At 54.7% G+C, this 57,671-nt stretch carries 37 protein-coding genes (2 of these 37 cut by a window edge); 17 read left to right on the top strand and 20 right to left on the bottom strand.

Going from position 1 to position 57,671, the window contains the following annotated elements; genetic code table 11:
• A protein-coding gene (locus tag ACR3ZL_RS13800; protein WP_473652550.1) for an SDR family oxidoreductase crosses the window boundary here: on the top strand, window positions 1-324 show its end. 591 nt of this gene lie to the left of the window's left edge; the window shows 324 of its 915 coding nt (coding positions 592-915); its start codon lies beyond the left edge, outside the window; it ends in the stop codon at window positions 322-324.
• A gap of 277 nt (window positions 325-601) precedes the next feature.
• Here ACR3ZL_RS13800 and ACR3ZL_RS13795 read toward each other — a convergent pair whose 3' ends face one another.
• Together ACR3ZL_RS13795 and ACR3ZL_RS13790 are read right to left on the bottom strand one after the other, a co-directional pair.
• The gene (locus tag ACR3ZL_RS13795) at window positions 602-799 is read right to left on the bottom strand and encodes a hypothetical protein (protein WP_473652551.1); all 198 of its coding nucleotides are present in this window, start codon (window positions 797-799) and stop codon (window positions 602-604) included.
• An 88-nt stretch (window positions 800-887) separates the two neighbouring features.
• Entirely contained in the window at window positions 888-2,159 is a 1,272-nt protein-coding gene (locus ACR3ZL_RS13790) for a DUF1559 family PulG-like putative transporter (RefSeq protein WP_473652552.1), read from the bottom strand.
• 663 nt (window positions 2,160-2,822) lie between these two features.
• Here ACR3ZL_RS13790 and ACR3ZL_RS13785 point away from each other — a divergent pair.
• Window positions 2,823-3,137, top strand: coding sequence for a hypothetical protein (locus tag ACR3ZL_RS13785; protein WP_486172698.1), 315 nt, complete (start codon window positions 2,823-2,825; stop codon window positions 3,135-3,137).
• A gap of 425 nt (window positions 3,138-3,562) precedes the next feature.
• On the opposite strand, the gene ACR3ZL_RS13780 is transcribed toward ACR3ZL_RS13785, so the two are convergent.
• The 3 genes from ACR3ZL_RS13780 to ACR3ZL_RS13770 all read right to left on the bottom strand — a co-directional run bounded on the left by ACR3ZL_RS13780 (window position 3,563) and on the right by ACR3ZL_RS13770 (window position 8,420).
• On the bottom strand, window positions 3,563-6,610 hold the full coding sequence (locus ACR3ZL_RS13780; RefSeq protein WP_473652554.1) for an FG-GAP-like repeat-containing protein: 3,048 nt from the start codon (window positions 6,608-6,610) through the stop codon (window positions 3,563-3,565).
• A gap of 264 nt (window positions 6,611-6,874) precedes the next feature.
• Entirely contained in the window at window positions 6,875-8,083 is a 1,209-nt protein-coding gene (locus tag ACR3ZL_RS13775; protein WP_473652555.1) for a DUF1559 family PulG-like putative transporter, read from the bottom strand.
• Between the two features lie 148 nt (window positions 8,084-8,231).
• On the bottom strand, window positions 8,232-8,420 hold the full coding sequence (locus ACR3ZL_RS13770; protein ID WP_473652556.1) for a hypothetical protein: 189 nt from the start codon (window positions 8,418-8,420) through the stop codon (window positions 8,232-8,234).
• 379 nt (window positions 8,421-8,799) lie between these two features.
• Between ACR3ZL_RS13770 and ACR3ZL_RS13765 the strand changes: the two genes are divergently transcribed.
• Window positions 8,800-11,874, top strand: a complete 3,075-nt coding sequence (locus ACR3ZL_RS13765) for an FG-GAP-like repeat-containing protein (RefSeq protein ID WP_486173560.1) — start codon at window positions 8,800-8,802, stop codon at window positions 11,872-11,874.
• Window positions 11,875-12,795: 921 nt separating this feature from the next.
• Here ACR3ZL_RS13765 and ACR3ZL_RS13760 read toward each other — a convergent pair.
• Window positions 12,796-13,950: a XylR family transcriptional regulator gene (locus tag ACR3ZL_RS13760; RefSeq protein WP_473652559.1), complete on the bottom strand. Its 1,155-nt coding sequence runs from the start codon at window positions 13,948-13,950 to the stop codon at window positions 12,796-12,798.
• Between the two features lie 184 nt (window positions 13,951-14,134).
• On the opposite strand from ACR3ZL_RS13760, the gene ACR3ZL_RS13755 reads away from it, so the two are divergent.
• The 6 genes from ACR3ZL_RS13755 to ACR3ZL_RS13730 all read left to right on the top strand — a co-directional run bounded on the left by ACR3ZL_RS13755 (window position 14,135) and on the right by ACR3ZL_RS13730 (window position 28,186).
• Window positions 14,135-17,893: a PVC-type heme-binding CxxCH protein gene (locus tag ACR3ZL_RS13755; RefSeq protein ID WP_473652560.1), complete on the top strand. Its 3,759-nt coding sequence runs from the start codon at window positions 14,135-14,137 to the stop codon at window positions 17,891-17,893.
• Between the two features lie 233 nt (window positions 17,894-18,126).
• The gene (locus ACR3ZL_RS13750) at window positions 18,127-19,221 is read left to right on the top strand and encodes an aldose epimerase family protein (RefSeq protein WP_473652561.1); all 1,095 of its coding nucleotides are present in this window, start codon (window positions 18,127-18,129) and stop codon (window positions 19,219-19,221) included.
• A gap of 178 nt (window positions 19,222-19,399) precedes the next feature.
• Entirely contained in the window at window positions 19,400-21,556 is a 2,157-nt protein-coding gene (locus tag ACR3ZL_RS13745) for a galactose-binding domain-containing protein (protein ID WP_486173559.1), read from the top strand.
• 77 nt (window positions 21,557-21,633) lie between these two features.
• Window positions 21,634-23,901, top strand: a complete 2,268-nt coding sequence (locus ACR3ZL_RS13740; RefSeq protein WP_473652563.1) for a glycoside hydrolase family 2 protein — start codon at window positions 21,634-21,636, stop codon at window positions 23,899-23,901.
• 217 nt (window positions 23,902-24,118) lie between these two features.
• On the top strand, window positions 24,119-26,689 hold the full coding sequence (locus ACR3ZL_RS13735) for a glutaminase family protein (RefSeq protein ID WP_473652564.1): 2,571 nt from the start codon (window positions 24,119-24,121) through the stop codon (window positions 26,687-26,689).
• Between the two features lie 66 nt (window positions 26,690-26,755).
• Window positions 26,756-28,186 carry a Gfo/Idh/MocA family protein gene (locus tag ACR3ZL_RS13730; RefSeq protein WP_473652565.1) on the top strand — a complete coding sequence of 477 codons (1,431 nt, stop codon included), beginning with the start codon at window positions 26,756-26,758 and terminating at the stop codon, window positions 28,184-28,186.
• A 534-nt stretch (window positions 28,187-28,720) separates the two neighbouring features.
• Here ACR3ZL_RS13730 and ACR3ZL_RS13725 read toward each other — a convergent pair.
• From ACR3ZL_RS13725 to ACR3ZL_RS13710, 4 genes are all read right to left on the bottom strand, one after another.
• Window positions 28,721-30,187, bottom strand: coding sequence for a glycoside hydrolase family 183 protein (locus tag ACR3ZL_RS13725; RefSeq protein ID WP_473652566.1), 1,467 nt, complete (start codon window positions 30,185-30,187; stop codon window positions 28,721-28,723).
• A 148-nt stretch (window positions 30,188-30,335) separates the two neighbouring features.
• The gene (locus ACR3ZL_RS13720) at window positions 30,336-31,439 is read right to left on the bottom strand and encodes a Gfo/Idh/MocA family protein (RefSeq protein WP_473652567.1); all 1,104 of its coding nucleotides are present in this window, start codon (window positions 31,437-31,439) and stop codon (window positions 30,336-30,338) included.
• A gap of 205 nt (window positions 31,440-31,644) precedes the next feature.
• Window positions 31,645-33,099: a DUF1501 domain-containing protein gene (locus ACR3ZL_RS13715; RefSeq protein ID WP_473652568.1), complete on the bottom strand. Its 1,455-nt coding sequence runs from the start codon at window positions 33,097-33,099 to the stop codon at window positions 31,645-31,647.
• 9 nt (window positions 33,100-33,108) lie between these two features.
• Entirely contained in the window at window positions 33,109-35,631 is a 2,523-nt protein-coding gene (locus ACR3ZL_RS13710) for a PSD1 and planctomycete cytochrome C domain-containing protein (protein WP_473652569.1), read from the bottom strand.
• A gap of 670 nt (window positions 35,632-36,301) precedes the next feature.
• On the opposite strand from ACR3ZL_RS13710, the gene ACR3ZL_RS13705 reads away from it, so the two are divergent.
• Both ACR3ZL_RS13705 and ACR3ZL_RS13700 read left to right on the top strand, forming a co-directional pair.
• Complete coding sequence (locus ACR3ZL_RS13705) at window positions 36,302-37,957, top strand: solute:sodium symporter family transporter (protein ID WP_473652570.1); 1,656 nt, start codon at window positions 36,302-36,304, stop codon at window positions 37,955-37,957.
• Window positions 37,958-38,151: 194 nt separating this feature from the next.
• Window positions 38,152-39,117, top strand: coding sequence for an outer membrane protein assembly factor BamB family protein (locus tag ACR3ZL_RS13700; RefSeq protein ID WP_473652571.1), 966 nt, complete (start codon window positions 38,152-38,154; stop codon window positions 39,115-39,117).
• Window positions 39,118-39,356: 239 nt separating this feature from the next.
• On the opposite strand, the gene ACR3ZL_RS13695 is transcribed toward ACR3ZL_RS13700, so the two are convergent.
• Together ACR3ZL_RS13695 and ACR3ZL_RS13690 are read right to left on the bottom strand one after the other, a co-directional pair.
• A complete protein-coding gene (locus tag ACR3ZL_RS13695; protein WP_473652572.1) occupies window positions 39,357-40,538 on the bottom strand; it encodes a DUF1559 family PulG-like putative transporter in 1,182 nt (393 codons plus the stop codon).
• Window positions 40,539-40,664: 126 nt separating this feature from the next.
• Window positions 40,665-40,889 carry a hypothetical protein gene (locus ACR3ZL_RS13690; protein ID WP_473652573.1) on the bottom strand — a complete coding sequence of 75 codons (225 nt, stop codon included), beginning with the start codon at window positions 40,887-40,889 and terminating at the stop codon, window positions 40,665-40,667.
• A 552-nt stretch (window positions 40,890-41,441) separates the two neighbouring features.
• Here ACR3ZL_RS13690 and ACR3ZL_RS13685 point away from each other — a divergent pair.
• The 4 genes from ACR3ZL_RS13685 to ACR3ZL_RS13670 all read left to right on the top strand — a co-directional run bounded on the left by ACR3ZL_RS13685 (window position 41,442) and on the right by ACR3ZL_RS13670 (window position 48,484).
• Complete coding sequence (locus ACR3ZL_RS13685; protein ID WP_473652574.1) at window positions 41,442-42,029, top strand: sigma-70 family RNA polymerase sigma factor; 588 nt, start codon at window positions 41,442-41,444, stop codon at window positions 42,027-42,029.
• 1 nt (window position 42,030) lies between these two features.
• A complete protein-coding gene (locus ACR3ZL_RS13680; RefSeq protein ID WP_486173558.1) occupies window positions 42,031-45,654 on the top strand; it encodes a PSD1 and planctomycete cytochrome C domain-containing protein in 3,624 nt (1,207 codons plus the stop codon).
• Between the two features lie 154 nt (window positions 45,655-45,808).
• Entirely contained in the window at window positions 45,809-47,290 is a 1,482-nt protein-coding gene (locus ACR3ZL_RS13675; protein WP_473652578.1) for a DUF1501 domain-containing protein, read from the top strand.
• Window positions 47,291-47,740: 450 nt separating this feature from the next.
• On the top strand, window positions 47,741-48,484 hold the full coding sequence (locus tag ACR3ZL_RS13670; RefSeq protein ID WP_473652579.1) for a class I SAM-dependent methyltransferase: 744 nt from the start codon (window positions 47,741-47,743) through the stop codon (window positions 48,482-48,484).
• A 56-nt stretch (window positions 48,485-48,540) separates the two neighbouring features.
• Here the strand turns inward: ACR3ZL_RS13670 and ACR3ZL_RS13665 are convergent, their stop codons facing one another.
• The 3 genes from ACR3ZL_RS13665 to ACR3ZL_RS13655 are packed head-to-tail and all read right to left on the bottom strand — an operon-like array spanning window position 48,541 to window position 51,769.
• Window positions 48,541-49,491: a TauD/TfdA dioxygenase family protein gene (locus tag ACR3ZL_RS13665; protein ID WP_473652580.1), complete on the bottom strand. Its 951-nt coding sequence runs from the start codon at window positions 49,489-49,491 to the stop codon at window positions 48,541-48,543.
• Window positions 49,492-49,550: 59 nt separating this feature from the next.
• A complete protein-coding gene (locus tag ACR3ZL_RS13660; protein WP_473652581.1) occupies window positions 49,551-50,399 on the bottom strand; it encodes a glycosyltransferase family 2 protein in 849 nt (282 codons plus the stop codon).
• Entirely contained in the window at window positions 50,396-51,769 is a 1,374-nt protein-coding gene (locus tag ACR3ZL_RS13655; protein ID WP_473652582.1) for an FAD-dependent oxidoreductase, read from the bottom strand. Before ACR3ZL_RS13655 ends, ACR3ZL_RS13660 begins: the two co-directional genes overlap by 4 nt.
• 296 nt (window positions 51,770-52,065) lie before the next feature.
• Between ACR3ZL_RS13655 and ACR3ZL_RS13650 the strand changes: the two genes are divergently transcribed.
• The gene (locus ACR3ZL_RS13650; protein ID WP_473652583.1) at window positions 52,066-53,037 is read left to right on the top strand and encodes a glycosyltransferase family 2 protein; all 972 of its coding nucleotides are present in this window, start codon (window positions 52,066-52,068) and stop codon (window positions 53,035-53,037) included.
• Between the two features lie 116 nt (window positions 53,038-53,153).
• Here ACR3ZL_RS13650 and ACR3ZL_RS13645 read toward each other — a convergent pair whose 3' ends face one another.
• From ACR3ZL_RS13645 to ACR3ZL_RS13635, 3 genes are all read right to left on the bottom strand, one after another.
• A complete protein-coding gene (locus ACR3ZL_RS13645; protein ID WP_486173557.1) occupies window positions 53,154-54,083 on the bottom strand; it encodes a DMT family transporter in 930 nt (309 codons plus the stop codon).
• Window positions 54,084-54,216: 133 nt separating this feature from the next.
• Window positions 54,217-54,411, bottom strand: a complete 195-nt coding sequence (locus ACR3ZL_RS13640) for an SMR family transporter (RefSeq protein ID WP_486173586.1) — start codon at window positions 54,409-54,411, stop codon at window positions 54,217-54,219.
• A gap of 175 nt (window positions 54,412-54,586) precedes the next feature.
• Window positions 54,587-55,537, bottom strand: coding sequence for an SDR family oxidoreductase (locus tag ACR3ZL_RS13635; RefSeq protein ID WP_473652586.1), 951 nt, complete (start codon window positions 55,535-55,537; stop codon window positions 54,587-54,589).
• 138 nt (window positions 55,538-55,675) lie between these two features.
• Here ACR3ZL_RS13635 and ACR3ZL_RS13630 point away from each other — a divergent pair, with 138 nt between their 5' ends.
• Window positions 55,676-56,344, top strand: a complete 669-nt coding sequence (locus ACR3ZL_RS13630) for a TetR/AcrR family transcriptional regulator (protein ID WP_473652587.1) — start codon at window positions 55,676-55,678, stop codon at window positions 56,342-56,344.
• A gap of 455 nt (window positions 56,345-56,799) precedes the next feature.
• Here ACR3ZL_RS13630 and ACR3ZL_RS13625 read toward each other — a convergent pair whose 3' ends face one another.
• Complete coding sequence (locus ACR3ZL_RS13625) at window positions 56,800-57,210, bottom strand: hypothetical protein (RefSeq protein ID WP_473652588.1); 411 nt, start codon at window positions 57,208-57,210, stop codon at window positions 56,800-56,802.
• A 17-nt stretch (window positions 57,211-57,227) separates the two neighbouring features.
• A protein-coding gene (locus ACR3ZL_RS13620; protein WP_473652589.1) for a tetratricopeptide repeat protein crosses the window boundary here: on the bottom strand, window positions 57,228-57,671 show its final stretch. Its footprint extends 519 nt past the window's final position; the window shows 444 of its 963 coding nt (coding positions 520-963); its start codon lies beyond the right edge, outside the window; the stop codon is at window positions 57,228-57,230.

Genomic DNA, 57,671 nt, shown 5'->3' with positions numbered 1-57,671 from the left:
ATCCAAGGTTACGATCCGTCGCCATTTCTATTGCCCTACGCCACTACTAAGTCGGCAATGATTGGTATGACCAAGGCGATGGCCAAGCTAGCGATCAACAATGGCGTTCGAGTCAACGCGGTCGCCCCCGGGCCGGTCTGGACGCCGCTGATCCCCGGTTCGATGCCGACGGAAAAGTTCGAAAACTTTGGCAAGGACACACTGTTCCAGCGTCCTGCGCAGCCGATCGAGCTGGCTCCGTTATATGTCTGGCTAGCCAGTAACGACGCCAGCTACGTGACAGGCGAAGTCTTCGGCTGCACCGGCGGCAAGACCCCCGTCTAAACCCAAGCCAAGCCCCACACTGGAGTTCTCCCCCCAAAGAACTCCAGTCGCCCTCATCAAACAATCGGGAGGGTGAGGCTCCCGCCGAACATAGAATACAGAATGGCAAGGCTCCCGCCGAGCCACAGCTAGAATTCGGGAGGGTGAGGCTCCCGCCGAACCACAACAAAACACGAGGACAAGGCCCCCCGCCGAGCCCCACTCATCAACGCAAAACGTTCTACAAACGTTTCGCTATCCAACAACCCTGACGCCGCGATTCAGTAACCAAACCGCCTTATTGGTCGAAAGTTGCCGGCCCATTGGCCTCGGCAGCCATCTTTGCAGCCGCTTCATTGGCTTGATCGTAAAGCCTAGCGGTGGCCTCATCCGGAACGATCACTTCTGGCTCGGATGAGCAACCGACGGCACCGAACACGAGGCCCGCTAAAAGCAAAAGAATTGGAGCGATGGAGAACGGATATAGATTTTTCATGACAACAAACTTTTGAGGACAAAGAACCCGAAGCCTCTCATGGCAGAGAGGCTCCAGGAAAATAAAAAGGGGTCAAGATCGGTAAACTTTAGATGTCTCCGAGACTCTCAACTTCGCCGCTAGCTCGCGTGGAGGCTGCTCCCAAAATACCGTACGGACTCGCCATTCCAACAGCGTTGGGATAACCGAAGCCTGTTCGCCCGATATTGGAATCACCTGCATCGATCGAATCGGTGATGAACTTAACTGCACCGTCACCCATTAAAACATGGACGCCGCCCTGGTGCCGACTGCTGGTAGGGAACGTGCCTTGATCATCAAGAGCCAAACGGACGCACAGCGGAGAGTTCGGTGGAAGATTGAACGAAACCATCGTGTACTTCGACGATGCGGACGCCCAACGATAACCGCGTTGCTCATTCGCGAGACCAGCGAATTCACGATCGGCACCACCATTGGTATCCGGCAAAGCCTGCCAGAATGTCGGACGATCTGGATCGATATCTCGCTTGCAATAGTTCGCTGCAAGCCACCATTGGTCACGCACGAACTGAGTCGTCACATGTCGATCACCAAGGTCTGTATTGATCTCGCCCATCGCAATTGTGTTCGAAAGACCATCTAACACGTCGCGGAATTTAGTCGAAGCATGGGGCACGAATAACCCACGGCAAAGCTTCGGATTTTGCGTCGCATGCGTGTACGCCTTGGTTACCTCTGCACTGGGCGTGCCACCCTTGACCGACATCACACACCAACGTGTGGCGAGCCCTCGCCCAAAGTGGTCGACTTGGTCACCGCCTGAAAAAGCGTAGTTGGTTCTAGCCATCGCTGGCAGTCCGACGCCTGGATCCGAAGGGCATCGGAACGTCGGAACTTCCGAAACGAAAGGACGGTATGCCAGCACGTCGCTGCTGTTCCCCGTGGGGTTCGGCCCCATCGCGGGGTAGCTGACATCGGTGCTTGTCAGTGTGTTCCTGAATATGGCGGGATTGGCGATCTGTTCCCAAATTGCTTGTTGTTCAACGAAGGGCAACAGAGCAACCAGAGCGCTGAGTTGAGCCCGGTTGGACACTAGCGAGTTTCCAGTCCACGTGCCCGAGCATCCACCCCAAACGAACGGCGATACTGTGCTGTTCTCCCAAGTTCCACTTCCGTGAATAGGCAACTGATTGAACGCGGAATGGTAATTATGCATTCCAAGCCCCAGCTGTTTGAAATTGTTACTGCAACTCATCCGACGAGCTGCTTCACGAGCGGCCTGCACCGCCGGCAAAAGGAGTCCAACCAGGACACCGATAATTGCGATCACGACCAGCAATTCCACCAAGGTGAAACCCGAATACTGCTTTCTTTTCATCTGATTAATCCAAGATACGGCCAGGAAGGAACGAATCACCAACATGACCAGGGTTCTCGATCTACGGCAATCTACCCGACAACAAATCCGGAGTAGCGTGAAAGATTACTGCCGCAGGTTGAATTCCCTGCCCAAATCTTTCACCATTTTTTAGAAGTTCTTCATTTCATCGACGCATTTGGATGATTTATCAGCGTAATAGCGTCGCGTGCCAGTGGCCTGCACTCGTCCGATGCGGCAACACTCGCCGGCCTCAGAATCGACGGGTACCGATCCAAACTGAAAAAACCTCGGTCTAGATCGTGATAGAAGGACCGACGTCAGTAGCCAACCAGTTACCGAAACAAAGCGGACAGCCCGTGAGAAACCCGTCACGCCACGCAGTCAACTCGTTTAAGAAGCCAAGCCACCGTCAGCCGAAACTCCATCAAAACCGGCTCCCAACACCTCATCAGTATTGAGGTTTGACGTTCGGATGAATGGTAAGTTAGGCGGTTTGCCCGCCCGGCGTGTCCTGGGTCGTCAAAGTGGCTTGCTTTGGGATGCCGATCAGACGCTACCGGGCCTACTAAGCCGCCTCGTTTTCAATCGGCACTCGTATCGAACGGAACCTCATTACGATACAGTTCGGTAACAAACTGCAGTTTATTGTCCGAGAATTTGTTGTCCGAGGAAATCATGGCAAAAGTCGATCAAACAGCCCCCAGGGAAGAAGAACCTGCGGCGGAATCAGACCACTCCGACAAGATCAAATCGCAGATTCTGGAGAAAACCGGAAGGCCGCCCCGTTTGCATCACATGGAAGTGTGCCAGCATCACAATGGAAACTACCGGGTCAACATCTGGGAAAAGCTAGAGCCAACCGGTGACTCCGCCTTTTCGACACGGCTCCACATCGGTGCGTCGTATTACCTGAAGGTATCGGATTCAGGTGAGATCACACGCAGCAACCCACCTCTGACGAAGATTCATTCTTAGGCGTGTGCTCACACAGAGTGATCTTCAAGAACGGCCGGTCACTGGGGGCGTTCGACGTTGATGGAAACAACAAACGATTCATCACGTTTCAACTGATACAAAGCTCGGTCACTTACCGCCAAAGTTTTTGACTTGTCTCTAGACCTCTACATTGTCGCTGGAGCGTTTTTGAAAAGGATGTAGCCGGTGTCGCCAGACGCCGGTGCTCTGAAGTCTGGCGACCCCAGCTACCGGGATCAGGCACGTCAAATTTCAAAACGTGCTGGGTGAGCATGATCCTTCGCAGCAGTCATGCGATGAGGGGTCAATATTTTGCAAGTGATGGGTGTCCGGTAATCATCGGTCGGGCACCTTGTGGACGCTCGTAAACAGGCCAACCATTCGTCTCGAACTCTCAGATGCTCCATACACTGGATCGAGACGTTTCACTCATAGGTAAATACTGCTGGTTGGTTCTCTACAAATAAGAGTCGCTGATCCACCGATATCTTAGTGAACGTCTGCCGATTTCCGCTGGGCCAAGTTACTGTGATCGAATCGATGCGATCGACCGTGCCCAGTCCACAAGACACCCGTGCCTCGTTCCGACAAAGGTACCCGTCACCCGCAGTAACCCACCGCGTCCAAGTTTCCCCATCGGCTTGGACTTCGATTTTGGCACCGATCGCATCGCGTTCGCTCGTCACGCCGACTAGTTGCATGTTGATCCAGTGGTGATTGGTCCGCGTTCGATTAACGAGCAATGCCGTCTCGTCCTCCAAATGCGTGACGACGTAATCAGTCTTGCCATCATTATCAAAATCCAGTGTCGCCAGTCCTCGTCCAACGTGAAGCGAGTCAAAGTAGCCAGACCGATCCAGGACATTTACGAATTCAAAACGGTCACCCAAATTTGCAAACAACTGTGCTGGCTGACGAAATGGAGATCCTGGAAGATTGGTGTCTTCCACATGACCATTGGTAACGGCCAGGTCTTCGAATCCATCATTGTTGTAATCGATCGATTGCGTTCCAAACCCAAGCACCTCGTAGCTATCCTTGGCAACTTGGAAACCGATCGCACGGTCCTGAAAGCCGCTTTGCTGCCTCAAGTACAATCTTGCGGGAGCATCCTGGAAATTCGTGACGTGCAGATCCAAGGTGCCGGATGCATCGAAGTCGCCCGCAGCGATTCCCATCGACGCAGTACGTGAACCATCATGCCCCAATGCGATACCCGTTAAATACGCGATGTCCACATAACGTCCTGTTGCGTCCCGCTTCCACAATTGGTTGGGACGGACGTCATTGCCGACAAAGATTTCCAGCCCGGGTTCGCCATCCAACTCCGCCACCACCAGTCCCAATCCGGGACCTCGGTCGAACGCCGACTCGCTGATGTCGCGAGCGATTCGCTTACCGGTCCCGTCGTTGACCAAAATCCGGTCCATTCCGGCTACATAGTCACCGGGCGCAACGATCTGAACTTGTCCCAGTTCATTGACGTTCGGCTTGCGAGCAACCCCTGAATCATGGACGTAACTTTGTTCAAACATGTCCGGCAACCCGTTACCGGTTAAGTCGGCCATCGCAATCGACGTGCTAACATAGGTGGCATCATCGAAGTCATCGGTCGGTTGGGATTCAAACGTGCCATCACCATTGTTAATCAACAACGAATTAGCACCCAGATTGCAAACGACCAAATCGAGAAACCCATCCTGGTTCCAGTCACCGCTAGTGACGCCCGTTGAATAGCGAAACTCAGTCGCATTGGCGGCCCGGGTCACGTCAACCAAGCTTCCGCCTACTTGCCGAAACAACTGGTTGGTCATTTCCCCAGTCATTGTCGGTGGATCGCTCCCACCTTGTGACAAATACAGATCGCAGGTTCCATCTCGATCGTAATCGAACGCCACAACCCCACCGCCGACGACTTGATAGATCGTAAACCGACTTGCCTGTGGTTTGGCTGCAACCCGATAGGAATGGCTTAACCCTACTCGATCCGCAACATTCTCAAACTCCGCGTTTACTAAAGTGGTCGGCGGCTGACGCACGGTGGAGTTTCGATTGGACTTAGTGACAAAGTCATCCGAATAGACCGGGTACTTTTCATATTCCAATCCGAACACACGAGCTTCGACGGATGCAAACGCCAACTTGGATTGAACCAGCGACTTTCGGCGTTCGTTGAGTTGTTCAAGATTCGTACCCAGTTCCGCTGTGCGGTGACGCCGAATGGCCTCCCAAAGCGTCGCCTCCAGTGGTCGCCCCATCTCTTCCAAACTGGAACTGATCTCATTGAACCGACCGATTTTGGGATCCTGCGTCCCAACTTGGTTACTGGCGGTAGTGGCCGTTCGCAGAAGCTGTACCCAACGATCGCAACGTGTTGCACCCTCTTCGTTGCCGGTCGCGGATAAGGATTGGCTTAACCGACGATAAGAGCGGCTATCGGTTGGGTCACGGATCACGGCCTCGCACAATGCACGAATGGCTTCATCAAAACGCTGATGATTGACCAGCCACGCCCCTATAGCCGCCCAAGCTTCAGCAGTTTGCTTGGTTTGAGCGTCGCATGAAGCCAACCATTGGGCAAAGAGATCGTCTTCCTGAGACTCCGCCAAGCACCGGCCATACAAAGCCACGACCGCAGGCGAGGCCGCACCGGTCTGTACCGAGTCTTTGAGTGTTTGGGCCGCCTCCTGAAAAGCCTGGTCAGAAAACTGTTTTCGAGCTAGTCCCGAATCGCCTAGCGGGAAATATTGCCGTGTCTGCGTCACCGTATCGGCGGGATCGTCGTACATTGCGTCGCTAAGCGACATCAATGAATGCAGCTCATCTTGGCGAACATCGCCAAGCTTACACAAGACGCGAACATGACGAGCAGCCTCGTGGCGTCGCCCCAAGCGATTGAGAGTGAAAGCGAGTTGCCGATGAGCCATCGCCGATCCCGGCACCAACTCGGTCAATCGTTGGTAGCGCGTCGCCGCCTCATCACCGCGGCCGTCGTTCAGGCAAACTTCCGCGGATAGTCCTAACGCAGAAATTCCCAATCGAGGATGTTCAGGCGGAATAGCGTCGAGCAAAATGATCGCTTGGTCCGGCAATCCTTTTGAGATCAACACGTTGGCGCAGCCGAACAAGGCTTCTGCGTCTTCTGGATTGGCCGTAAACAACCGACGAAACGCGAGTTCGGCTTCGGCCAGTTGCCCGCGGTCGTATAGGCCCCGTGCCCGCTGCAGCTCACTATCGCGATCGAACGAACGCGGTGGTTGGACCGAGTCAAGACCTTGGGGTTCTAGACGGTGTAAGCTTCCCAATTCATCCGGCGCCTGATCCTCAACAGGCGACCGCTGTATATCCTGGTCGACGACCTGAGGTTCGCGCTGACAACCACTGGTTATTGGAATTGTCAAAATCATACCAGCCGCAAAGATTCGGCACACATGCCGCGACAGGATTGCGAAGCGACGTTCAACACAGATCATCTGTTCTTCCAATGCGAACGCTCGATGGGCAGTCCAGTAACGCTAACGGAGACTGCGATACTAACAGAAAACATCGGTTCCCCCGTACGAATTTTCCGTTCCTGCGCTGACCTAACAACCGACAGCTCGCAAACAAATTCATTCATCAGTCAGACCCAGTACCGCAAACAAAAATCCAGCGACGAGCGCAGCAAAAAAGCGGAGCGGCCGAAACCGCATCCGCTTCGTTGGTTGAGATGAGGTCAACCCATTCGACCTTCAAAACTAGAGGTCAAGTGAGGTGACTTCGCTGCTCGCTTTTGTCCCAGCGGCCCCCCAAATACCGTAAGGACTCTCGTCACCCAGTCCGCGATCGCCAGGTCCGATGGGCAACGCATTTTGATTGCCTGTATCGACGGAGTCCGTGATGAACTTAACGGCACCATCGGACATAAGCACATGACAACCGCCTTGGTGGCGACTCGACGCAGCCCACATTCCGGCATTATCCCACCACCGCATCACGTTGTAACTGTTAGGCGGACGGATCGTGTGGAATCGACTGGATTGCGGACGACCGCTACACCACAATCGGCCACGGCTTCGATCATTCTCATTGACGTCAAACTCACCATGGACTGATGTGTAAAACTGAGGGCGGTTCGGATCGATGCTTGGCGTTGCGGATGTATCGTTTGCCCACGAAGCAGGTGAACGCGAATAGACATCATCGCCCGCTCGAATCGCCGTTCCGGTGATTTCACGACGATCACTGTCGACCACAATCTCGCCGCACATGATCGTGTTGGCGGTCCCGTCAAGGATGTCTCGAAATCGAGTGAAGTGACGTGCCGTGAATGCACCACGAGCAAATCGCATCGTGTTGGCTTCGCCCCAAGTTCCGTCGGTTTCCGAGGTTCCAGCTTCATGAACCCCCATCTCCGTCCCTTCCCAAAAGTGATCACCTTCGCAGCCCGCGTAATTCGTGAATCCCACGTGATTCGGCCTCACTTCCGTCGGATCGCTTGGACAGCGGAAAGCCGGAACTTGTGTCAACCATGGACGGTAATCCGTCCACCATGGAACCGGCCCCATCGGCGAAAAGGCAGGAGTTCGGCTTGATCCATCACGATGTTCCGCCAATGGGTTGCTGATCTGCTCCCACAAAGCTTGTTGTTCGATGAACGGAAGCGTGCCGACCAAAAAGCTAAGCTGCATTTTGTTCGTTCGATCATTGTCGCCGTTACCGCGTGAGTTAGTACCGGCGTATTGCATCGGCAGTCGGTTGTAAGCGGAATGGTAGTTATGAAGTCCTAATCCCAACTGCTTCATGTTGTTACTGCAACTCATCCGCCGGGCAGCTTCCCGTGCGGCTTGGACGGCGGGCAAAAGCAGCCCGACCAAAACACCAATGATTGCAATCACCACCAATAACTCGACCAAGGTAAAACCTGGTCGCCTTCGATCGTGTTGCAACGGCTGATTCTCTTTCATCAAATTTCTCCAAAGATATAGAAACGGTATCTAGATAAGGGCCGACGAATCAACATCGCGAAATTCCCTCCAAAAAACTTCACTCCACCAACAAGACATCGTCTTGATGTAGATGACGCCAACGACGTCGGATCCAACTCAAGATCGTCTAGGCGCCGGGGCGTCGTTTGGCAGTCTCGGAACTTTGCTGTTCCGCTGACTTCTCTTGCAAACGTGCTTCCGCCGCCTCATCAAACGTCGTCACACTCACCTCGTTTTCACCCACCCCGCCGCCGCACCCAGACATCAACGGAAGCGAACAAAGACTGAATACGAAAAGCAGAGTGAACATTTTCATGAGGTGGTACATGCGGGTTTACGAGGATAGAACTGAAGCAATGATTCGTTTGCGTGACAAACACCGAAGCGGACCTTAAAGTCACATCATCAGTGGTTGATGGGTATGATCTTCGCCATTCACACCTTTGGCGACAATGAGAATCATCGCAATCGTCCTGAGATATTTGGCACGCCCTTACCATCGCTGTTTGTCGGATTCAAAAGAATCAACATGCGGAACGTTCCCCCTTGATGACGCGTCCGTATTCTGCCAGCTTTGTAAGGTGCTGCACCTTCTTTCCAGCATGCCCGGCCGGGAGCAAACTTTGCCATTTCCGCGACGATTCAGACGTTTTCTGCCCATCGCTTCAGTGTGTTGGCGGCGTGCTCTTTTTCAAATGACCGTCGCAACCGTTACGATGATCGGCGTCCCGGGATGTCAGCGGTCAGTCCCCGAGGACAGTGGCGTTTCGGCGTCGACGAAAGCTCAAAACACGGAGCGACTCGAGGGCGAAACTTCGATTTTTGGAACATCGAGCAACGCATCAAATTCCCAGCGTGAGTTGCAAAAGCGACATCAACTGATTGAGCGATCGATTGCGACTCGCGACTGGAAAACAGCGAAAGATGCCTTGCATCAATTGCTTGTCCTAGATCCTCAAAACGAGATCGCTCAGGAACAGCTTGGCGATGTTGAGGTGGCTCTGGGGCATCGCGAGATTGCAATCGGTCTGTATCGAGATGCTTCTCATCACGGCTCGAGACCTTCAATCGAATTGCTAGACAAACTTGCCCAACAACTTATGCTGGCCGGGCAACCTTTCGAAACACTTTCGGTGCAAGAACGCGCTATTGCACTTTATCCGTCCGCTATCAACATCCGGTTTGATCTGATTGGGTTAGCGTCGATGCTGGGTGTTCAAGACGTCGCGATGACGCACCTCAAGTGGCTCGCTCAGCACAACCAAGGCCATACCGAAAGTTTAGTGGTGCTCGCTCAACCCTGGCAAGTTGAACCCGACGTCGACCTTTGCAAACGACTGCTCGAGGTTTGCCCGCAAGACAATCGAGCGGAATACGGGCTTGCCAAAGCAGACTCATTTCAAGGCAAATGGAAGTCGGTTGCGGATCGACTGGCCCCCGTGGTAAATCGATATCCTAGCTTCACGTCGGCCTACGTTTTATATGGACGTGCCTTGGTCGAACTTGGCGAAGTCCACGCGATCAAACGATGGCAAAGCAATGCTCCACGAGATGCCAAGGAATCTCCGGACTACTGGTTGGCCGCCGGCATCTGGGCGAGCCAGCAAGACGAAACCGAGATGGCGACTCGAGCGTTTTGTGAAGCGGCCCAGCGTCAGGAAGGAAACCATGCCGGAACACTGACTCGACTGATTCGTTCGCTCACTAAGTTGGGGCGTGTGAAGGAAGCCGAGACTGTCGCCAAGCGGAATGCGATTTTGACGACAATGTACGACGCCACCAAGACTCTTTACGAACGGGAGAGTTCATCTCAGAGCACCGCCATGAAAGTTGCGAAGTTGATGGAGCAACTAGGAAGGGTCTGGGAAGCGGAAGCTTGGGCACGTATGTCACTGACACTGAAGGAAGATCCCTATCCCAATGTCAAGCGAGAGTACTTAGCGATTCGCGGTCGCCTATCAGCCGACTCGCCGTGGCTACTACCCAGCCACCTCATTACCGACCAAATCGACTGGCACGATTTACCAAAACTCAACTGGATGCTCGCGTCAGCGGAAACCAAACAACGGCAGCACGTTCCGCAATCAGCCAGTTTTGCTTTCTCCGATCAAGCCAACGCCCGTGGACTTCGCCACACTACCGCAATCGCAGCCGAAGCAACCGTGGAGGGGCACTGGATCTATCAAAGCACAGGCGGTGGGGCGGGCGTCTTGGATTATGACCTCGATGGATGGCCCGATTTGGTACTGGCTGTCTTAGACGGGTCCCCAAAACAATCGAACTCCACGCCGGATGCGTTGTTCCGAAATCAAGCCGGAGTGTTCAGTGAAGTGCCCCCGAACGTGGCGATCAACAACACCGGATTTACGCAAGGACTCAGTGTCGGCGACTACAACGATGACGGCTTCCCAGACGTCCTGGCATGCAACATCGGCCAAAATCGGCTCTTTCGCAACAATGGCGATGGCACCTTTGACGATGTCAGCGGCGAAGTTGGCTTAAGCGATGCGGCGTGGACGTCTTCGGCTGTGATTGCGGATATCAACGGTGACGGATACGCGGACATCGTGGAGATTAATTACTGTGGCGGCGAACGCGCGTTTGAAAAAGCTTGCCGCAGCCGGACGACGGGATTGCTTCAGAGCTGCACGCCGGTGGACTTCGAAGCAGATGTGGATCGAGTTTGGGCGGGTACTGGAGATGGTCGATTCACCGATGTCACCGAAAGGTGGATGACGCAAACGAGCCCGGGCCGAGGGCTTGGACTGGTTGTCGGTGAACTGGACGGGCAACCTGGTCTGGATTTCTATGTGGCCAACGACATGACCGCCAACCACCTTTGGTGCTCGGCGACGCCGAATGCAGTTTCGACGAACGATGAAGGCTTGGTGGCGTACGCTAGTAGATGGAGCGACAAAAACTTTCAGTTGAATGAACTAGCGACCACTCGCGGCGTGGCGGTCAATGGACGCTCCCAGTCTCAGGCTTCCATGGGCATTGCAATAGGTGATGCTGACAGCGATGGTGACTTGGATTTATTCGTGACTCACTTTTCAGACGATCACAACACCTATTACGAACAAACCGATGCCGGACTATGGGACGATCGCTCCCATCGTGTGGGGCTCGCTGAGCCATCGATCAAGCTACTCGGGTTTGGCACCCAATGCGCCGATTTCGACAACAATGGAACCCTCGAGCTGATCGTCACCAATGGACACGTGAGCGATGTGTCTCGAAAGGATGTTGCCTATCGGATGCCCATGCAAATGTTCGATCGCCATCCAAACGGAACGTGGAAAGAACTTGATCGGAGCCGACTGGGAGACTACTTCCAACGTGATCACCTCGGTCGCGCCTTGGCGGTCCTCGATGTCAATCGCGATGGCTTAACCGATGCCGTGGTCACCCACTTGTACGATCCGGTTGCATTGCTTGTCAACGAAACCAGCCCTTCAACGAACTCAATAGGCCTGATTTTGAAATCCAAACGCGGACAGCGCGATGCGATCGGGACCACCGTGACGGCGAGTATTGGCGAGCGCAGCTATTACGCTCAGTTAACCGCAGGGGACGGCTACATGTGCACGAATGAAAAACGTATCTCGGTCGGGATGGCAGACGTTTCTCAGCTTTCGGATCTAGAAATTCGCTGGCCGTCAGGCGTAATTCAAACCGTCGGAATGCTGGCCGCGGGAAGCGACTACCTGATCGTCGAAGGTGCGGCACCATTCGCCTTGCCACGTCCCGCCGCTGAATCGAGTCGGTAGGTCCCTGGACGCGTTGCAATCCAACTCTTGGGAGGGCTAGGCTCCCGCCGAGCCACCACCGACTAACAACGTTGGTACTGGCTGCGGTTCCGCGGGAGCGTCACCCTCCCGGACTGATTTTGTTGACGCATCAAACGGGAGGGCGAGGCTCCTGCCGAGCTATCACCGGCTAACAACGTTAGTACTGGCTGCGGTTCCGCGGGAGCGTCACACTCCCGGACTGATTCTGTTAACTCACCAAACGGGAGGGCGAGGCTCCTGCCGAGCTACCACCGACTAACAACGTTGGTACTGGCTGCAGTTCCGCGGGAGCGTCACCCTCCCGGACTGATGTTGTTGACACACCAAACGGGAGGGCGAGGCTCCCGCCGAGCTATCACCGGCTAACAACGTTGGTACTGGCTGCGGTTCCGCGGGAGCGTCACCCTCCCGGACTGATTCTGTTGACGCACCAAACGGGAGGGCGAGGCTCCTGCCGAGCTATCACCGACTAACAACGTTGGTACTGATTGCGGTTCCGCGGGAGCGTCACCCTCCCGGACTGATTTTTGTTGACGCACCAAACGGGAGGGCGAGGCTCCTGCCGAGCTACCACCGACTAACAGCGTTGGTACTGGCTGCAGTTCCGCGGGAGCGTCACCCTCCCGGATTGATTTGGTTGACACACCAAACGGGAGGACGAGGCTCCCGCCGAGCTATCACCGGCTAACAACGTTGGTACTGACTGCGGTTCCGCGGGAGCGTCACCCTCCCGGACTGATGTTGTTGACGCACCAAACGGGAGGGCAAGGCTCCTGCCGAGCTACCACTGACTAACAACTTTGGTACTGGCTGCGGTTCCGCGGGAGCGTCACCCTCCCGGAGTGGTTTGGAACCGCAGGGGAAGCAAAGGAACGGGAGGGCGAGGCTCCCGCCGAGCCACTACGCTGAGTGCTCTCGCCGGTATTGTCCTGGGGGAACCCCCATTGCTCTGCGAAACGCCACGCTCATGTACTCGACGTGCTGAAACCCACTTCGATCCGCGATCTGCGCTAACGTCAAATCGGAGCCGGTCAATAACTGGCGAATTCGATCAATTCGCCGGCGCAGGATTTCTTGGTGCATCGTGCGACCCACCACTTTTTCAAAAAGCGGCTCAAGCGTTCGACGCGACACCGGCACGACATCAAGAACATGCTGGACCTTGATCCCTTCGCAACAATGATCACGAATGAAACGCATCGCTTCGGCCACATCGGGATCATCGATCGCCATTACATCGGTCGATTGCCGGGTCGCAACTCCGACAGGCGCCACCAAGCTGCAAGGATCATCCAGGGTTTCCCCTTTCATCAACCTATCGAGGAAGCTAGCCGCTTGAAACCCGATTTGTTTGGCTGCATGGATCACGCTCGACAGTGGTGGCGTACATAGATCACACAGCACTTCATCGTTGTCGACCCCCAACACGGCAAGTTGCTCAGGAACTTTAACACCAATTTCCCGACAAACGTCCAACACATGCGGTGCCTTGGCGTCGAAACAGATCAGCATTCCAACCGGTTTGGGGAGCTTCTTGATCCACTTAGCGAGTGCTGCCTTTTCCCGGTCCAGAGCAAAACCGCCGGCCTTGATCGGCGCGTTTTTAAATACGTCACATTCAAATCCCGCTTCGTTGACGTGCCGAACGAATCCATCCTTCCGCAGCGACGACCAGCGGTATTGCGGTTCGCCACAATACGCGAAGTTGGTGAACCCGCGTTCCTGCAAATGTTCGAAAGCCAACTTGCCTACTTCGATTTCGTCAATCTCTACCAGCGGTAGCTCAGGCAGAAAACGAGCGGCGCTGACATCGACGACCGGCATGTCCAACTTGTCTATCGCTTTGGCGAACGTCTCGCTCTCAATTCTGGCGATCACCCCATCGCCTTTCCAACGAGACAACCATTTCGGCGGCCCGGCGCCGCGTTCCTGCTCAGGAAGGTTAATCGCCCACAATTCATTGGCGTGCATGTAGGATGCGATTCCCTGCAGCAGTTGCCGTGAGTACGAATTGGACGTCTCGATCAATAGGGCAACGTTCTTTTGCTTCTTCATGATGCTTTATCTTTGGCACAAACTCGATCGAATCATTTTCACGAGATGAAACTCACGCTGCGTAATATATCTCAATATTTGTTGCGTCGTTTCGCATTTTAAACGCATTTAGCGTCGTTATACTTACCTTTCTGGAGATCGGTTGTGACAACAGAACTCCAGCCCTTGGATCTGACAAGACTACATGAGCCAACAAAAGCACCGCTTAACGCCCCACTCATCCATCCTAATCGGATGCCTTTTTGCATGGACTTGCTCGGCCAGCAACAGCCTTTCGGACGACCGTGATTTTCACGGTCCTCAGCAAACGAACAACACAGCAGAACACGTCGGGCTCAAGCCGTTTGAGTACATCGACGTAGGGAGCGAACTTCCGTCGGATAACTCAACAGCATCCGAGAATTCGCGAAGCCTGCCAGCGAGTTGGATGCAAAAGCCGCTTGATCCGCTCGAATCACTCAAGCATATCGTCGTCCCAAGCGGCTTCCATGTTGAGTTGTTTGCTGCGGAGCCAAATCTGGGCGGTAAACCCATTTGCATGACGTGGGACGCGAAGGGGCGTTTGTGGGTCGCGGAAACAGTCGATTACCCTAATGATTTAGTTCCCAGCGGTGAAGGTCGTGATCGAATTCGAATCTGTGAGGATACCGATCAAGACGGCATGGCAGACCAATTCACGGTCTTCGCCGAGGGACTCAGCATCCCGTCAAGTATCGCATTCACTAACGGCGGCGTGATTGTTCAAAACGGCGTCGAGACAATCTTCCTGCAAGACATCGACGGCGACGATATCTCGGACCAGCGAAGGGTGTTGTTTTCCGGTTGGACGCTCGAAGACACTCATGGTGGCGTTAGCAACTTTCAGTACGGTTTGGATAACTGGATCTGGGCGATGCAGGGCTACAACTCATCCGAGCCGATTGTCCAGGGCGAGGCTCAACAAGCCTTCCGCATGGGTTTCTTTCGCTTTCGCCCAGATGGCTCCGAAATGGAGTTCATCCGTTCGACAAACAACAACACTTGGGGCTTTGGACAAAGCGAAGAAGGATTGGTGTTCGGATCAACCGCCAACGGGAACCCCAGTATCTTCATGCCGATCCCCAATCGTTACTACGAACGAGTGCATGGCTGGGCACCATCGTTGACGCTTTCGTCCATTGCAGACACCAACGAGTTTCATCCAATCACCGGCAATGTTCGGCAAGGCGATTGGCATGGTGGTTATACCGCCGCCGCGGGTCATTCACTCTACACGGCTCGCGAGTACCCACGGGCATACTGGAATCGAATCGCTTTCGTTAACGGCCCAACCGGTCATTTGGTAGGCGCGTTTGAGTTGCAGAACCAAGGCAGCGATTTTGTATCGTCCAACTCGTTTAACTTAATGGCAAGCGATGATGAGTGGACGGCGCCGATCATGGCGGAAGTGGGCCCGGACGGTCAAGTTTGGGTGATCGACTGGTACAACTACATCATGCAACACAACCCGACTCCCGAAGGATTCGAAACGGGCAAAGGTCAAGCCTATATCACCAAACTTCGCGACAAGACACGTGGACGTATTTATCGGGTTGTGGCGGATGACTCACGCAAACTAGAAGTTCCAGACCTCACCAAGCTAAGCCCAAAGGGATTGGTCGCGGAACTACGCAATCCAACGATGCTGGTTCGCAAACACGCCCAACGTTTGCTGGTCGAACGTGATTCCACCGACGTCGTAAGCGATCTGGTTGAACTGATCGATGATCGCTCGACGGACGAAATTGGGCTGAACGTCGGTGCCATTCACGCACTATGGACCTTGCATGGCCTCGGCATGTTCGACAACCAGTCGGTCAGCGGCCAACGGGCTCGTCAAAGCTTGAAAGCCGTCTACGGCGCCTTGCTACATCCATCTGCTGGAGTGCGACGCAACGCGGTACAGGTTCTACCGATTTCCAACGGCTCGGTAAAAGCCCTCTTGGCCAGTGACGTGTCTCACGATTCCAATCCACATGTCCGATTAGCTGCAATCCTGGCCTTTGCCGATATGCCGGCAAGTGATTCGGCTGCCTCCACATTGGCAAAACTGATACGCGACCCCGTCGAGATGACGGACCGATGGATCCCGGATGCGGTTACCAGCGCGGCTGCCAAGCAAAGCGGACCGTTCTTGCGAGCTCTATCGAATACAAGCGGGTTAACCGAGCCCGCACTTCAGATCGTTCGCCGGATCGCCGAGCACCACGCTCGCGGCGACGATGCCCAGGATTCTGCACGACGGTTGTCCAATCTACGAAACACTGATTCGGTCGTCCTTGACGCGGTCATCGAAGGTTTGTCAGCAGGCTGGGATAGCGAATGCCAGGTTCAAATCGATTCCCAAACCGAATCCGGACTGATTCCTATCTATGACCGCGTTTCACCCAACACTCGGGCCATGCTTGTCAAGTTGGTCAATCGTTGGGGAAGTGGCACTTTTGCCAAACACGGACGAAGAATCGTCGAAGACCTTCTCGACCAGGTTCGCGATAACACGGCGATGGACGCCGACCGGATTGAGGCCGCGTCACAGGCGATCTCCTTTCTACAAAACGATCGAGATGTTGTTGTTCGACTGCTTGATGAAGTCTCACCCAGGACCGTTCCATCGGTCGCTCTTGGGATTGTGCAAGCGCTCGCTGCCAGTCGCTGGGATGGGCTGGGTGAGGAAATCGTTAGCCGTTTGCCCGCAATGACGCCCACCCTCAAGCGAGCGGCGCTGGCCCAACTGTTACAGCGACCGGACGCGACACTCGCGTTCCTGCAAAACGTGGCGAATGGAAAGGCAGCTCTCGAAGACTTAGCGATCGATCAGAAGCAGCTTTTGGTCTCGCATCCAGACCCAAGAGTCAACCAACTCGCAACGAAGCTGCTGTCCGGAGGCAACTCGCTACCCAGCACTGATCGCAAGAAGATCTTTGATCGATATCGATTCACCACCGAACGCACCGGAGATTCGTTACAAGGAAAGCAAGTCTATAAGACGCATTGTTCGAAATGTCATGTTCATGGCGACATTGGGAGCCGAGTCGGCCCCGACCTCACCGGTATGGCAGTCCATCCCAAAGCCCTGTTGCTCGGTCACATTCTGGACCCCAGCCGTAGTGTCGAAGGCAACTTTCGGTCCTACACAGTGTTGACGGCCAATGGAGTGGTTCTGACCGGAATGCTTGGATCCGAATCCAAGACCGCCATCGAGCTCATCGACACACAAGGCAAAACGAAGAACGTCCTGCGTGAAGACATCGAACAGATTGTGATGTCTCGCATGTCCATCATGCCCGAAGGTTTTGAGAACTCGATCAACTTCGATGACATGATCAACTTGCTTGAATTTCTTGCGACCCGTCGGACTTTCATCCCAGTCCCGCTGGACCGTTACGCAACGGCAATTAGCACACGCGCACTATTCGACGACGACGGCGACGATCAAATGATTTTCGACGATTGGTCGCCCAAACGGTTCAAAGGAATCCCGTTTCATCTAACCGATCCTCAGGGCGTTTCGAAACCGAACCTAATCCTTTTATACGGACCTTCGGGAAAGCTGCCTCCGCGGATGCCTCGATCCGTTCAGATGCCGTGCAACACGCCTGCTAAAGCCATTCACATGCTAAGCGGCGTCAGTGGTTGGGGCTTTCCGTGTGACATGAATCAGACCGTGACGATGGTGGTCCGCCTGCACTACCGCGACGGAAAAACGGAAGATCACGAACTGATCAACGGGCTGCATTTCGCTGACTACATCCGACGGATCGATGTCCCAGACAGCGAGTTTGCATTCCAGCCCGGTGAACGACAGTTGCGTTACCTCAAGATTGTCCCCCTGCGTCCTGAGACGATCGACTCTTTCGAATTGATCAAAGGCATCAACAATTCCGCACCGCTGGTGATGGCAATCACGGTGGAACCGATTCAATAAGCCAAACGCCGCGACTTTCAACCGACTTCACCCCGCACCGCACTGAACTGCCCCGCACTACCAGGCCGACCACTTTCGCTACATCACTCCACTTATCGCTTCTATCGCCTCCTGCCTATTGCCCTCCCCGCCTGCCTGCCCACCACTGATGTCCCCGCCGGATAGCTATTTTCCCGGCTCCGCCCACCGTCCCCGATCTGTTTCAGTGACCATCCCCCACTAACGAAATTCACATGAAAGCGTTTCCCCTGCTCTGCCTAATCTTCTTACTCGCTTCCCAAAGCGTTTGTATCGCCCAGGTTGAAGACTTCGACACCATCAAGCTTTACACCTTGAAGAACGATTCAGGCATGACCGTGAAGATCACCAATTACGGAGCGATCATCACCTCAATCGTCGTACCAGATCGCGAGGGACAATTTGCGGATGTGGCGTTGGGATACGATCGAGTCGAGGACTACATCAACGCAGTCGACAAGCCCTACTTCGGTGCAATTGTTGGAAGGTACGGAAACCGAATCGCGAATGGCGAATTCACGCTCGGTGGCAAAACATATTCGCTGGCTGTGAACAACGGCGAAAACCATCTACATGGTGGCATCATTGGTTTCGACAAGGTGGTATGGAACGTGGAGGCCTTCGACGCTCGCTCGATCAAGCTAGCCTATTTGGCCAAGGACATGGAAGAAGGCTACCCCGGGAACCTCCAAGTGCACGTGACGTACTCGTTGTCGACCAACAACCAACTCACCATCGACTACCACGCTACGACGGACAAAGCGACGCCAGTCAACCTGACCCAGCACACGTATTTCAATCTAAAGGGAGAAGGCGAGGGGACCATTCTTGACCATGAGTTAACACTTCATGCCGATCGCTACACTCCCGTCGATGCTGGACTTATCCCAACTGGACAAACGCCTACTGTCAAAAACACTCCGTTTGATTTCACATCGTCCAAACCCATTGGACAAGACATCGAAACGGACAACGAACAACTTCGTTTCGGCGGTGGATACGACCACAACTGGATACTCAACAAGCCCAATAGGAAATCGCTAACGCTAGCGGCCGAGGTTTATGATCCCAACTCAGGTCGGGTGCTCAAAGTACAAACCACCGAACCCGGAATTCAATTCTACTGCGGCAATTTTCTAGACGGACGGTTGAGCGGAAAGTCAGGCAAGCCCTATCTGTATCGAGGCGGATTTTGTCTTGAGACTCAACATTATCCGGACAGCCCCAATCAACCCGATTTCCCGTCGACCATTCTTGAACCCGGCGATGAATACGCGACTCAAACCGTGCTTTCATTCTCAACACGGTAACTAACCGCCGTCGCACTCTCTTTGGTTCATTGTCACCAACGCTAAGTCGTCCGACTTAGCCGTTCAGCTAGCTCCGCGCCCCGACCGGATGTCGGAAATGATGCAACTCGCACCTTCAGAACGATTCATGCAACTCCGTCCCGCTATTCAAAATCGAAAACCATTCAGAAAAGACGCAATGCGCCACCTAACCGTCGTCGCAACCTTGGTCTGGTGCGTTGTCTTCGCGTTTCAGGACTCAATCGCGAATGAACCGGTTAACCGATGCGTTAGCTATCCGGAAGTGATGAACTTATCGATGGGAATGTCTTGGCCGCAGGGGCAAGCGTTGCCAATCTTTGCGAAGCCAGCGTCCAGATTGGATTCGATCGAAGTCCAGGTACTAACACCGGATGAGCAACTGACCTTTTCAGCACTGCAAGGACACGTCAACAAAACGCAACCTCGGATTTGTCTGCTCGATGCTCACGTGAACGAAGGTCGTGATACCTGGGCGAACACTCCAACCGTGGCATTGGACACGAGTTGCCGTTACACCGAGGCGAATAAGTACGACCTGGTCGCTAAGTATGCAACCGAGATCGATGGGGTCGTGCTTTACGATCCGAGCCAGTCCGCGCATTACCGGAATTTGGCGGGAACCGTGGCAGGGCTGAAACATGCAGTTCCAGTCACCGCCGAGGTTCACCAACGATTGCTGGACAACGGCATCACGCTGCGTGTGATCGAAGACCTTAACGGATTGTCCCTGTCATCCCCAATCGAAATCTATGAACACCTCTACCAAACCTATTGGCCGGATTGCACGAAACGTTTGATCGTCAGTGCCCGTCCCGATCGTCGTGGAGGAGACCATCACCACACCCGTGACATCGCCGCCGCTTGCGGTGCAGCGGTGGTCTGGCTGGACAGCCGAATTCCCGAACAAGACGCATTGATGCGGAAGTTCTTTGGTGACATGACCGCTGGCGATGCCATCGCGTTGGGATGGTACTCCAGCGAACGGTCCGGGATCACAACGGCGAGTGAATTTGGAATCGGCACGCTTCCCGCTGACCACTACGTCAGTCCTACCGTGATGTCTGGCGGAGACCATCGCATTCAGATTCCGGCGGTGCCCAAGAAGCCGAACTTAAAGAACAAAGCGTACGTTGCGATCTTCATCAGCGACGGAGACAACATCCAATACGTGCAACATGCCATGCGGAATGTGTGGGACGAAGCATCGTCGGTGCGTGGCCAGGTTGCGCTGAACTGGACGATCGCCCCCGGGCTGGTTGATATCGGACCCGGGATCATGAACTACTACTATTCCACCGCGACGCCCGCCGATTGTTTTGTGTCCGGTCCATCTGGCATGGGTTATGCGATGCCGCGCAATACAATGGACGAGCCCGGCGCCAAAGTCGGCGTGCATTTGGCTGATAACCAAAGGATGGACGGCTATGCCCGCATGACTGAAACGTACCTGCAACGTGCCGGGCTTCGCGTCGTGACAATTTGGGATGACGCTGATCCGATGCAGCGTGACTCGTACGAAAAGAATTGCCGAAGCCTATACGGCGCGACGGTCCAGAATTTTCGCGATGTCCCATCGGTTCAATCGAGCGTTCAAAACGATCGCCTTCCGTTTGAAAAGCTGGTGATCCCGTACTGTGCATCTTGGGATCACCTCCATTCGACACTTAACCACCAGCTAGCGCGCTGGAATCGAGAGTCGCCACTGTTCCTATCGTTTCAGGTCAATATTTGGCGAGAACTACGGCCTGACCGAATCCTTCAATTGCAACGCGAAATCGCCAGTCAGTATGGCGACCAAGTGGAATTCGTTCGAGCGGACCACTATTTCAACTTGTTCAATGAGGCGAACGGCTTTGCATCCAATCGCTGCATGTCGAGTCAAACAAGGGTTACCGCGAGCAGTTCGCCGGACGAGCTTGAACACCTGACCGACGGAACCCCGACCACGCTTTGGACTTCATCCAAAGATGACGCCCCGTGGATGCAATTTGACCTGGGCGGTGCATTCGAGATCACGCGTTATCGCATCAGCCATGCGGACGCCGCCGGAATGTCCCCGAAATGGAACACGCCGAACTTCACGGTCTCCACAAGCTTGGATGCGGCTGCCTGGACCGTTGCAAGCGAGTGGAAAAACAACACTGCGAATATCACGGACGTGGACCTAGATCTGACATCTCCCAATTCACGCCCCGCCCGATACGTCAAGTTCTCGTTCAACAACGTGGGCACCGACCAGACCGTACGCGTTGCCGATGTCGAAATTTTCGGCAAAGCAATTCCGGTCACCGAACTGAAAACGGAATTGCCTTAATGAATCTCGACAACTCAGCCCCCAATCCAACTACCCACCCTATCACCCCCGCCTCTTCCCCATTACGAGACCACACAATGAGCATCCATCCGCTACTCGCGTTGATCATTGCGATCACGTGTTCGATTTGCTGCGACCTGGACTGTTATGGCGAAGCCAACTCAGTCGCCAACACATGGCAGTACACCGTCGACCAGCCCGCCAAAGGTTGGCAGAAACCCGGGTTCGATGATTCCGACTGGAAAAAAGGCCCCGGAGGATTCGGCACTCGCAACACTCCTGGGGCTCGTGTCGGAACTGTTTGGGACACCAACGACATTTGGATGCGAAAGAGCTTTTCACTCGACGTCATTCCGGAGTCCCCAGCGTTCCTGATGCACCACGACGAAGACGTGAAAGTGTATCTCAATGGAATCAACGTGGTCACGCTTGATGGCTGGGCCAAAGACTACGAACTGGTGCCGATTGACGAGTCATTTCGTCACGCGATCAAGACTGGCGAAAACGTAATGGCGGTCCATTGTCGCCAAAAGGTCGGCGGTCAATTTATTGACGTGCATTTCGCGGATGGGCAACACCTGCCGCAACTGCCCGCTCAAGCGCCATTCAAAAGCAACCTCATAACTACCTGGGGTAAAGAGCTCACCGCCGACACCGCGTGGACCGAATACCCACGTCCTCAGATGGTTCGTGACCAATGGCGCAATCTAAACGGAAACTGGAATTACGCGATCACGCCGATCGCTCAAACCTCGACACCGGATCACTGGGCCGGCGAAATCTTGGTCCCTTTCTGTCTTGAATCACAACTGGGCGGTGTTCAGCGACTGCTCGATCCTCAGGAAGCCTTGTGGTACCACCGTGAATTCGAATGGGAGCCCACGATCAACGAGCGAACAATCCTGAACTTCGAAGCGGTCGACTACCGCTGCGATGTCCTGGTGAACGGAATCTCCGTGGGTCGACATCAAGGCGGCAATACACCATTCAGCTTTGACATCACCAACGCAGCTCTTGCTGGCACCAACGAACTGATTGTACGCGTCGAGGACGCCACGGAAGGTTGGCAGCTTCGTGGTAAGCAAGTTCTCAACGCCGAAGGCATTTGGTACACGCGTGTATCAGGAATTTGGCAAACCGTTTGGATGGAACAGGTTCCGAGCAGTCACCTCGTTGATCTAACAATCTCATCGGATGCAGCGTTCGGCACGATTTCGATCGTCCCCGAAATTCAGGAGCCATCCGAAGGACTCACCGTTCGCGTTGTGGTCAAAGACGGCGATACACAGGTCGCCGACGCGTCCGGCCCAACCTCTGGCGTTACCGTCACCGTCCCAGACGCCAAACTTTGGTCACCCAGTTCGCCGCACTTGTACCAGTTGGAAGTTTCGATACTCGACCCATCGGGCAACGTTTTGGACCGAGTCGATTCCTACGCCGGGATTCGAACGATCGGCAAGAAACGCGACGAAGATGGGCATCTGCGGATGACGCTGAACGATGAAATCATCTTTCACTGGGGCCCGTTGGACCAAGGCTGGTGGCCCGACGGGTTGCTAACGCCACCTTCAGACGAAGGCATGCTGTTTGATATCGAGTGGCTCAAGGCGGCTGGCTTCAACATGATCCGAAAGCACATCAAGGTCGAGCCGCGTCGATACTACTACCACTGTGATCGCCTCGGCATGATGGTGTGGCAGGACCAAGTCAGCGCCGGGCACAGTCCACCTTGGACTCGGATGCAACCCAACCCCGAAGACGCCCAATGGCCCTACGAGCATCATCAGCAATTCATGCTCGAATTCGAACGAATGGTGGACGAACTGGAAAACCATCCATCGATCGTGGTCTGGGGGCCCTTTAACGAAGCTTGGGGCCAGCACAAAACGATGGAAACGGGAAAGTGGGCTGTCGAGCGTGATCCTTCTCGTTTGATCAACATCGCTAGCGGAGGCAATTTCTGGCCCGTCGGCGACATCGCTGACCAGCACCGATACCCCGATCCAGGCTTCCCATTCGACAACGACCGGTTCAAGAACTTCATCCAAGTCGTTGGCGAATTTGGTGGTCACGGGTACCCCGTTGAAGGACACCTCTGGGATCCCGAACGAGGCAATTGGGGCTACGGCGGTCTGCCTAAAACCAAAGAGGAGTATCGCAATCGATACATCCATTCTCTCGAAGTCCTCAATGAACTTCGTCAAAAGGGAATCGCCGCTGGCGTCTACACCCAGACGACGGATGTGGAAGGCGAGATCAATGGTTTGATGACCTACGACCGGAAGGTCATCAAGATCCCCGCCAAAGAACTGAAGGCGATGCATCAACAGCTGTACGCCAAGTAGTCAAGTCGTACAGCGTGATGCGATCGGACAACTGGAATGGGCGAGCGACCTGCCTGCCCGTTCCAGCCCGCCGCCCAGTTTCAGCCTGATCAATTTCCCTCAACACATGTCCCCCTCTTGAACAAGTCGCACATCAACCGGCCACGTCCGCCCGAAGCACGGCGGCTCACCTCACTTCAAACACCTTTCCGCTTTTCGGCATCCCCTCTGGTGAAACATGAACTACCTAAGACCTCTGCTGATGTGCTTTGTCGCAATCGCAAGCACTCACTCATCAATCGTCGCTGACCAACCTCGTTTTCGTCCTCCGGCAGTCCCGCTGATTGCATGCGACCCGTATTTCAGTGTGTGGTCACAAGCGGACAATTTGTGGGATACCTCCACAACGCACTGGACTGGCACCCAACAAAGAATGTCCGCACTGCTGCGCGTCGACGGGCAAGCTTACCGACTGATGGGGCGTTCCCCCCAGACGCTTGCGGCGATGAAGCAAACGTCGGTCCGAGTCCTGCCCACGAGGTCGATCTACACCTTCACCGGTGCCGGCGTCGACGTGAAGCTCACCTTCACGACGCCAGCGTTGCCTTCGGACATCGCAATCCTCAGCCGCCCCACAACTTACGTCAATTGCGAAGTCTTATCCGCGGACCAGCAAACACACCAAGTTGAATTCTACTTCGACGCAGGCGGCGAACTTGCGACCAACGTACTCGACCAGGAAGTAACCGGCGTGACGGAATCCTTCGCCAACGCAACCGCACTTCGAATGGGAACCGACACGCAACATGTCCTGGGGCGTTCAGGTGACGACCTGCGGATCGACTGGGGTTATCTGTACGTGGCCGCCGCAACGGAATTCGCCCCGACGTCCGGGTTTGGTAACGCCGCAACGCTTCGCAATTCGTTCGGGCAACACGGACTGAACGCTCTTTCAAGACAAACAGCCAACTTCCCCGTCCAGGCCGGCCGTGTTGTTGCGGCCGTCGCGATGTCGTTGGGCGTCGTCGGATCCGATCCGGTGTCCCGATACGCCTTGGTCGCTTACGACGATTTGTACTCGATCGAGTTTATGAAAGAGCGACTGCGTCCTTTCTGGCGGAAAGATGGATGGCAAGCATCCGATCTGATCACCGCCGCGATCGCGGAACATGACCAGATAGAGGCCCAATGCGAGGCGTTTGACACCGAGTTGATGACTGATCTGGAAAATGCGGGTGGACGCGAGTACGCCGATATCGCTGCGTTGGCCTACCGCCAGTGCTTTGCCGCGGGCAAGTTTGTCGCCGACGCCCACGGCCAGCCGCTTCAGTTTTGCAAAGAGAATCACTCCAACGGTTGCATCGCGACGTCGGATGTTTTCTACCCGATGCTGCCCCAGTTCTTTCTGTTTGGGCCCACGTTGACGAAGTCGGTCTTAGTCCCGTTCATGGACTACGCCGCTTCCCCGCGATGGAAGTTCCCTTTCGCACCTCACGACCTGGGAACCTACCCCAAGGCCAACGGCCAGCGATACGGTGGCGGTGAAACCAGCGAAGAAGGCCAAATGCAGGTCGAGGAGTCCGGCAACATCCTGATCCTGTTCGCAGCCCTATCCAAGATGGAAGGCAATGCCGATTTCGCCACACTGTACTGGGAACAGCTCAGCCAATGGGCGGACTATCTACAAAACGAAGGTTACGACCTGGGCAATCAACTCTGCACGGATGACTTTTCCGGGCACATGGAACACAACGTCAACTTGAGCGCGAAGTCCATCTGCGGACTCGGTGCCTACGCGTTGATGTGCGAGATGCTGGGCAAAGACGCAGAGGCCGACAAGTATCGGGCTATTGCAAAATCATACGCGAAACAGTGGGTAACCGCCGCTGATGACGGCGACCATTATCGGCTCGCCTTCGACCGATCCGGAACATGGAGCCAGAAATACAATCTGGTTTGGGACCGCCTCTTGGGACTGAACCTGTTTCCTGCCGAAGTCGCTCAAACCGAAATGGCTTACTACCGAAAGATCCAAAACCAATATGGCATTCCGCTAGACAATCGGTCCGACTACACAAAGTTGGACTGGATCATGTGGACCGCCACGCTGACCGAAAACCGCGAGGATTTCGATGCGTTGACCAAGCCTGTTCATGACTTCCTGAACGCCACGCCGCAACGTACCCCGATGACCGATTGGTACTACACGTCGACCGCTCAAAAAGTCGGCTTCGATGCACGCCCCGTCGTGGGCGGTGTCTTCTTAAAGATGATGTACGACACATCGGTATGGAATAAATACGCCAGCCGTGATCAAACGAAGGCATCCGACTGGGCGCCGATGCCAATTCCTCCCAAGACGATCACCTTGGTACCCAACAGCGTCGATGCCGAAACCGACTATCACTACACCATCAACCACCCCGATGGTGAGTGGTACGCCAACGATTACCAACCCGTTGACTGGAAACAAGGTCCCGGTGGTTTTGGCACCGAAGCGATTGCGAAAACACGGTGGACCAGCAATGACATTTGGATTCGACGTTCGATCCAAATTGACGGAGCGGTCCCGTCACGCGTGGCGCTGAATATCTGGCACGATGAAGACGCCCAGGTCTACATCAACGGCCAATTCGTAACGGCCTTTGCCGGTCACACGACAGGGTACGAAGTCTACGAAATCCCCGCGAATAAACTACGCGAAGGCGAGAACTTGGTCGCTATCCACTGCCACCAGTCTGTGGGCGGTCAGTACATCGATTTTGGATTCGATGTCGTCGTGCCGAGCGAAGCGACCGCAGCCAAGTAAACCGTTTTCCGCTTCCCCCATGTACGTCCGACCCCGATCCCAATAACACCCTTAGGAATATCAACCATGAAAACGAGAACCACGCGACGAAACTTCATCGGTCAAAGTGCTGCCGTCACGGCTAGTGTTGGCTATTGGTCCAGCACGTTAACGGTCACCGGTGCTGACCAATCCGCGTTACAAGGATTAACCGCTGCCTGCATCGGCGTCGGCGGCAAAGGTGGCAGCGACACCAGCCACATTGGCGATCAGGGGGTGTCAATTGTCGGGCTGTGCGACGTCGACGGCAGCACGCTGAAAAAGAAGGGCCGCGAGTATCCCGATGCGGCACAGTTCGACGACTTCCGCGAGATGCTTGACCAGCTCGGCGACAAGGTCGACATCGTCACCTGCAGCACCCCGGATCACACCCACGCGGCCGCCGCCGTGCGGGCCATGCGAATGGGCAAGCACGTCTACTGCCAAAAGCCGTTGTCGTGGTCGATCCAGGAAGCCCGGTTGATGCGAGAAACGGCCGAGGAAACTGGCGTGGTAACCCAGATGGGAAACCAGGGAACCGCGGCTGACGGGCTACGCGAGGCCGTTGAGGTTGTGCAAAGCGGTGCGATCGGTGACGTCACCGAAGTGCACATCTGGACCAACCGTCCGGTCTGGCCTCAGGGCAAGGGGCGTCCCGCTGGCGAAGACACGGTGCCCGAGGGGATGAACTGGGAAGGCTGGATTGGCCCGGCCCCCATGCGTCCCTTCAAGAACGGTGCCTACCACGCATTCAATTGGCGTGGCTGGGTCGACTTCGGCACCGGGGCGTTGGGCGACATGGCCTGTCACACAACGAACATGCCCGTGATGGCATTGCAGCTTTGGGATCCAATCGCCATTACGGCAATTAAGAACCCGGGCATCATTGAAAACGAAACCTATCCCGCTAGCTCGTCATTGATGTTCGAATTCCCCGCCCGTAACGGACTCTGCGCGTGCAGGTTCTATTGGTACGATGGCGGCGAACTGCCATCGGACGAGATCGTCCAACAGCTTCCGGCTTCTTTCCAAAAGCGGATCGCCGCACAACGCAGCGGCGGCCGTAAAACCAGTGGTGCTCTACTGGTTGGCAGCAAAGGCACGCTCTTTTCACCCGACGACTATGGTGCTCGCTACCACCTTCTTCCCAAAGAAGATTTCAAGGACTATCAGGCCCCTAAACAAACCATCGCTCGTATTCCCTTCAAAGCAAGCGATGACGAACGACAAAAGTGGGAGTTCGTGCAAACGATCAAGGGCGAGTACGAACCAGGCACCACGTCCAACTTCGGGTACGCGGGTCGGCTAACCGAAACGATTCTCGTTGGCAACCTCTCTCTGCGTGCCAAGGAAGGCCAGCGGATTCAGTGGGACGCGACCAACTTAACCAGCCCCAATGTTCCGGAGGTGAACCGGTTCGTCCAGCGTGAATACCGTGCTGGCTGGGAAATCCCAAACGAGATCAAGCCGAACGTCTAGCGCTTCATCTAGATTCAAGTTGGGGGTAGTGGGCGAAGCGACGAGCCCGTCTGGTCGGTGAGTGGATAGGATTCGTCGCCTCATCCACTACGATCAACCCCAAAATGAAATGTAGATGAAGCACTAGTGCTTCATCCAGATTCAAGTTGGGGGTAGTGGGCGAGGCGACGAGCCCGTCTGGTTGGTGAGTGGATGGGATTCGTCGCCTCATCCACTACGATCAACCCCAAAATGAAATGTAGATGAAGCACTAGTGCTTCATCCAGATCCAAGTTAGGGGTAGTGGGCGAGGCGACGAGCCCGTCTGGTCGGTGAGTGGATAGGATTCGTCGCCTTATCCACTACGATCAACCCCAAAATGAAATGTAGATGAAGCACTAGCCTGGCAAAAGAGCGTGAAATGCGGCAGTTGCTTTGGTGACTGCCGCACCACGCTCGTCTTCGTTGCCAATGACCTCGTCACACCCAATACCTATCCTATCTGTCGGTCGTTGTTGGCCCAACTAGCCGGCATCAGCCGTCTAGGCACAGCTTCTAATCCGCTTGCGGTCCTGGCAATTCGTCCAGGTCCAAGCGATACAGGACTTGGTTGTACTCATAACGAGGTGTAGCAACCTGCGTTTTGGAAAACGCGGACGTGTAGGTTCCTTCAAACAAAAGGATCGGTGAGTCCTTCGGCGTCCATTCAGGATGCAACTGGGGATTGTAGAAGGTGTAATGATCGTGGGTGACCACTTGAATCCCGTTCCCCCAAGGTCCCAACGGGGAATCTGATTCGGCGTACCAGATTTCTCCAAACGCAGACGATTTGCCTAGCTGCTGGGTAAAAATCGTCACCCACTTCTTACGGTAGTCATTCCAAGCGATTGCCCCACGATGCGGCAGGATCTCCTTCACGCCTTGATGCTTTCTCGCTTTGGCCGCCTTGCCATCCTTTTCATCATCAATTGAATCAAACGATCCTTCTGCGAGGCTGACCGTGGTGGGTGCGTCAATCCTCTCCCATGACTCGGGATTGGACCAAGCCTCAAACGTCGCGTGACAACGAATCGTTGGGAACGGATCGCCGAACAGCACCCATCGCTGACCCGCATCATCACTCCAAAACACTGCGTGACCATGTGGTGTTTCTGGTGGCGTTCGAGAACCATCGGAAGCTTTCCAAACCGTTCTTAGATGATCGAATTGTTTGGTGCTATCATTCCAAACACAGAGCCCCTTCTCGTATTCCGACAGGGGCGGTTTGATCTTCGAATACGTTGCACCCAATCGCTGCTTACCAAACTCGTCGGGAAGACAAACGTATCCGAACAACCAAGTTGGACCGTCACCCGGCATTTTCGCCACATCGGTGGGTGTGCCCTGATCGTCGGTGAAATAATCGTATCGCAACTGCACCGGTGGTCGGAACGAAACAAGCGGTTGCACCGTCGTTGTTGCACCGAGCATATGAAATTGGCCTATTGGGTACCTCGCCAGCGTGGAGTCGCCCCAGCCCCAAAATAGCTTGCCCTGATGAACAGTATTTTGGACGCTGTCACAGCCGAGGATCCCTTGATCGGTCCAGTTCTTAAACTCGCCCAATTTTTGGCTTTCGCCGAATAGACCACCGCCCGTCAATCGCCCTAATCGCTTCGCTGGCAAGGCACGGTGAACCTCCACCGTCAAATTCTCACCCGGCTTCGGAACCAACCGCACACCGGAATAGCCGAAACCATCCCGTGGCACAGCATAGCCATGACCACGCACATGGAACCACGTTTCGGTCCCCATCAACTCAGGCAAATCGAACGCGATCGCGCCAGCGTTGTCGGACACGAATCGCACATGGTGAGTGGTTTCCATCTCCACCAGAGGAACCGGCCATCCGTTGGCCGCATCAACAACCTGAATTCGACACGGCTCCACTGCAATCGCCAAGCTACCCGATCGCAAAGTCAAACCGATCCCAAGCAGGACAAGCGATTTCGCTGCCTTCCGCCCCAACCCTTCAACTGACATTCGAAGTCCCTCATCAAAGGAAGCACCGCAACAACGAACACCCGCTGCAACCCATCGCAGTGGCTAACAACATGAACCGCAACAACGGTACGCGACTAATTGACTCGAGTGCAGGCCAAGTTATTCGTTTGAGACGATTCCCGAACCGCTAAAGGCACTCAACTCGAACGCCATTGTTTTGGGACGATTTCATCAGCGCGTCCATGACCCGTTGTGTCTTTAAAGAAATCTCTGGCCAATGTGGTTCCAAGTCACCGGAGTTCACGATGGAGGCGAACTTTCGATACAAGTTCGCTTCAGGGGAATCGTCTGTGCTGTCGGAACGTTCCTCTACTGAAAACTCTTTTCGATTTTCGAGAATCTTGAACACGCAACCGTTATTTTCATTCACCGGCCGCAGCGACGAGTACGTGCTTTGGTCACCCTCGAAAGGAAGTACAAAATCGTCGAGGGCGAGCTGCCCGTAACTCCCGCTGATATTGGCCCACTGCTGAAGTTGCGTCACGAAGCTGTTGTAGAAGGTTGCCGAAACGCCATCGGCAAAGAACAGTTCCGCACTGATCTCCATCGGTACAGCTTGAGGACTATCGTCCCGCTGGTGCCCTGCCAACATGGTGGCGGACACACTGATCGGCATTTCGTAGTTCATCGCCCACAGAGCAAATCGAATGTTGTACCAACCCAAATCACCCAGTGCACCGAAAGGTTCTAGTTCACTGTTCAGCCGGATGTTGTCGCTTTCAAAAGCATCACCGCCATTGAAGCTGAACTGACTCGCGATTCGTCGAATTTTGCCTACGCTGTCACCGTCGTCTAGCAGCGACCGCATTTGCCGATAGCGTTCGGTGTGCATGTACATCACACCATCCATGAACTGGACACCGTTGGAATGACAGGCATCAATCATCTCTTGCAAGTCGCCAGCGTGAATGGCACACGGTTTCTCACACATAACGTGCTTACCCGCTTCGGCCGCACGGATCACCCAGTGTTTTCGCAAACCGGTCGGCAGCGGAATGTACACGGCATCCACGTCAGGCGATTCCAGCAACCCATCGTATCCCTCGAATGCCGTGGGGGCGACGTCAAAGGGGTGAGACGCTTGGCACTCGGTAATGAAAGCCTCGCTTGCAGCAAGCCTTCGACTTCCCACCGCCGTGACAATTCCGTTACCAGAATTCTTAATCGCCAGCCAATTTTTGCGAGCGATGTTAGCGGCACTGATAAATCCCCAGCGACAAGTTTGGGACATGAAGGTTTTTCGTAATGAGAGGAACGTGGGAAGACCGGTCAGCAACAAACCATGTCGAAACACGACTTCGAAATCAAGGGCATGCACCGGCCAAGAATCGTCCCCAACGCAACAATCGCCTGCGTTTTACGGGGCACAAACAGGGTGCCAAGATCGCAAAAGCGACCAACCGCCCGCGGCCAGCCCGTCATTCTGGATTCGAGCGTTATGCAATGATTTGATGAATTGGTTGAGTTTCCTCGACGCCGACCAAACGCTGGTCCAAACCACCATAGAAGTAGGCTAAGTGATTCGGATCGAGCCCCAGTTGATGCAGAATGGTCGCATGGACACGGCGAACATGCAGGCGATCCTCCACCGCTTCGGCACCTAATTCATCGGTCTTGCCAAAGCTCATGCCGCCCTTGATTCCACCTCCGGCCATCCACATCGTAAAACCGTACGCGTTGTGATCTCGGCCCGTGCCCTCAGCGTATTCCGCGGTCGGCTGACGTCCGAACTCGCCACCCCACACAACGAGCGTTTCGTCAAGCAACCCTCGCTGCTTAAGGTCCTTAAGCAAAGCGGCTACGGGCTGGTCCGTCTCGCCAGCATGCTTGGTGTGGTTTTCGACAAGGTCACCGTGTGCGTCCCAGTTCGAATCGTTGTGGGCACCGCCGGAATAGATTTGAATGAAGCGAACGCCGCGCTCAACCAAACGTCTGGCCATCAAGCATTGACGGCCAAAATATCGAGTTTTCTTTTGATCGACGCCATACAGCTTCTTGGTCTCAACCGATTCCTGCGACAAGTCGACCGCCTCCGGCGCGGTGCTTTGCATCTTATAGGCAAGTTCATAGCTAGCGATCCGGGCCGCTAGCTGGGAGTTCCCTGGATGAGCCATTTCGTGCGACTCGTTGTATGTCCGCAATGAATCCAGCATTCTTCGCTGGGCAGGATCGGACAATGCATCGGGTCGTTTCAGATCCAAAATAGCCGTCCCTTCACTGCGAATCACAACGCCTTGATAGGTCGCGGGCATGTATCCACTGGCCCAATTCTTCGGGCCGCTAATCGGACCACCGGAACCATCCAGCATGACAACGAAACCGGGCATGTTCTCGTTCTCGCTACCCAGTCCGTAGTTCACCCAGGAACCGAGACAGGGGCTTCCGCTTTGGATCTTGCCGGAATTCATCTGCAGCATGGCCGACCCGTGAATAGGCGAATCAGCCGTCATGCTGTGCAAGAAGGCAATGTCATCAACACAAGTCGCCACGTTGGGGAACAGCTCCGACACCCACTTACCGCAAGCCCCGTGTTGTTTGAACTTCCAGCGAGGCTCAACGATACGCCCGGTGTTCTTGTGCCCGCCCCGGCCGAATGTCTTCACTTCGATCGTCTTATTGTCCATCCCGATCATCGCGGGCTTGTAGTCAAATGTGTCCATGTGACTGGGCCCACCGTACATAAACAAGAAGATCACGGACTTGGCCTTGGGGGCAAAATGGGGCGGCTTGGACGCCAACGGATTCTGCCATTGCGCACTACCATCGGCCGTGGTTTCCTGACCGTTCAGGAACGACTTATCCAACATGCCCGCCATGGCTAGCCCAGTGAAGCCGCCTCCGGCCTGCCACATGAACTCGCGACGTGTTCGGCTACAAAAATTCTTAGTCATAATGTTGAACTACTCAATGTATACGAATTCGTTTAGATTCAGAGCCAAAAGGCAAAAGGTCCGAAACGCTTGCAGTCGCGACATGGAATCCACGGACTGAAGTTCTTCGACAAACTTGTTACCGCGTTCGATCTCTTCCGCACTCGGTTCACGCTGCATCACGCGGGATAGAACTTCGCTCACCTGCCCCTCGATCTTCGCCGATTCCTCCATCACCGATTCAGCAAGCAACCACGCCTGTTCGTTGGTGAATTTGCTGTTCATCATTCCCAACGCCTGCGTCGGCTGAGTTGTGATGAATCGAACGGCACACGTATTGTCGGTATCGGCGGAATCATTGGTCGCCAAGATGGGGACCGGTAATGAACGCTTCACGTGAATGTAGACACTCCTCCGACTGCGTTCTTCCGGCGTCGAATCTCCCCAACCTTTGCCAGGCTGTGATTGCCCCGCCAATACTTCTTGAGGCTGGATCGGAAAGAAGCTTGGCCCATACATCTTGGTCAAGTTCAATTGATGGTTGACCGCCAAAATCGAATCACGAATCTCCTCCGCGGTCAAACGCTTCAAATCGAAACGCCAGAATCGATCGTTCTCGGGATCAATGTCATAAGCCGTTTGGTTGTACTGGCCCGACATCCGATAGGTGCTCGAATGCAGGATTAGTCGATGCATCGCCTTCATGCTCCAACCACTGGAAACAAACTCCGTCGCTAGCCAATCAAGCAATTCGGGATGCGTGGGCGGATCGCCTTGAAAACCAAAATCACTGGAACTTCGCACGATTCCCCGCCCAAAATGGTACTGCCACAACCGGTTCGCCATCACGCGAGCGGTCAGCGGATTGTCCGCACTTGCCAACCATTTGGCTAACGCCAACCGTCGCCCTGTGGATTCACCGTGCGCGGGAATCGAAATCTCTGGCTCAGGTGGCGAAAGCACAGACACGAAACTCGGCTGGACTTCCCTTCCGGGGATATTCGCGTTACCACGAACGCGAATAAAGCTAGGGTCAGCCTTTGAGCCAGCTTCTTTCACCGACAAGATTGGGATTTGACCGGGCGGCTTCTGTTCCAGCTTTTTTGCTTCTTTGGCCGCCAACTTGTACTGTTCAAATTGTTTTTGATTCAAAAGCGTTCCAACACGTTGCTTGACCAACCGCAGGCGGTTCGTCGGATGAGCATACTCTTCATGCTCCACCGGTTGAAAATCGGCTTTCACGATGGACTCGATTTCATCGATCGTCTGGCGAACCTTGCTTAACTGCGCCTGATAACGACGATTCTCTTCTTCCGAAACGTCACCACCGGGCACGTTCCGGATGGATGCGTCTTCGACCGACTCACCACTCCGTACTCCGTAACGACGAATGTTCTCGAAGAACGAAAGCATGCTGTAGTAATCAGCCTGCGGGATCGGATCGATCTTATGGTCGTGACAGCGTGCGCAATCCACCGTCAACCCCAGGATGGTCTTGCACGTCACACCGATGATGTCATCCAGTTCATCGTATTTCGCTTGAACACTATCGGCGGGCTCATCATCCCAGGCACCCAACCGGTAGTATCCCGTCGCAATTAGATCGTCGACCGACGGATCGGGAAGCTCATCACCCGCGAGTTGCTCAATTAGGAACTGGTCATATGGCTTGTCTTCATTGAACGAGCGAATCACGTAATCCCGATATCGCCAAGCGAACGGCTTGGCATCATCGCGTTCAAAGCTGTTCGTCTCGGCATAACGCACCAAGTCCAGCCAATGCCGGCCCCACTTTTCGCCGTATTGCGGTGACTGAAGCAGCTGTTCAACAACCTTTTCGTACGCGACGGGATCATCATTTTGAACAAACGCTTTGATTTGTTCCGGGGTGGGTGGCAAACCAGTCAGATCGTAGCTGACTCGACGCAATAGTTGCGTTTTCGACGCGGGCAAGGAAGGCGTCAGGCCAACCGACTCAAGTCCCGATAGCACAAATGCATCAATTCCGTTTTGGATCCAACCGTCGTTAGTGACGCTAGGAAGTTGAGGGCGTCGAACGGGCTGGAAAGACCACCATTGCTTGGTTTCCTCATTGACCTGAGGAACTGAAGAGTGATGTTCAGCAGAAATCTCAACCTCTTCGGCAGCAGGAATCGGCACGCCGAGCTCCACCCATTTCGTCAATACTGCAATTTGTTCTACGGCTAGCTTTCCTTCCGGCGGCATTTCATAGGTGTCATAGTTGATTGCCTTCAGCAAAATGCTCTCGTCGAACTGGTCGTCGTTGATCGCGGTGCCGGAATCACCACCTCGACGAATCGAGGCTCGTGAAGTCAACGCGAAGCCACCACTCAAGTCTTCGGGATCAACACCGTGACACTCGAAGCAATGCTTCGCGAGGATCGGCTTCACCTGCATCCGATAGAAATCGTCATGCACACCGGCTTCCTCATCGGATGCTTGAACAGTTGGCATTCCAGCGAGCACCACGATGAAACCAAGGGCAAAATGCAAGCACGCGATGCCTGGATGGGAGCGCAAATATCGATCCATAGAGGAACTGAAAAGGATGGAGGGAAAAACAGGCGGGAGGGAAACGTCCCATAGCAAACAACGGGAGTCGTTTTACCGAAAAGGTCAACACGATCGCATACCGCACATACACCCATAACAAGGATGTCATGTTGGTTATCATGCAAACGCACTGCGTGAGAAAACCTAACTTCATTCACGCACTAAGCATCTTAGAGATAAGCTGCTTTAAGTGAATGAGAATTGACGCAAACCTTTTGAGCTATTCACCCGAATAGCGGCATCGACACCAATTCGCTTAACATCTTCTGCTACGATACCGACCACTTGAATCCTACTGCTTTCGATTGGCCGAAATGCAGGTTTGATTACGCTGTCGAAGACCATAGGTTGTTTTGCTAATTCTTAATGCACTCGGCCCCAGACATCGGCAATCCGCTTCGCTGCATCATTCGCTATATCCGGCAGACCTCACCTTTTTCAGTCATGAACCATTAGAAGGTTTGGCAAGACCAAAACACGGACCAAGATTCAAAAACTCCTTACTTAAATCCATCCCACTCACCGAACGTCCGGCGTCTCTGCACTCACCGTCGCTAAGCTTTTCCGCTAAACGGCTTTGCCGACACAGCGAGCGATCCCCGGAAAGCTTCTGAACCCGCCCCCCTCGTTCATTAAGGAACATCGCTTCATGGACTTCATTCTGACGATTGGATCTTTTTTATTCTTCACCGGCTTGGTCGCGGTACTGACGTGGTGGTTCACTAAGAACGATGATCACGCCAGCATGGGCGGGTATTTTCTTGGTGGCCGCACGCTGACCTTCCCGCTGATCGCCGGTTCGCTGTTGTTAACCAATCTGTCCACCGAGCAAATGGTGGGGCTAAACGGTGCGGCCTTCACCGACGGACTTTGCGTGATGGTGTGGGAGGTGGTTTGCGTCGTCGCGCTCGTCTTTATGGCCTGGTTCTTTCTGCCGAAGTTTCTACGCAGCGGCGTTTCCACGGTGCCACAGTATCTGGAGATCCGGTTTGACCATCAGACACAGGTAATTACCAATATCATTTTCTTGATGGCCTACGTCGGCATCCTCCTGCCGATCGTTCTATACACCGGCGCGACCGGGCTGATCGGGATTCTGGACATTCCATCAATGCTGGGCACCTTGCCTGAAACACTGGGCATCGCCCCCCATTCCGTTGCACTGTGGATGATCGTTTGGCTGGTTGGGATTGTCGGCTCGATCTACGCACTTTTTGGTGGACTGCGAACAGTTGCTGTATCCGACACGCTCAACGGCATTGGGCTGCTGGTGGGCGGAATCTTGATTGCCTACTTTGCGTTGTCGCACTTAGGTGGCGACGGTGGTTTTGTCGAGGGCACCAAGACGCTTATTGACGACCAACACGACCGCTTCAACTCCGTCGGTGGCCCCGAAAGTTCAGTTCCATTCGGAACGGTTTTCACGGGTATCTTCCTACTCTTTTTGTTTTACTGGACCACCAATCAACAAATCATTCAACGCACGTTTGGGGCCAGCAGCCTCGCCGAGGGGCAAAAGGGAGTCCTGCTGACAGGAGCATTGAAGCTACTGGGGCCGCTTTACCTGGTGCTTCCCGGAATGATCGCTTATTCGCTATTCGCGGGGCAGGACATCGACAAGGACCACGCCTACGGGATGCTCGTTAACGCCGTGCTTCCGGCACCACTGACTGGATTCTTCGCCGCCGCGATGATTGGTGCGATCCTGTCGAGCTTCAATTCCGCGCTGAACAGTTCGTGCACGCTGTTCAGCGTTGGGTTGTACAAAAGCGTGCTGAAGACGGAAGCGTCGGATGAACAAGTTGTTCGGTCCGGAAAGATCTTTGGTTGGGTCATCGCAATTGCCGCCATGGTTATCGCCCCACTTCTTGATCACCCCGTTATCAAAGAGCGAGGCATCTACGATTACCTGCAAAAGATGAATGGCATCTACTTCATCCCAATCTTCGCAGTCGTGCTGGTCGGCATGCTGACAAGGCGAGTTCCGGCCATCGCGGCCAAGATTGGCCTTGTCGTGGGTTTTGCCGTCATCGCGATCGGCTACTTCGTTTCGCCATTTGACAAAATTGTCGCTTCGCTTCACGAGTTTCACTTTTTGGGGATCGTATTCGCTTGGCTACTCGTCTTGATGCTCGTTATCGGCGAACTGCATCCCCGGGAAACGGAATTCGTTCAGGAAGACGTTGGCGCCGTCGACATGACGCCGTGGCGTTACGTGAAACCAGTTGGCATGGTGCTCATCCTAATCGTGTTCGCCATCTACGCGACCTTCGCCGATTTCTCGGTGCTCACCCGTGATGGCTGAAGTTTTCTTTAACATGACGATCCAGCTTCGGACATAGGGTGCATATGGAACACGCACGTTGCGGCCAACACGCCATGCCGACCAAATTCGATCGGACGATTCGGCGCGATTCAATCACGCCCACAGCATCTTCCCGATTCTGATTCACCATCACTCCCCTTCTCCTTCTCCCTCCCTCTTTCCAACCAATCAACATGCACCGCCTCTCGATTCATGCGACTTTCATCGCCGTCGCTCTATTTGCGACTTCTCCGTTTGCTCATGCCGCTGACACGCTAGGGCACCGCGTCTTGCTAGGCGGGCAAGGTCGCTTGGCGATCATTGAGCCTGATGGCGGCATCAGTTGGCAGATGGAGTGGGGCGGGATTCATGACCTACATCAACTATCAAACGGAAACATCCTGACTCTGGATAACGGCAATCAAGTTGTCGAGATCGATCCCAATACCCAACAAGTTGTCTGGCGATACGATGCCTCGCAACGTAACGGCAACGTTGGAAAACGGGTCGAAGTGCACTCGGCAATTCAAATCGACGAGGACCGGTTCATGATCGCCGAGTCAGGAACGGCCCGAATGATTGAAGTCAACCGAGGCGGCGAACTGCTCAAAGAGATCCCTCTCGTCGTTACGAATCCCAACGCCCACAGCGACACCCGGCTGGTACGCCAAACCGAGGCAGGCAACTACCTGGTCGCCCACGAAGCCGACAGCATGGTGCGAGAATACGATGGCGTAACCGGTGATGTGGTTTGGGAGTACATGGTCCCAATGTTCGGCAAGGAACCGCGAGGCGGACATGGACCGGAAGGCTATGGCAATCGACTGTTCGCCGCCATTCGCAAGCCCAATGGCAACACCCTGATTGCGACCGGTAACGGCCACAGCGTTTTGGAAGTCACTCCAAAGAAGGAGATCGTCTGGCAGATCCACCAAAACGAACTTCCCAACATTCGCTTGGCATGGGTGACCACACTGGAACTGCTACCCAACGGCAACATCGTGCTTGGCAATTGTCACGCCGGCGAGGGGCAACCGGTTCTGATCGAGGTGGATCCCAAAACCAAACAAGTCGTCTGGACGCTCGATCGCCACCAAGACTTCGGCAACGACGTGTCCAACACGTTACTGCTAGACGCCGTCGGAACATCGATCCGCTAAGCTAAACGAGGCGGCAAGCTATTCTTTGCCGAGGCCGCCGTCCTGCGATTGCGTTGGGCTCTGCAGTTCGCGACTGAACACGCATTTTGGTGTCAGACGCAAAGACTGGCTATCCGACCGCTCTCGTTTCCGCTTCGATAGAGCCACGGATCTCGCGCCAACCAATTCAATAAAAATCTCCTGCTGCAGTATTTACCAATACCACAGCAGGAGAAGTGTTGTTCAATCCTGATTGAGATTTAGAGCTCAGTGTCGATGACCTCTTTAGCCGCACGAGTCCCAAGTGCTCCCCAAAGTCCGTAAGGACTCACCGAGCCGGCTGGGGTGAAGCCATTCCCATCATGACGAACTTGAATTGCGGCACTGTCACCCGCTTCGATAGAGTCCGTAATGAACTTCACTGCTCCATCAGCCATCAACACGTGAACTCCGCCTTGGTGTCGACTGCTTGCTGTTGGGTTGCCTTCCCCTTCTTGCGTGTCCTGGAAACAAAGTTCATCGTTGGGCGGCAAGACGGTCAAGAAACCTGTGTAGAGTGGGCGAGCCAACGCCCATTTATAGCCACGACGCTGTTCCGAATCTCCTGCGGTCGGAACTCCCGTTCCCTTCCAAAACTGCGGACGTTGTGGGTCAATGTACTGCCGGCACGATAGGTTCTCTTTCCAGAGGTCTCCGGCAGGGCTATCAACGGCCATGGTGCGCTTATCACGGTCTCCCAAGTCAGTTGTGATTTCCGCCATCGCGACCGTGTTTGCCAAACCGTCCAAGATATCACGAAAGGCAGTTTGGTAACGTGGAACAAAAACACCTCGGCATGCCGAGCGTTCGTAGGCTGCATACCCACGCGATGTTCCGTTGTCGGCAGTATCGCCGACCTGGCTGAGCGTTCCGGAATCTCCCAGTGAGGCGGCGTAGTTGGTACGACCAGCCGCGGGAAGTCCGACACCTGGATCACTTGGACAACGATAGCTAGGGATGTTGCTCATCCAGGGATCGTATGGCACGACGGCATGGTCGGCGAGCTGTCGATTGGGCCAAGGCCCCATCGCGACGAATCCGCTGGCCGTTGGGTTGCTGATCTGCTCCCATAATGCCTGTTGTTCGATGAACGGCAAGATGCCCACCAACATGGAAAGGTCGCAGCGGTTCGTGCCTGGCGTCGATTTGCCGTCTCCCACGAACGTGTAAGTACCACTGCCGTGCTTGGGCAACTTCTTGTAAGCAGAATGGTAGTTGTGAAGTCCAAGACCGATTTGCTTGAAATTGTTACTGCAGCTCATCCGACGGGCTGCCTCACGAGCCGCTTGCACGGCGGGTAAAAGAAGGCCAACAAGCACGCCGATGATCGCAATCACCACCAGCAATTCGACCAACGTAAAACCACTGTGCTTTGGTTTCACAAACCTAGTATCAACAGACATAAGACAACGTTCTCCTAAGAACCGTAAATCAAGAAACAAAAACTGAATGATGCGAGAAAACAATGTTCGCATCACGTTTAAACGGAAACATGACCGTGTGGCCACTGACGCATCAGTGAACGGCGACTATTGGTAGTCAGCGGGGTTGGCGGGAGCCACATCCTTCTTGGGCTCTTTGAGCTCAGGATGCGCGTCCAGATACTCTTCCACTTCGCTTTTAGAAGTGGCGGCGGGGCCACTTGAATCTTCACAACCGACCGCAGTGAAGAACAACACGGCTAGCAATGCCGTGAAGAACGAGCCGAGCGAGACAGGGCTCAATCCTGTGTAAAGACGTGAGTAGGTGCTCATAAGAATCCCGTTAAGAAGAAGGAAGATTGAGAACACACGGTTCCCAGTTAGCCACCACCGAAAAACCGATCGGTCGCGTGATTGTCGCTAGAGAAAAGCGAATCGTGGTGAAAAGCCGGAAGCTACAGAGGTATACTGCCGCCCCGGCAATGCCCCAGACCCGTCCACTAAGCTTCTTTAGCGGGACGAATGGCAGCAATGTAATATTGCGCAAAACCAATGAGGTTTCTGGCAAACGCTAACGAAAACCCGAGTCATTCAGGACTCAAGACGCATTGGCTCTGATAGAACAACCGTTCGATTCGGTGGAACCAAGTGGCGGTTCTTCACTGCTAGGTAACTCGCTTGGCGGACAACTAGTCCCGCATTTACTAAACACCGACATGCGTTCAGCACCAGCTTTAACAAAGGCTTGCCAATCGTTGGTATCACGCACAAACCGCCGATACGCTCGGTTAGCTCGTCGTTCAGCTAGAAGTGTCAGGAAACTGTTAGATTTCGAGTAAAACCGAGGCATCGCTCGACATTCTTTTCATAGAGAGGCATTGGCGTTTGGCAAATTCACGTTTTTCATTTGAAGACCTGCTCGAACAGGCACAGAATCCGGTGCTCGGCTATTTAGTCAGGCTGACGGGGTCGGTGCATGCTGCGCAGGACACTCTTCAGGCGGCCAACGTGACGGCACTGGAAAAGCAGGAATCCTTTCGACCGGGAACTAATTTCGCCGCATGGCTGTGCCAAATTGCTCGGAACCATTTTCGAAATCACTCTCGCAAATACGCTGCCACGAAAGCGGAAGCGTTGGTGGACGATCGTTTGCATGACGTGATTGAACGACGCTATCGAGAGCGACTCGCTCAGCGCCGAAAGCAATCGAATTGGGAACGACTGGATCGCTGCTTGCAAAGCTTACCCGATCATCAACGCGATCTCGTCGAAGGATTTTACTTGCGTGGTCACTCGTTAACCGACTTGGCCGAATCGACAGGTCGAAAGCCCAATGCGATTGGCCAAGCATTGCACCGGGCGCGAAATGCCCTTGTGGACTGCGTCAAGTTCCAAGCCGAATCGACCGCGATGCAAAACCACCCACACAAAACACCCGCGGCAACCGCCACACTCAACAAGGTGCCAAAGTAAAATGATTTTTCCTCACCGTTACGATCAACTGCTGCAAAAGCATCTCGCCGGTGTTCTGACGACCGAAGAAGTCGTGGAGCTGCGTGAGATTCTCGAAACGGACCCGCAGGCTTTGGATCGATATTTGGATCTATGTGAATTGGACGAGCAACTCGTCGCGAAAGCGGATTGGGTCGCCTCCCCGTCCGGCACTTTGTCCGCCGCCGCGTCTACTTCGCGTGCCACCGAGCACTCTGGGGTGATCCTAACCCGTCTGTTTGTGGTGGCGTGTGTGATCGTTGTTGTTGGACTCGTCGTGCGTCAGCAAATGTTGCCGTCGTCCAATGCTGTTATGGTTGCCGCTCGCAACGATGACGCGTCGCCGAGTCAGGTTTCCAATCAAGAATCCAATCCGACATCACGACGAACGCCGAATCCTCGGAAAGTGATCAACGCGTCGGGCTCGATGAAGCACCCCGCTTTGTCGGAGGCATCGATCCCGGTGGTTCAGGCTGCGGCTAAGCAACGGATCAAATTCAATCGGGACATCCGCCCCATTCTTTCGGAGACCTGCTTCTTATGTCACGGTCCCGATGACCATGGTCGTCGAGCGGACTTGCGTCTGGACACGCACGAAGGTGCAACCGCGGATCTCGGAGGATACACGCCGATCGCCCCTGGTGACTTGTCGAACAGCGAAGTGTGGAACCGGATGATCAGCGATGATCCTGAACTGCTGATGCCACCGCCGGAATCGCATCTGGTGTTAACCAAAGTTCAAAAAACGCTGATTCGACGTTGGATCGAAGAAGGCGCGCCGTACGAGGGTCACTGGGCATTCATACCACCGGTGTCGCCGCTTGTTCCCGAGGTCAATTTGACTGACGAAGTGACTCAGGACAGGTGGGGCCGAAACGCAATTGATTCGTTTGTGGCTCAGGGGCTTGTCAACGCGGGACTGACACCATCGCCCGAGGCGAATGCGCGAACGCTGATCCGTCGGCTGACCTTTGATCTTACGGGACTGCCGCCTACGATGGAGCAGGCTGACGCGTTTGCACGTGACTACCCCAACGGCGGTGAACGTGTTTACCAGGACGCCATCTCGCGGTTACTCGAGTCACCGCACTTCGGCGAACGGATGGCATTGCCGTGGCTCGACCAATCGCGATACGCGGACACGAATGGGTATTCGATCGATGGCGGCCGCAGCATGTGGATGTGGCGAGATTGGGTGATCCAAGCCTACAACGACAACATGCCGTACGATCAGTTTTTGATCGAACAGCTAGCAGGTGATTTACTTCCCGACGCAACCGACGCCCAGCGAATTGCCACGGGCTTCAACCGCAACCACATGATCACGCACGAAGGCGGCACGATCCCCGCCGAGAATCTTGCCAACTATGCGGCCGACCGGGTTAAGACTACCAGCGAAGTGTTTTTGGGGCTCACGATGGGGTGTGCCCAATGCCACGACCACAAGTACGATCCGATCTCACAAAGAGAGTACTACCAGTTCCTGGCCTTCTTCAACGAACTCGATGATCGCGGTCTCGATGGTAACGGCGGACGGAACTCCGGTCCCACGCTCAACGCAGTCATGGTGCTGAAAACTCAGGAACTCGATGACATCGACGTAGAGCTTGCCCGATTACGCGACCGTCTCTCGCAGGAAACGAGTGGGTTTGATCAATGGCTCGAATCGCAACGGTCTGACGAAGAGTCTCGCGGCGATGGTTTTCGTTTGGTTGACCTGGAGTTGATCGATGTCTCCAGTCCAAACCGGCCCGGACCCATCACGTTTGAGCCAGACGGCTCCGTTCAACTCACTCGGCCCAGCGGTGGGCTGAATGGATTGAGCCACTCGATGCGGTTGCCCACTGGTGCGTCAGACGAACCAGAGTTGGTCTCGGGAATTCGCATTCAATTTTTGCCGCAAAAGACCGGCGACGGTGATGCATCACGCATGTCATTGACCCCCTTTCCCGCTGGAGTACCGAAGATCTCGACGGTTCTTGTTTCCGCGACGGCGCAACCCGCCGATCAGGTCGATTACCATCGCCAACTTGCCTTTTCGAAAGTATCCGCAAGCAGCCAAGCGGCCGAGCATGCGGCGGCAGGTATCGTGGTCGAAGACAGTAGGCAATGGTGGCAGCCCTCCATCGGTGATTCGGCTCAGCGATTGACACTGACATTCGCCGAACCGGTTGATCCCCGAGAGACGCCGTACTTGAGCGTGTTGATCTTTTTCGGCCAGCCAAATTCGTTGGCGTTTCAGTGGAAGATGCAACCGTTCTCCGGCAAGGACACCGACAGCCGGTGGAACGAACCGATCGCCCAGGCAATCGCGACCCCGCAAGAGCAATGGGACGACACGACTCGCGGTCTCGTCTTAAACGCCTTCCGAGAATCGGCGGCTGAATTGGAACCGCTCCGCGTTCGTATCGCGAATTTGGAGGAACGGCGTGATGTCCTCACGTCCGCTCACTCAACCATGGTGATGAACACGTCCGCGAACCCGCGTGAGACTTTCGTTTTGAATCGCGGCCAATATGATTCACCGCTCGAACGCGTCACTGCTCAAACGCCCGGCGTGCTGCCGGAACTGATTCCCGCCGCAGCCCCCGAACCGGTTAATTCGGAAGCTGCTGATTTAACGGAATCCCGCGATGCGAAAGTGAATCGATTGGATCTCGCGAATTGGCTGGTCGCTGCGGATCATCCGCTGACGTCCCGTGTCGCCGTGAATCGTTTTTGGGCGATGTTTTTTGGAACCGGGTTGGTAGCGACGTCGGCCGATTTCGGATCCCAGGGTGAGTACCCGAGCCATCCTGAATTGCTCGATTATTTGGCGACTCGATTCGTTGAAATCGAGTGGGACTCCAAACAACTCATCCGAGAAATCCTCAGCAGTTCGACGTACCGTCAGAAGTCATCGGCGACCCAAGAGCAAATCGAGTTGGATCCCAAGAATCGTCTGCTTGGGCGTGGGCCCCGGTTTCGTTTGCCTGCCGAATTCATTCGTGACCAAGCTCTCGCTGTGAGCGGTTTGCTGGCACCACGAGTGGGCGGACCCAGTGTGCAGCCATACCAACCGCCGGCGTTGTGGAAAGAGGTAAGCCACTTCGGCAGCACCCCCGCAACCAAACAAGTCTTCGTTCAAGATCACGGTGAAAAGCTTTATCGCCGTAGTCTGTACACGATCGTCAAACGGACCAGTCCACATCCCGCGATGGCCGCCTTCGATGCACCGAGCCGCGAGATGTGTACGGTCGATCGTGGTGCAACGAACACTCCGATTCAGGCACTGGTGACGTTGAACGATCCTCAATTCACCGAAGCCGCACGGGTTCTCGCCGCTGCGATACTTCGGGCGCAACCGGCTAGCGAACCTGACTCACGGATTAAGTATGCGTTCAGCCGAGTGCTCAAACGATCGCCCAGCCAACGTGAACTGCAAGTTGTCGGCAAGCTGTTGCAATCCGAACTCGCCCGTTTCAGTGCTGCTCCGGACGAGGCTGCGGCCGCGATCTCGGTAGGCGAGTCACCACCCTCCGACGACATCGATGTCGTCGAGCAGGCGGCATGGATGCAGGTTTCAACCTTGCTGCTGAACCTCAGCGAAACCCTCACACGCGGCTGACCGACCCTGCTTATGATGCTCGCCGATAACCCGCAGTGCGAAACACACAGTGCGAAACATAATCGCGAAACCAAACCGTGACAGTAGAATCGTGACAGCACGACGACTCCGAACGATCATTACCTGAACACTTCCCGAAACGCAAAGAATTCTGATGACACGATCCGTCCAAGACGAATTTGATGTGCGCCAATCACAACTGATGACGCGTCGGTCGCTGCTCGCCACTTCTTCCGCCGGGATCGGCGCGATCGCGTTGGAGCGATTGCTCGCCGCCGAATCCAATCCCAGCATCAGCGAGACGGGGAATCCAGTTGGTGGATCGGCGCTGCCGCATTTCGCACCGAAGGCCAAGCGGGTGATCTATCTGTTTCAGTCGGGCGGGCCGAGCCACGTCGATCTTTTTGATCATAAGGACGAGCTGGTTCAACGACACGGGACCAACCTTCCCGATTCGGTTCGCGGGGACCAAAGGCTGACCGGGATGACGTCGTCACAGAAAAGCTTTCCCGTCGTGAAGCCTCTGTGGGGAGGCAAGCGATGTGGCGATCGCGGCACCTGGATCGGTAACACGTTGCCGTATACCCAAACGATCGCCGACGACATCAGCATCGTGCGATCGATGTGGACCGAGGCGATCAACCACGATCCGGCGGTGACGTACATCAACACCGGTTCCCAGCAGATGGGGCATGCGTCGATGGGCGCTTGGCTCAGCTATGGACTCGGATCGGAAAACGAAGACTTCCCCGCGTACATGGTGCTCTTGAGTCAGGGCAGTGGCAAGAATCCGGGGCAGCCGTTGTTCTCGCGGCTTTGGGGCAGCGGTTATCTGCCGTCCAGCCATCAAGGCGTGATGCTGCGTCCCGGAGTGAACCCAGTGCTGTATCTCAAAAACCCAAACGGCGTCACGCGCGAGTCACGGCGCAACCTGCTCGATGCCCTCGGTCAACTCAACCAAATGCAATGGAATGATGCGGGCGATCCGGAGACGCTCGCCAGGATCGAAGCGTATGAAATGGCGTATCGGATGCAAACTTCCGTACCCGACCTGACGGACGTTTCGGACGAACCCGAGTCCACCTTTGAACTCTACGGTGAAGATTCACGTCGGCCAGGAAGCTTCGCCGCGAACTGCCTGCTCGCGCGTCGCATGGCGCAGCGGGGTGTGCGATTTATCCAGTTGTTTCATCGCGGTTGGGACCAACACGTGTCTCTCAAGAACCAACTGCCGCGACAATGCAAAGACGTCGACCAAGCATCGGCGGCGTTGATCAAAGATCTCAAACGCTTGGGAATGCTCGACGACACGCTGGTGATTTGGGGAGGCGAATTCGGCCGCACCGTATACAGTCAAGGCGAGCTGGGCAGTCCTACCTCCGGCCGCGATCATCACGGTCGCTGTTTTACAACTTGGATGGCGGGCGGTGGAGTCAACGTCGGCACGGACTACGGCGTCACCGACGAGTTCTCCTACAACATCGTCGAGAACCCCGTGCATATTCGCGATCTCAACGCCACTATCTTGCATCTTCTAGGAATCGACCACGAACGATTCACGTTCAAGTTCCGCGGGCTCAGCCAACGCCTCACCGGAGTCGAACAAGCCCACGTCATCAAAGACCTCGTCAGCTAAACCCGATTGCCCTCGCACACATTGAACAGATGCAGTGATTGTAAGACGAGTTTCAGAATGTGACCGAACGCTCCGTGGTCGGTACCCTGTTGCTCCCGCACCTAGTCAGAACTCCGACCGCGGAGCGTTCGGCCACATGCGATCTCACGTTGACCAAATTCCTGTGTAATCGCGGGTTCGCTCGGTTGTTCGACACGACCGTGGCTCTGTAACGAGCTCATCTCTTCTCTTCACCAGCAATCAAGAAAGCTCGCGAACTTACTGTCCACCGATTCCATCGCCCTGTCGAACGCTTACCATGGCACGAATCAATAATGGATTCGCACGAGACGAATCGCATCAGTTCGGGACTTCCGTCTCTATCGATTGCTTCAGGGAGCCAAATTTCTATTGTTCTTTAAACGATTCAGAAGGCGTTCACGATTACCCGCGCCGGCTTCACGCATCGACTTGGATTCATTCGCCAGTACAAAGCAAACGATCATCGACGCCGAAAAGAGAAAGCTGAGCTACCAGGACGTTTGCCAGTGGTGGAGTTCAGCGAGTGGGGAAATCGGAGGCGACTATCCTCAGGTCTTGCTGGACCATGACTTCGTGCTCCGGCTCATCTTATTGTTCTTGAGTGATCGCAAACCCAAACATTGCCTCGATCTGGGCGCGGGGTCTGGAAGGATGGCGAAGATACTCCTGGACCATTTTCCTGATCTTCACGTCACACTCGTCGATCTCTCAGCGAACCTCCTCAGGGAGGCTCAATCCGAACTTCAGTGCTATTCAAAACAAACTGAATGCGTTCAAGCGGATTTCTTCTCCGCCGAGTTCCAACCGGAACCAGAACGGTACGACTGCGTCGTATCTGCATTGGCATTGCATCACGGACAGGGTGCGGCGATGTACCGAGACATCTATCAGATAATCGAGGCGTCTTTGGTCAAGGGCGGTGTGTTCTTGTGCTGGGATCATGTGAAGGGAGCGGACATGGACCTGGAAACCATCAACTTTGAAATGTGGAAAAATCACATCGCCGAAGCCGGAGTAAAGGGTGATCTCTTGGAGCGGATGACAGCCTCGCTCGTGCAAGACAATCCGCTTACCAGTTTCGAATATCTGAACTTGTTGTCAGCGTGCAACTTCTCGGCAGTTGACATCCTATGGAAGAAGGGAAACATGATTCTGTACGTCGCGATCAAATGATCGCCCCGTCGATCAAGATTCGTTTGCATGCCAGCGATAGGAGAAGCGGCATGACGTCAAACGCCCTCCACGACGCAGCGGCGTAGCACTCTCGCTTCGTTATGAAGGTCGTATTCACCCGCCCGATGCAGTACGCTGGTGTTGTCCCAGATCAGCAGATCTCCCTTGGCCCAGCGATGCGTGTAAATCACGCGTGAATCAATTTCAATCGAGTTGATTTGTTGCATCAGCTTGATTCCTAAGGGGAGGAACTTTCCTCGTACCCGCCAAGCGTGATCACCGATAAATAGAGCAGGCCGTCCCGTTTCGGTGTGGTGACGAACGATCGGGTGGAAAACACCGCCATCCTGCCAACGCCGTTTGATCGTCGAGAACCACCATTTTAATTGAGATGTTAACGACGCACCGCGATGTTTCGCGAGCGACCACTGCCAAGGCAAGCGACCATTTCGTCTGGCTCGACGAAATTCAATGTGGTGCTCCGCTTCATGTTTCGCCAATTGACCCTTCATTTCATCGTCGAGTGATTCGTAGATCTGATAGAGGCTCGCGAACATCGTGTGCCCTGAATCGCACGGCACTTGCAATGCATTGAGGATCGTCGCCTTCGACGGAACATGCGTATGACTGCCATCGACATGCCAGCGAGTCGAATGGGGATCTGGGTGTGATCCAACAAATCTTCCTTGTCGATCAACGTTGCTGAGATACTGGACGAATTCGTTGTCGCTTGAGTAGTGATCGATCTGCCACATTTTTCGACACGGACCTAACGATCGTGTGAGCCGCACCTGTTGCTCTTCATCCAGCAACTGGTTACGAAACAGCAGGACTTGGTGATCCAACAGGAAACGCTTCAGAAAAGGCTGCATCGACTCCAGTGGCATCTGCGCCAAATCCACTCCAGTGATCTCAACTCCGAATTCAGAAGTCAACTTAGTACAGTGGACTGGCGTCGGATGACCGGCAATAGGTTGAGCGACTGATTGAGCGTAATCGATGGACATGCTGACCCTTGGTCATGACAAGCATTGGTGATGCACCAAATGCTGATCATGCGGTTTACCTAATGTTTGTGACTAATCTGTTTTTGAAAGATCGATGGAATCAAGCCTGACGCGATTCGTGAAACAACCTTGTACAGTCGGAGTTTTTCCGAAAGTGGCATGGTCGCCATGTGGATCTCTCGGACGCATGCCAACAATGCAGCCAGTTGGTGACGTGGGCTGAAATTCCAAGCTCGAGAGACACTCCGTTTCATGTAGTGTTTTTCAACGAGAAGCTCAGGGATTCGAACCGCCTCGCCGAGCAACAACATGTGAACGAGCCAAGGCCAATCCGCAGAGAACTCACCGGCTAGGTTTCTTCTCATGCCGCCAACCTTTTCGGCTACTTCGGCTCGAAATATGCCGCGGTTGGGTGCCCACCAATGGTCCACTCGATAGAGCATCTGAGTGGCACGATCGACACGGGAGGCGATCCCATCGATTTCCGTACAACTGCCCGTGATCCGTTCCCCATCTTGGCAAAACGTGACCATGTCCGAGTAAGCCACCACCGCCTTCGCATTAGACTCTAACGCCGCAACACAACGCTCCACATAATTCGGAAGGAGCACGTCGTCGTGAAAGGCAAACATCAGATAATCGGCATCCGCCTCCTTCAGGAGAACATTGGCATTGCCGAGCCACCCCAGGTTTTTCGGCTGCTGAATTAACGTGAATTGATTGCCCGGCTTCACGTAGCTGTTGCAGATTTCGACGGTCCTGTCCGTTGATGCGTCGTCCGAGATTAAAACCCTGAGATTCGGATGCGTCTGTGCTTCGAGTGAATCAAGCGTCCTCGCAATGAACTTTTCGGCATTCCACGCAGGCACTAAGGCGAGGACTCTCGGTGTCGCTTCTTCCTGGTTCATTGCAGGACACTGCGTGCTGATGCCGGTTTACTTGCATGAGACAAGACACGTTCCGCGGCCTGCATTGCGAACAAAGGAGCCGTCGTCAGCTTTCCAGGATCGACGCTGTGGTAGCCGTCCACACTGGAAACGCCGACCTGCGTTCGGTCGTGCAAGCCGCTATCGGGATCATCAACATCCGTGTTTCCGTATGCCACGATCGCGCCAGCATCCAGTTGATAGGGAGTGCAACTGGCGATGCCCGGATACCAACCCTTGATGCCATCGATGATCTGATCTGCCAGTGACGGTTCTTGCAACAGTCGGTCGCCTTGGCACGCATCCGACCATTGAGATGGTGGCGTCAATCGATCGTTCCAGCCTTGCATTCCGACGGGATACCATGACAGATACGCGGTGCCATTGGGACGCATGACGACGTCTCCATATCGCCCCAAAACCATGGTGGTCGAAGGGGCGTTGCGTAGTCGGTCGGGGCAGCGAGCGAGCACGCGGTACTTGAGCCGATACAGCCATCCTGGTGGCGGCTTCAGGCCGAGCGTTGCGTCCAGCATCAGCCGACTTTCCCAGGTCGCATTGACAACCTGTTCGCAATGATGCGACCAACTCGATCCCGTTGACTCACCGGAGAGAACGAATCCGTTTTCCTGGGCATCTATTTCGTGAACACAGTGGTGAGCGTAGAACTCAATGTTCTCGTGTGCTGCGATGGCTTGCGTGATCTGATCGGCAAGTTGATCGGTATCGATCGCCAATTCGTTCGTTTCAAACGCGGCCGACAAGCCGCTGGGATTGAGTCGTTTGTCGAGTTTCTCAAGTGGGATGCGTCGAGCAAGCGAAGTGGGGCGGGTGCCGAGGTAGGACAGACTCGGGTCTTCGGTGGTCTGCTCTCGATAAGATTGCTCTACCTTTTCATAGTGCGCCTGCAACTGCTCGGGAGTCAGTATCGAATCGCCGGCAACCAAATAGACAAAGGGAGAGGATGTCTCGAGTGAATCAACACGGTCACCGATCCAGCGAGACAATAGAGGGTAGAAAGTGAGGCCTCCACGAAGTTGGAGCTCGGCGGTCGCGAATGTCGGATCCACCGCATAGATCAACCCTAAATGGATTTTTCCTTCGTTACGTCGACTTGCTCGATTCATCGGTGTCGGATCGCGATCCAACAAAGCGACTTTGAGACCCTGACGTGCCAGTTCGAGTGCAGTGCAAGATCCTGCTAGGCCAGCACCAATGACAACGACGTCGCGACAGCCATGTTTGGATAAGGCTATCATTTCGTATTGGAATCCCTTCAAATCGATCGAATCACTCGCAATATTTGAGGTCCGTTCATCGGCCTCAATCCGCCATTGTTTCTTGTCGCACATAGAAACGCCGGCCACGTCATGCTACCGCGTTACGCCATGATCCGCCACTGAGGCGGAACCACTCTTTTTTCGGTGAGGCAAACTTGTTTCGCCATGATCGACTCTCGCCAAACGACATCGGTGCAGGAATGAAGCGTAGCCGTTCAGCGAGTCGCGTCAGGATCGCTGGTCTCGAACCAATCGGCGGTGCGATATCGTCTGTCTATCCTCGGGCGTGCGGGCATTGACTCGCGACAACCCAACGGTGTAAACCGGTCGCCAATGAATTGACTACCGAGCGTTGGAAAAGCTGTTACATGGTGGACGTCACCGTCATCATCCCCGTCTTCAATCGATGTCGCACGGTGCTCGATGCGCTCAACGGAGTTGCAGCTCAAACCATGCTTCCAGCATCCGTGATCGTTGTCGACGATGGTTCCACTGACCACTCCGCCGACGCTGTCCAAGCATGGGCAAACGAGCATGCGGGAGTTCTCCGGTGCGTCATACAGAGACGTGCGAAGAGTACTGCTGCGTTGGCTCGACAAGCGGCGTTTGAATCCGTTCCCATGACCAGCCTGGTGGCGTTCCTGGATTCTGACGATTGCTGGCCGAATGACTTTTTGCAACGGGCGTCTCACGCGCTGTCGGCGGATGAATCGTTGGTAGCCGCGTCGGCCGACCGCAGGTTTGTCAGCGAAGATGGCGAACAATTCAGCTATGACAATTGCCGATCGCTCGCGAAGGACCCGATACCCTGGATCTTTCGGCACGGAGGCGGGATCGCGTCGTGCACGGTTCTGCGATCTCACGCCGTCCAAACCGTGGGAGGATGGAATGCACGTTGCGACGACGCGGAGGATTCTTCGTTGTTCACCGACATCGCAACCCAGGGCAACTGGTGCCATTTGCCTGGCAAGCCAGTAACTTTTCGGTGGGGACTCGCGGCGTCACGAGGTGAGGCTGACAACCTAAGTCAGATTTATCCAGATCGGTTTCAGCGTTGGGCCACCAGTCACGCGACCATCTACCACTCATTGAAAGATCGCTACCCAGAACGCCGTCGTCGTCGATTGCGTCGTCATATCGCGTCCTTTTGGTTCCGCGCTGGCCAACAATGCGAAGCCGCTCGCCAAATTGAAGACGCGATCCGATGTTATGACAAGACGCTGACATGGAATCCCAACGATTGGCGGGCAAAATGGCGACGGCGAAAGCAACTTTCGATCTTGCGTCGACTCAGAAAAGAAGCACCGAAGATAAATGCGAGAGGCGGGCGTTTCGACTGATTGTGGCCGAACGCTCCGCGGTCGGAACCTTAACCTTACGACCGCGGAGCGTTCGGCCACAATCTGCGAGTTAGATGTCAGATGCCGTTGCGTGCGATTCCTAGTGGGCACTCGAGTCACCGACTGATCGTCGATGGCTTGCTTGATTCGGTGTCGCGTCGGCCGCCGAGAATGATCAGGCCGGAAACGACAATCAGAGCGGAACCCGCAATCATGGGCGTGCTCAAAGATTCGTGGAACCAGAAGATTCCCAAACCGATTCCGAACAGCAGACGGGAATATCGAAAGGGAGTCACCGCTGACACGTCACCCGTTCGCATCGCTTTCATCAAACACGCGTACGCCGAGACACCGACACACACGGCGACAGTGAGAGGCAGCAAAAGCGAAAGCTCGGGCCATGAAAATGGCTCGCCTTTCCAGATCGCGAGCATGCAGCCAGCCAAGAACACGGAAATGAACCCGTACAAACCAAGAACGGCCGTCGTCACCGTGGGCGGTGCCGCTCGACTGGCCAGATCACGTCCGGCAAAGCCAAGCATTCCTAGTACAGCCAAGATGGAAAGCATCGAAAAACTGTCACGTCCTGGCCCGACGACAACGATCACTCCGGCGAGCCCAACGAATACAGCGGACCAGCGGCGAATGCCGACGCGCTCACGAAACAGCATCGCCGCGCAAGCGACCACGACGAGAGGAGTCGCTTGCAAAATCACGGTCGTGGCCGACAAAGGAGTGAGGACAACGGCCATCGAATAGAACAGTCTGCCAGCGAATTCAAACAACATGCGATACCGCATCGAAGATGACTGCAGAGCGGGCCCCATGAGCCGGTCGCCCCTTTTCGCTGCAACGAGTGCAAAGAGCACGGCACCACCTAATCCGGAAAGCATCAGGACTTGTCCGATGGGCACATGCGCGGACGCCACCTTGATCGAAGCGTCTTCGATAGCAAACAGCCCCATCGCCGCAACCATCCAGATCGAACCGATCAAGTTGTCTCGATTGGTTGTCGCAACGGTTGGGTTCAATGAAGCGGATGACATTCGATGTTTGAGTGAACTTCTAGGTGGAACCCCCGCAATCAAATCATACGGAGTGAAAAATCGCAGGCCGTGCTCAACAAACCCCGCTTACTGAAATGTGTTCTTTCGACGGAACGGATTGAAAGCAGTGCTTCTAAAGTGAAGTCTTTCCAGCCGACCAAGGGCACCACCAGCATCGCCAGAAAGCCAACAGCGTCAGAAACAAGGTGCGTCCAAGGTTCAGTGGTTCGCCAAGAGATACCACGGCCGGAAGGACTGCGCCCAGGGTACCGATGCCGACCCAGACCGTATAAGCCGCTGCAACAAAAAGGCGTTTGAGGCTAGGTATCGTGCAGATGTTGGGTAATAGTCGCCCGAATCTACTGCAAACTGCCTCGGCACTTGTTTCATTCCGCCGTCGGCGTTCACCACCAAACGATAGATTGTGGCCGAACGCTCCGCGGTCGGTAGTTCAAGATCCCGACCGCAGAGCGTTCGGCCACATTGCAGTTGCCATTGCTCTCCTAGAGATTCCACTCGAAACCGGTTTCCTGTTCCGATAGATCCCAAAGTCGTTGCATCACCGACTTGTCATGTGCGTGGTGATGAAGCGTTCCCTTGCCGACGGGGCCGACGAATTGCATCCACCCGGTGGGCCCGTAGAGCGTCCGTTGCTCCAGACCATCTTCGGTCGCGCACATCACCTCCGGCCACGAACCTTTTTCAGCCGATTGCACCATCGGCGAAAGCGACATGAGACCAAACATCACCCGCGTCACTAGGTTGCCGCTGGTCTTGATAAGAGATGTTCTCGACGATCCCGGATGGCAGACATACACCTTTACGTGCGTTCTGTTTGCTGCGGCGAGGCGATCCTGCAACTCGTAAGCAAACATCATCTGTGCTAATTTGCTCTGCGAATATGTGCGGTTCTGGTGGTAGTTATGGTCCCAGTTCATGTCGTCGAACTGGATCGTCTTGATCCCCATGTTGTAGCCTAGACTGCTGACGACCACGATTCGTCCTTGCGTTGTTTCGATCCGCTCGAAGAGCAATCCGCAGAGCAGGAAGTGACCGTAGTGATTCGTGCCCAACATGCTTTCAAAGCCATCGACGGTTAGTTGCTGGGTGGGCACTTGTGCGATGGCGGCGTTGCAAAGGATCGCGTCAATCCGGTCAACCGACTCCAAAACCTCCGCTGCGGCCTCGCGTACGCTGGCAAGCGAGGCGAGATCCATGCGGATGAAGCTCACCTCGGCGCCGGCCCCCAACTCCTCTTTCAGGTCCGCGATGGCGGCGTGCGATTTTTCGGCCGAGCGGTTCAGCATCACCACCTTGGCTCCCTTGGCGAGCAAGGTTCTCGCTGCCTGGAATCCCGCACCGGCATTCGCGCCGGTGATGACAAATGTCTTGCCAACGAGGGAGCCGAGGCGTTCCGGAGTCCAGCCCTGCGGTCCGAATGTTGTGTCTGCCATTGGATGCTCCTTGAAAAACCCACGGAATGAATTAGGTTGCTTACCGAAAGTTGCGAAATAAGCGACCAGTGGTATCTACTTAGGCGACCACTGGTACACTGTCAACGGAGCTGCGAGAACTTCTTCTGGAAAATCCTGATGGTGCCCCCCAAAAAGAAAACGTGGAAACGAGCCCGGAAACCGGAGCAGAAGGCCGAAAGAATCGATGCGATATTGGAAGCCGCCGGCGTACGGCTTGAGGAGCATGGCTTGGACGGTACGGGACTCAATGCAATCGCCCGGCAGGCCGGATTGTCCAAGCCTAATCTCTATGTCTATTTCGAGAGCCGGGAGGCCATTTTGCTTCAGTTGCTACTCAAGGAGTCGGCAGCATGGGCAAAGTCATTCAAACGGCGACTCGACCAGACCGAGAAGGTCGGCGATGTCGACGCCGTCGCTTGCGCGTTTGCGGATTCTCTCGCCCGCCGCCGCAGGTTTTGCACTTTGTCGGCGTCTTTGGCATCCGTTTTCGAACACAATGTTGGACCGGAAACCGTGGCCCAGTTTAAACGTGAGTTTCTCTCGATCGTACAGCCCTGTGTAACGGCCTTGTCGCAGGCCCTCCCAGAGTTGAGTGACGAAGAATCCTCCCGGGCGTTGGCAATGCTGGTGATGTCCGCAACCGGAATGTGGGCTCATTGCCATCCCTCCACGTCGGTCGAACTGGTCCTCAAACAACCGGAGTTCGAGCACATCAAGTTTGACTTCAAGAAAACGGTCTCCGAGCTAGCTGCGTGTTTTCTCGGAGGCCTTCTATCAAGACCGTGATTCTTAACTGAATGTTTCCGTATGCCGTTAGCAGATGGGCAATCGATCGCCGAGCTACACGATCCCAGCGGCAAAGCGATGCACGATAACCAACGCCATGATCCGCACTCAACAAAAACCGATCGATCGTGGCCGAACGCTCCGCGGTCGGAAATCTACCAAGCAACTTCTTCAACCGACTGGCTAACGTTCCGACCGCTGAGCGTTCGGCCACATTCTGATCAAACCATAAATGCGTGAACTCCGCGAATGAACGCCACAATTGCGGTTCACACAAGGCGTCTCGCGGCATTTCAAAGAGGCATGTAGTGCCAGGGATCGTCCATGTGCTATGGATCCTCATCTGAATTCAATGAGAATCGATCCTTTCAGGCGTCACCCATACACCCCGGCTATAACGTAAGAGCCCAACCGCTTTCTCTGGACGGCCAAGCAAAAATCGCTAGCCAATTCGACTACCCGCCGTCAACAGAAACCGATCGATTGTGGCCGAACGCTCCGCGGTCGGAACCCCACCAACCAAGCCCTTGCCATCCCAAAAGCCAATCGTTCCCGAACCGGCTTAATAGCGTTCCACGACAACGCAACCGGTGCGTCAGAGTAACCATCCAATGCTCGACGCAGCGATCACACGCCCAATTACGCATGCCCGCATGGTCCGACGAGCAAGACTTACCATGGGAAACAACTCCTTCAAAACCCGATCGTTGCGTCAATACCGGTACCATCCGCTGGTCGCACCAGAAGCTATTGAGAGATGCAAACTTCCCGCCGCCATCGAAAGACAGCAGCAATCCCGATCCTGCGAAACCAGCGTTCTCCTCCAGCGCACCATCTGGCACGCTCAACAAAGAAGCGTGCACCATTTGGTTCCCTCCATGCGTCAGTTTCCGCGCGGCTCCTCGGCAGTAGCCTCAGCGGCTTTCCAAAGGTCCTTCTCACTGAGAGCTTCGGTCTGGCGGGAAGTCCCGAACCGCTTGACCAACGCCGCACCGGATAGCGTTTGGTAGACAGGGTCTGCCATTGGTCCTTGCAAAGCTTTTCGCCAATACTCGGCCGCCTTTTCGCCCTTGTTTTGTTGATCCAACTCCGCAGCCAGGAAATAGGCAAATGCGCATCGCGTCGGGCCGTTGATTGGCACCAGCTTGGTATCGATTTCATCGAGTTTTGCGGGCGTTACTTCGCCAGAGTCAATCACGTCGAGGATGTCTAACCCCACGATATCGATGTCACGAAGAGGTTCTTCCAAAGCGGCGATTGCGGATCTCATGTTTTCGGAAACTTTCTTTACCGTCTCCATGTCGCCATTGCGTTTGGAAATTTGTGC

This window comes from Rhodopirellula sp. J20-39 (genome assembly GCF_057365095.1).
This window is presented reverse-complemented; position numbering and strand designations above follow the sequence as displayed.

What these genes read in the sequence shown, in the direction of transcription:
- ACR3ZL_RS13770 (WP_473652556.1), bottom strand. Translation starts at nt 8,420, where the DNA reads ATGAAAATGTTCACTCTGCTTTTCGTATTCAGTCTTTGTTCGCTTCCG.
- ACR3ZL_RS13790 (WP_473652552.1), bottom strand. Translation starts at nt 2,159, where the DNA reads ATGAAAAGAAAGCAGTATTCGGGTTTCACCTTGGTGGAATTGCTGGTC.
- ACR3ZL_RS13725 (WP_473652566.1), bottom strand. Translation starts at nt 30,187, where the DNA reads ATGTCAGTTGAAGGGTTGGGGCGGAAGGCAGCGAAATCGCTTGTCCTG.
- ACR3ZL_RS13755 (WP_473652560.1), top strand. Translation starts at nt 14,135, where the DNA reads ATGAGCCAACAAAAGCACCGCTTAACGCCCCACTCATCCATCCTAATC.
- ACR3ZL_RS13650 (WP_473652583.1), top strand. Translation starts at nt 52,066, where the DNA reads ATGGTGGACGTCACCGTCATCATCCCCGTCTTCAATCGATGTCGCACG.
- ACR3ZL_RS13760 (WP_473652559.1), bottom strand. Translation starts at nt 13,950, where the DNA reads ATGAAGAAGCAAAAGAACGTTGCCCTATTGATCGAGACGTCCAATTCG.
- ACR3ZL_RS13625 (WP_473652588.1), bottom strand. Translation starts at nt 57,210, where the DNA reads ATGGTGCACGCTTCTTTGTTGAGCGTGCCAGATGGTGCGCTGGAGGAG.
- ACR3ZL_RS13645 (WP_486173557.1), bottom strand. Translation starts at nt 54,083, where the DNA reads ATGTCATCCGCTTCATTGAACCCAACCGTTGCGACAACCAATCGAGAC.
- ACR3ZL_RS13705 (WP_473652570.1), top strand. Translation starts at nt 36,302, where the DNA reads ATGGACTTCATTCTGACGATTGGATCTTTTTTATTCTTCACCGGCTTG.
- ACR3ZL_RS13655 (WP_473652582.1), bottom strand. Translation starts at nt 51,769, where the DNA reads ATGTGCGACAAGAAACAATGGCGGATTGAGGCCGATGAACGGACCTCA.
- ACR3ZL_RS13735 (WP_473652564.1), top strand. Translation starts at nt 24,119, where the DNA reads ATGAACTACCTAAGACCTCTGCTGATGTGCTTTGTCGCAATCGCAAGC.
- ACR3ZL_RS13630 (WP_473652587.1), top strand. Translation starts at nt 55,676, where the DNA reads ATGGTGCCCCCCAAAAAGAAAACGTGGAAACGAGCCCGGAAACCGGAG.
- ACR3ZL_RS13690 (WP_473652573.1), bottom strand. Translation starts at nt 40,889, where the DNA reads ATGAGCACCTACTCACGTCTTTACACAGGATTGAGCCCTGTCTCGCTC.
- ACR3ZL_RS13700 (WP_473652571.1), top strand. Translation starts at nt 38,152, where the DNA reads ATGCACCGCCTCTCGATTCATGCGACTTTCATCGCCGTCGCTCTATTT.
- ACR3ZL_RS13780 (WP_473652554.1), bottom strand. Translation starts at nt 6,610, where the DNA reads ATGATCTGTGTTGAACGTCGCTTCGCAATCCTGTCGCGGCATGTGTGC.
- ACR3ZL_RS13665 (WP_473652580.1), bottom strand. Translation starts at nt 49,491, where the DNA reads ATGTCCATCGATTACGCTCAATCAGTCGCTCAACCTATTGCCGGTCAT.
- ACR3ZL_RS13715 (WP_473652568.1), bottom strand. Translation starts at nt 33,099, where the DNA reads ATGACTAAGAATTTTTGTAGCCGAACACGTCGCGAGTTCATGTGGCAG.
- ACR3ZL_RS13775 (WP_473652555.1), bottom strand. Translation starts at nt 8,083, where the DNA reads ATGAAAGAGAATCAGCCGTTGCAACACGATCGAAGGCGACCAGGTTTT.
- ACR3ZL_RS13740 (WP_473652563.1), top strand. Translation starts at nt 21,634, where the DNA reads ATGAGCATCCATCCGCTACTCGCGTTGATCATTGCGATCACGTGTTCG.
- ACR3ZL_RS13710 (WP_473652569.1), bottom strand. Translation starts at nt 35,631, where the DNA reads ATGGATCGATATTTGCGCTCCCATCCAGGCATCGCGTGCTTGCATTTT.
- ACR3ZL_RS13695 (WP_473652572.1), bottom strand. Translation starts at nt 40,538, where the DNA reads ATGTCTGTTGATACTAGGTTTGTGAAACCAAAGCACAGTGGTTTTACG.
- ACR3ZL_RS13635 (WP_473652586.1), bottom strand. Translation starts at nt 55,537, where the DNA reads ATGGCAGACACAACATTCGGACCGCAGGGCTGGACTCCGGAACGCCTC.
- ACR3ZL_RS13720 (WP_473652567.1), bottom strand. Translation starts at nt 31,439, where the DNA reads ATGTCCCAAACTTGTCGCTGGGGATTTATCAGTGCCGCTAACATCGCT.
- ACR3ZL_RS13660 (WP_473652581.1), bottom strand. Translation starts at nt 50,399, where the DNA reads ATGAACCAGGAAGAAGCGACACCGAGAGTCCTCGCCTTAGTGCCTGCG.
- ACR3ZL_RS13680 (WP_486173558.1), top strand. Translation starts at nt 42,031, where the DNA reads ATGATTTTTCCTCACCGTTACGATCAACTGCTGCAAAAGCATCTCGCC.
- ACR3ZL_RS13795 (WP_473652551.1), bottom strand. Translation starts at nt 799, where the DNA reads ATGAAAAATCTATATCCGTTCTCCATCGCTCCAATTCTTTTGCTTTTA.
- ACR3ZL_RS13765 (WP_486173560.1), top strand. Translation starts at nt 8,800, where the DNA reads ATGACCGTCGCAACCGTTACGATGATCGGCGTCCCGGGATGTCAGCGG.
- ACR3ZL_RS13675 (WP_473652578.1), top strand. Translation starts at nt 45,809, where the DNA reads ATGACACGATCCGTCCAAGACGAATTTGATGTGCGCCAATCACAACTG.
- ACR3ZL_RS13745 (WP_486173559.1), top strand. Translation starts at nt 19,400, where the DNA reads ATGCGCCACCTAACCGTCGTCGCAACCTTGGTCTGGTGCGTTGTCTTC.
- ACR3ZL_RS13750 (WP_473652561.1), top strand. Translation starts at nt 18,127, where the DNA reads ATGAAAGCGTTTCCCCTGCTCTGCCTAATCTTCTTACTCGCTTCCCAA.
- ACR3ZL_RS13730 (WP_473652565.1), top strand. Translation starts at nt 26,756, where the DNA reads ATGAAAACGAGAACCACGCGACGAAACTTCATCGGTCAAAGTGCTGCC.